At 73.5% G+C, this 57,671-nt stretch carries 34 protein-coding genes (2 of these 34 only partly in view); 19 read left to right on the plus strand and 15 right to left on the minus strand.

From position 1 onward, the window contains the following. The 4 genes in view from OHQ87_RS12320 to OHQ87_RS12335 are tightly spaced (each overlapping or abutting the next) and all read right to left on the minus strand, a layout consistent with a single transcriptional unit that may run on beyond the window. Positions 1–1,850, minus strand: partial view of a DUF5682 family protein gene (locus OHQ87_RS12320; RefSeq protein WP_328347965.1) — the 5' portion only. 1,744 nt of this gene lie to the left of the window's left edge; 1,850 of the gene's 3,594 nt are visible here — the first part of the coding sequence; its start codon is at positions 1,848–1,850; its stop codon lies beyond the left edge, outside the window. Then, positions 1,834–2,997: an AAA family ATPase gene (locus tag OHQ87_RS12325; protein WP_328347966.1), complete on the minus strand. Its 1,164-nt coding sequence runs from the start codon at positions 2,995–2,997 to the stop codon at positions 1,834–1,836. Before OHQ87_RS12325 ends, OHQ87_RS12320 begins: the two co-directional genes overlap by 17 nt. Further along, positions 2,994–7,748, minus strand: a complete 4,755-nt coding sequence (locus tag OHQ87_RS12330) for a hypothetical protein (RefSeq protein WP_328347968.1) — start codon at positions 7,746–7,748, stop codon at positions 2,994–2,996. The genes OHQ87_RS12325 and OHQ87_RS12330 overlap by 4 nt, the downstream gene beginning before the upstream one ends. Further along, on the minus strand, positions 7,745–8,620 hold the full coding sequence (locus tag OHQ87_RS12335; protein WP_328347970.1) for a DUF4132 domain-containing protein: 876 nt from the start codon (positions 8,618–8,620) through the stop codon (positions 7,745–7,747). Before OHQ87_RS12335 ends, OHQ87_RS12330 begins: the two co-directional genes overlap by 4 nt. A 556-nt stretch (positions 8,621–9,176) precedes the next feature. On the opposite strand from OHQ87_RS12335, the gene OHQ87_RS12340 reads away from it, so the two are divergent. The 3 genes from OHQ87_RS12340 (at position 9,177) to OHQ87_RS12350 (ending at position 13,567) form a co-directional block, all read left to right on the plus strand. Next, positions 9,177–10,544, plus strand: coding sequence for a nucleotide sugar dehydrogenase (locus OHQ87_RS12340; RefSeq protein WP_328347972.1), 1,368 nt, complete (start codon positions 9,177–9,179; stop codon positions 10,542–10,544). 1 nt (position 10,545) lies between these two features. After that, the gene (locus OHQ87_RS12345; protein ID WP_328347973.1) at positions 10,546–11,922 is read left to right on the plus strand and encodes a glycosyltransferase family 2 protein; all 1,377 of its coding nucleotides are present in this window, start codon (positions 10,546–10,548) and stop codon (positions 11,920–11,922) included. 112 nt (positions 11,923–12,034) lie between these two features. Continuing rightward, positions 12,035–13,567, plus strand: coding sequence for a polysaccharide deacetylase family protein (locus OHQ87_RS12350; protein WP_328347974.1), 1,533 nt, complete (start codon positions 12,035–12,037; stop codon positions 13,565–13,567). A 52-nt stretch (positions 13,568–13,619) separates the two neighbouring features. On the opposite strand, the gene OHQ87_RS12355 is transcribed toward OHQ87_RS12350, so the two are convergent. The 4 genes from OHQ87_RS12355 to OHQ87_RS12370 form a co-directional block, all read right to left on the minus strand. Then, on the minus strand, positions 13,620–15,200 hold the full coding sequence (locus tag OHQ87_RS12355) for a DUF4139 domain-containing protein (RefSeq protein ID WP_328347976.1): 1,581 nt from the start codon (positions 15,198–15,200) through the stop codon (positions 13,620–13,622). Between the two features lie 175 nt (positions 15,201–15,375). After that, positions 15,376–15,897, minus strand: a complete 522-nt coding sequence (locus OHQ87_RS12360) for a LutC/YkgG family protein (RefSeq protein WP_328347978.1) — start codon at positions 15,895–15,897, stop codon at positions 15,376–15,378. Continuing rightward, positions 15,887–17,338: a lactate utilization protein B gene (locus OHQ87_RS12365; RefSeq protein WP_328347980.1), complete on the minus strand. Its 1,452-nt coding sequence runs from the start codon at positions 17,336–17,338 to the stop codon at positions 15,887–15,889. The genes OHQ87_RS12360 and OHQ87_RS12365 overlap by 11 nt, the downstream gene beginning before the upstream one ends. After that, on the minus strand, positions 17,335–18,021 hold the full coding sequence (locus OHQ87_RS12370; protein ID WP_328347982.1) for a (Fe-S)-binding protein: 687 nt from the start codon (positions 18,019–18,021) through the stop codon (positions 17,335–17,337). Before OHQ87_RS12370 ends, OHQ87_RS12365 begins: the two co-directional genes overlap by 4 nt. Before the next feature lie 204 nt (positions 18,022–18,225). Between OHQ87_RS12370 and OHQ87_RS12375 the strand changes: the two genes are divergently transcribed. Further along, positions 18,226–18,963 (plus strand): SDR family NAD(P)-dependent oxidoreductase, encoded by a 738-nt coding sequence (locus OHQ87_RS12375; RefSeq protein WP_328347984.1) that lies wholly within the window; start codon positions 18,226–18,228, stop codon positions 18,961–18,963. Between the two features lie 59 nt (positions 18,964–19,022). On the opposite strand, the gene OHQ87_RS12380 is transcribed toward OHQ87_RS12375, so the two are convergent. After that, a complete protein-coding gene (locus tag OHQ87_RS12380; protein ID WP_328347986.1) occupies positions 19,023–19,862 on the minus strand; it encodes a fumarylacetoacetate hydrolase family protein in 840 nt (279 codons plus the stop codon). A 217-nt stretch (positions 19,863–20,079) separates the two neighbouring features. Between OHQ87_RS12380 and OHQ87_RS12385 the strand changes: the two genes are divergently transcribed. Beyond that, entirely contained in the window at positions 20,080–20,697 is a 618-nt protein-coding gene (locus OHQ87_RS12385; RefSeq protein ID WP_328347988.1) for a hypothetical protein, read from the plus strand. A gap of 403 nt (positions 20,698–21,100) precedes the next feature. On the opposite strand, the gene OHQ87_RS12390 is transcribed toward OHQ87_RS12385, so the two are convergent. Then, the gene (locus tag OHQ87_RS12390) at positions 21,101–22,030 is read right to left on the minus strand and encodes a sulfite exporter TauE/SafE family protein (RefSeq protein ID WP_328347990.1); all 930 of its coding nucleotides are present in this window, start codon (positions 22,028–22,030) and stop codon (positions 21,101–21,103) included. 832 nt (positions 22,031–22,862) lie between these two features. Between OHQ87_RS12390 and OHQ87_RS12395 the strand changes: the two genes are divergently transcribed. The 12 genes from OHQ87_RS12395 (at position 22,863) to OHQ87_RS12450 (ending at position 46,349) form a co-directional block, all read left to right on the plus strand. Further along, on the plus strand, positions 22,863–30,755 hold the full coding sequence (locus OHQ87_RS12395; RefSeq protein WP_328347992.1) for an SDR family NAD(P)-dependent oxidoreductase: 7,893 nt from the start codon (positions 22,863–22,865) through the stop codon (positions 30,753–30,755). 52 nt (positions 30,756–30,807) lie between these two features. Then, entirely contained in the window at positions 30,808–35,862 is a 5,055-nt protein-coding gene (locus tag OHQ87_RS12400) for a polyketide synthase (RefSeq protein ID WP_328347993.1), read from the plus strand. 59 nt (positions 35,863–35,921) lie between these two features. Beyond that, complete coding sequence (locus OHQ87_RS12405; protein WP_328347995.1) at positions 35,922–36,230, plus strand: acyl carrier protein; 309 nt, start codon at positions 35,922–35,924, stop codon at positions 36,228–36,230. A gap of 2 nt (positions 36,231–36,232) precedes the next feature. Then, the gene (locus OHQ87_RS12410; protein ID WP_328348827.1) at positions 36,233–37,057 is read left to right on the plus strand and encodes an alpha/beta fold hydrolase; all 825 of its coding nucleotides are present in this window, start codon (positions 36,233–36,235) and stop codon (positions 37,055–37,057) included. Between the two features lie 26 nt (positions 37,058–37,083). Further along, positions 37,084–38,046 carry a sulfotransferase gene (locus tag OHQ87_RS12415; protein WP_328347997.1) on the plus strand — a complete coding sequence of 321 codons (963 nt, stop codon included), beginning with the start codon at positions 37,084–37,086 and terminating at the stop codon, positions 38,044–38,046. 68 nt (positions 38,047–38,114) lie between these two features. Beyond that, positions 38,115–39,926 (plus strand): hypothetical protein, encoded by a 1,812-nt coding sequence (locus OHQ87_RS12420; RefSeq protein WP_328347999.1) that lies wholly within the window; start codon positions 38,115–38,117, stop codon positions 39,924–39,926. Between the two features lie 172 nt (positions 39,927–40,098). Next, a complete protein-coding gene (locus OHQ87_RS12425) occupies positions 40,099–41,166 on the plus strand; it encodes an extracellular catalytic domain type 1 short-chain-length polyhydroxyalkanoate depolymerase (RefSeq protein ID WP_328348001.1) in 1,068 nt (355 codons plus the stop codon). Positions 41,167–41,211: 45 nt separating this feature from the next. Then, positions 41,212–42,402, plus strand: a complete 1,191-nt coding sequence (locus OHQ87_RS12430) for an ABC transporter ATP-binding protein (RefSeq protein ID WP_328348003.1) — start codon at positions 41,212–41,214, stop codon at positions 42,400–42,402. After that, positions 42,399–43,226 carry an ABC transporter permease gene (locus tag OHQ87_RS12435; RefSeq protein WP_328348005.1) on the plus strand — a complete coding sequence of 276 codons (828 nt, stop codon included), beginning with the start codon at positions 42,399–42,401 and terminating at the stop codon, positions 43,224–43,226. The genes OHQ87_RS12430 and OHQ87_RS12435 overlap by 4 nt, the downstream gene beginning before the upstream one ends. A gap of 50 nt (positions 43,227–43,276) precedes the next feature. Then, positions 43,277–44,134 carry a 3'(2'),5'-bisphosphate nucleotidase CysQ gene (locus OHQ87_RS12440; protein WP_328348007.1) on the plus strand — a complete coding sequence of 286 codons (858 nt, stop codon included), beginning with the start codon at positions 43,277–43,279 and terminating at the stop codon, positions 44,132–44,134. Further along, positions 44,131–45,045 carry a sulfate adenylyltransferase subunit CysD gene (cysD, locus tag OHQ87_RS12445; protein WP_328348009.1) on the plus strand — a complete coding sequence of 305 codons (915 nt, stop codon included), beginning with the start codon at positions 44,131–44,133 and terminating at the stop codon, positions 45,043–45,045. The genes OHQ87_RS12440 and cysD overlap by 4 nt, the downstream gene beginning before the upstream one ends. Continuing rightward, positions 45,045–46,349, plus strand: coding sequence for a sulfate adenylyltransferase subunit 1 (locus tag OHQ87_RS12450; protein WP_328348011.1), 1,305 nt, complete (start codon positions 45,045–45,047; stop codon positions 46,347–46,349). Before cysD ends, OHQ87_RS12450 begins: the two co-directional genes overlap by 1 nt. Before the next feature lie 114 nt (positions 46,350–46,463). On the opposite strand, the gene OHQ87_RS12455 is transcribed toward OHQ87_RS12450, so the two are convergent. The 5 genes from OHQ87_RS12455 to OHQ87_RS12475 all read right to left on the minus strand — a co-directional run bounded on the left by OHQ87_RS12455 (position 46,464) and on the right by OHQ87_RS12475 (position 53,533). Beyond that, a complete protein-coding gene (locus tag OHQ87_RS12455) occupies positions 46,464–48,044 on the minus strand; it encodes an FAD-dependent monooxygenase (RefSeq protein ID WP_328348012.1) in 1,581 nt (526 codons plus the stop codon). A gap of 215 nt (positions 48,045–48,259) precedes the next feature. After that, positions 48,260–48,940 (minus strand): acyl-CoA-like ligand-binding transcription factor, encoded by a 681-nt coding sequence (locus tag OHQ87_RS12460; protein ID WP_328348014.1) that lies wholly within the window; start codon positions 48,938–48,940, stop codon positions 48,260–48,262. Between the two features lie 176 nt (positions 48,941–49,116). Then, positions 49,117–51,393 carry a catalase/peroxidase HPI gene (katG, locus tag OHQ87_RS12465; protein WP_328348016.1) on the minus strand — a complete coding sequence of 759 codons (2,277 nt, stop codon included), beginning with the start codon at positions 51,391–51,393 and terminating at the stop codon, positions 49,117–49,119. 23 nt (positions 51,394–51,416) lie between these two features. Beyond that, positions 51,417–51,845: a Fur family transcriptional regulator gene (locus tag OHQ87_RS12470; RefSeq protein ID WP_328348018.1), complete on the minus strand. Its 429-nt coding sequence runs from the start codon at positions 51,843–51,845 to the stop codon at positions 51,417–51,419. Positions 51,846–51,970: 125 nt separating this feature from the next. Further along, the gene (locus tag OHQ87_RS12475; RefSeq protein WP_328348020.1) at positions 51,971–53,533 is read right to left on the minus strand and encodes a glycoside hydrolase family 43 protein; all 1,563 of its coding nucleotides are present in this window, start codon (positions 53,531–53,533) and stop codon (positions 51,971–51,973) included. A gap of 591 nt (positions 53,534–54,124) precedes the next feature. Between OHQ87_RS12475 and OHQ87_RS12480 the strand changes: the two genes are divergently transcribed. Continuing rightward, a complete protein-coding gene (locus tag OHQ87_RS12480; protein WP_328348022.1) occupies positions 54,125–56,989 on the plus strand; it encodes a glycosyl hydrolase family 95 catalytic domain-containing protein in 2,865 nt (954 codons plus the stop codon). 117 nt (positions 56,990–57,106) lie between these two features. Continuing rightward, positions 57,107–57,671: the start of a cellulose binding domain-containing protein gene (locus tag OHQ87_RS12485; RefSeq protein ID WP_328348023.1), read on the plus strand. It continues 1,109 nt past the right edge of the window; 565 of the gene's 1,674 nt are visible here — the first part of the coding sequence; its start codon is at positions 57,107–57,109; its stop codon lies beyond the right edge, outside the window.

The raw sequence follows: 57,671 nt of genomic DNA on the forward strand, positions 1-57,671 counted from the left end.
CCGGCCAGACCGTCGACCTGCCGGACCGCCGCGTTCTCCAGCGCCTCGGCGACCCGGCCCAGTTCGCCCGCCGACAGCCCGGACCCGCCCGGCAGGTGGCCGAGGCGCAGCCGGTCGAGCAACGCCAACGCGGCGACCAGTTCACCGAGGGTGCCCTCCGCCGGCACCGTGACCGACAGTTCGGTGAGCCTGCGGGCGGCCAGCCCGGTCAGGTCGCACCGCGCGGCGTCCTCCAGCCCGACGATCACGGCGGCGACGGTCGGGCCGTCCTCGGCCCGCTCCCGCCGTCGCCGCTCCACCAGGGCGCCCTCGGCGGCCTGGCCGAGGGTCACCCCACGCAGCCCGGCCACCTCGATCGTCGCCTCGGTCCGGGGCGACCACTCCACCCGCCAGCGCGCGGTGACCGGGTCCACCCCGCCGACACCCGCGCCGCCGACCTGTTCGGCGTACGCGACGTCACAGACCACGAGCCGGTGCAGCGTGATCTCCCGCCGCCGGTCCAGGGCGGAACGGAGCGGGTCCAGCCGCAGCTCCCTGGCCGGGTCACCGGCCCCGGGCAGCCGCAACCGGACCAGCAACTCCCGTACCGCCGGGCCCAGTCCGGACCGGGGGGTGCCGGCAGCCAGCACCCCCCGCCGGTCCCCGACGAGCACCTGCTCCATCGCGCGGGCCACCGCCCGGCCCCGGCCGAGCACCTCACCGTGGGCCAGCACGCTCTGGATCGCCTCGACCAGTTCGCCCCGGCCCGGTGCGGGCAGGCCGCGCAGCCGGGCCAGGTCGAGCGCGAGCCGGACCGCCTCCCGGGCCTCGCCCGGACCGGCCGGGTGACCGGCCCGGCGGATCGCCGCGCAGACGGCCACCACGGCGGCCGTCGTCGCCGACTCGACGGCGGCGGGATCACCGTCGGCCGCCAGGACCGACTGCTGCCACTGCGGATCGCGGATGCCGGCCGGATAGCCCGACCGCGCGTCCAGCAACCCGAACGTGTACGGCACCAGCGAGGTCACCACCGACGACGGGCCGGCCGGACCGGCCGGCGGGCCGCCCGATCCGGTCAGCAGCGCCGGGGCGTGGAACGCGCCGACCAGGGCGGCGACCCGGCGCGGGCCCGCCTCCGCCAGGCACTGCCGCATCCGCGCCTCCCGCCGCAGGTCGAGGGCGGACACCCCGGCCCCCCGCTCGGCGTCGACGCGCAACGCCCAACCGACGGCGAGCGCCGCCCGGCGTACCGCCTCCGGGTCTGCGCCGGGCGCCCGGGCCTCGACCGAGCGGTCCCACAGGTCCTCGTCGGCCCGCCCGCTGCCCGCCGCGCGCAGCGCGTCCGCGAACGACCGGCCCGGCGTCGCGGCCCCGCCCGGCCCGCGCTCCCCCCAGGCCGCGTCGGCCAACGGCAGATCACACGGTACGACCGGAACCCCGTTACGGGCCGCCCACCGCACCGCGACCAGCTCCGGGGAGAAGTCGGCGAACGGATAGAACGCCGGTCCCCCGCCGTCGCCGACCACCCCGGCCAGCGCCACCGGGGCGGTGGTGGCCGGGTCCGCGAGCCACGGCAGCCACTCGCCCAGCTCCGGCGGGAGTTCGAGGAGCAGCACCTCGGGTCGGCACTCGGCCAGCAGCCGCGGCAGGGCCACCGCCAGCGCGGGCGAGTGGTGGCGTACCCCGATCAGGTACGGCCGCCGGTGCCCGGCCAACGCGGCGACCGCAACCGAGGGATCGACCAGCTCCGCGCCGGTCGGCGGTGCGGCCGGGGCCGACGGCCCCGGGGGCGTCGGCGGCCCGGCCGGGCCCCGGGGCGCGGGCGGAGGCGGCGGCCCGGCCGGGGGCGACGGGTCAGTCGGCGAGGACATCGCGCAGTTCCCAGAGTTGCCGCCACAGCCGGGCGCCGTCCTCGGCCCGACGCCGGACCGCGCCGTCCCAGTAGCCGAGCAGCTTGGCCCCGTCGGCGGGGTCGTCCTTGCGGACCACGCCGAGCAGATGCCCCGGCAGCAGCGACAACACGTCCCGGTCGCCGGGGAAGTAGGCCGCCGCCAAGGCCAGCGACGACGCGACCGCGACCGCCTCGGCGGTGCTCATCACCGTGGAGGGCCGCTCCACCTCCCAGCCCTCGACCGACCGCCCGGCCCGCAGGTCCCGGAACGCGGTGACAAGCGCCTCCAGCACGGCCTCGTCGACCGCGAACGGGGCGTGCACCCGCTCCAGCGTGGCGCGGGCCTGCCGCTGCACCAGGGCGATCTCCTGGGCCAGGTCGCCGATCGGGCCGACGGTCTCGAAGTTGAACCGGCGCTTGAGCGCGGCGGACATCTCCGACACCCCCCGGTCACGCAGGTTGGCGGTCGCGATAAGCGTGAATCCGGGCGCGGCGGGGACGGTGGCCCCGGCGGTGCCGGAGAGCTCGGGCACCGCGATCCGCCGATCGGACAGGATGGACACCAGGGCGTCCTGGACCTCGGGCAGGCACCTGGTGATCTCCTCCACCCGAGCCACCGCACCGGTACGCATCGCCGACAGGATCGGCGAGGGCACCAGCGCGGCGGCGCTCGGCCCGTGCGCCAGCAGCAGCGCGTAGTTCCAGCCGTACCGGAGCTGGTCCTCGGTGGTCCCCGCGGTGCCCTGCACGACCAGCTCACTGCTGCCGCAGATCGCGGCGGACAGCAGCTCCGACAGCATCGACTTCGCGGTGCCCGGTTCGCCGACGAGCAGCAGGCCCCGTTCCCCGGCCAGGGTGACGACGCACCGCTCGACCAGGGCCCGTTCCCCGACGAACTTGGCGGCCACGGCCAACGTGCGGGGCAGGTCGTCGCGGCGTGCCTGGCGGGGCAGCTCCAGCGCGGCACCGGCGCTGCCGACGATGAACGTGACGACCGCGCGGGGGGTCAACCGCCAGCCCGGCGGACGGGGCCCGTCGTCGTAGGCGGCGAGGAACGCCAGTTCGGCGGCGTGGGCGTGCTCGGCGGGTTGGACCTGGCGAGCCGCCGGGGTGGTCGCGGTGGTCATCGGCGCCCTTCCGTAACAAGATCGTCGAAGCGGGGTGCGTCGCCGTCGCCCAGTCGGGCCCAGGCGAGCGCGAACAGGCGGGGCGCGGGGGCGACCGGGGAGACGATGCCCAGGGCGGTCACCCCACCCTCGCCCCCGATCAGCAGCGGGAGTTTCCACCGCTCCAGCGGCAGCAGCGGCGCCTTCAGCGCCAACCAACCACCGGGCAGGAACAGCGACCGCCCGGCCCGGGGCCGCTTCGCCGCCACGACGTGCGCGGTCGCGGCCAACTCGGCGCGGGCCGCCTTGAGCCGGGCCGGCTTCCAGCCGGTCCACCGGGCGACGTTACGGTCGGTCGGGTCGGGCAGGGCGAGCAGTTGCAGGTAGAGCGCCGCGGCGTCGGCGCTCAGCCCGAGCGTCGAGGCGACCGTCGCGACCAACTCCGGGGCGGACCGGGTCGGGTCCTGCGCGAAGCCGTCGTCCATCGCCGGGACGACGTGCGACACCACCTCGGTGAGCTGGTCGCCGACCAGGGCCCGCAGCGCCGCGAGCACCCGCTCGTCGACGCGGTCGAGGCGGGCCCGCAGCACGGCCAGCGCCGGATCGTCCACGCCGGACAGTCGGGACGGAGACAACCGGACCTGGTGCCAGCGGGCCGACGGCGGAATCAGCACCGGGCCGACCTCGGTGCCCGCCGGGCCGGTAGTCGCCGGGAGGCCGAACGCGGCGGTGAACGCCGACAGCTTGTTGCCGTCGAGGTGGCCGACCGCGACGGTGCACCCGGGATCGGCCAACCGCTCCCGGACCAGTCGGGCGGCCACCGGCAACGCCGACCGGATCGGGTCGTCGACGGACAGGTGGTAGGCCAGCCACGGCAGCGTCCTGGTCAGCGCGATCAACGCGTCCTCGTCGTCGACGCCGGAGTCGGCACCGGCAAGCCAGTGGCAGGTGGCCGCGTTGGCGACCCAGTGGACCACCGTCGAGGCCGACAGCGGGCTGGCCACCTCGGCCCGGTGCGCCTGGACGATCAACTCGTCGGACACGGGTCGACGCCGCCCGTGCCGCCGGATCCACTCCTCGACGACCAGATCCTGCCGGGGTCCGTCGACCCACAGCGTCGCCGGGTCCTCCGGCACCAGCCGCCCCAGCAGCCCGGTGAGGCCCTGCCGGCCGCGACCGCCGGTGCCCCAGAACCGGGCCGCCGCGGCGGCGGCCGCCGTATCGGGCAACCCCAGGGTGGTACGCAGCTCGGCCGGGGCCTTCTCCCACACCAGCCGGGGCAGGCCCGCCAGCAGCAGCACCGCCTCGGCGTAGCTCATGCCCGCCGCCTCGGACAGTGCCTGGGCCCGTTCGGTGTGCCAGGGCACCGGCCCGTTCTCGCGGGCGAGCCGGACGAACTCGTCGAGCCGCTGCGGCGTGACGTCACCGGTCGGCAGGATCTCCTCCTCGGTGATCCGGAAACCGGCCACCGCCGAGAACTGCCCGGTCGGCGTCCAGTCGAGCACCTCGACCTCGCGGTCGTCGGTGTCCACGGCGAGCACCAGCAACCGCCGACCGCCCTCGGTCAGCACATGCCCCCTGACCTGGTCGACCGGATGGGTGCCGTCGGCGACAAGGGTGGCCCGCCGCAGCCGGCTGCCCGGGGCGAGCAGCCCGGAGCGGGCGCACACCTCCAGCAGCGTCAGCAGCGCCTCGCGCACCTCGGACAGGCAGACCGGGGCCACCGCCCGGTACATCGCGGCCGGCAGCACCCCCAGCACGTCGAACCAGTCGAGGTCACCGTCCAGCTCGACCCGGGCGTCCGACGTCGGCCCGGTGCCGGTGAGCACGGCACCCGCCCGGCTGATCAGCCGCAGGGAGCTGTCCCCCGCGGCGTAGCAGTACTGGATCAGCCCGGCCAGCCCCTCGGCGAGCAGCCGGTCGACCGCCGGTGCCCCGGCCGGGGTCTGCTCCGCCGCCGGCAGGGCGTTGTCCTGCTCGCCGTCCAGCACGGCGGCCAACGTCCGCAGTCGTGCCACCTGCGCGGCGGCCCGGGTGACGAGGCCGGCGACCCCGGCGACGAGGGCGGGCGCGGTGAGCTGCGGAAGGTGCCGGCCGACCAGGGCGGGCACCTGCGCGGCGTCCAGGCCGGCCGCCTCGGCCAGCAGCGCACCGGCCTGCGCGTCGGTGACGACCCGCAGTGCCGCCGAGCCGGCCTCGTCGCGGGGCCGCAGGAAGTGCCAGAACTCCAGGGGCGGCACCAGCCGGGTGCCGGCGGCGAAGGCCGACCGCTCACCGCCGAGCTGGTAGCGACCGAGCAGGAAGCCGTCCTCGGCGCAGACCAGCAGCTCGCCGTTGGAGCCCCGGCCGTGGTGCAGCACTGCGAAGGTGGTGTCCGCGCCGGGGAACCGCACCGCCGCCGCCAGCTTTCCGTCGGGGCCGACACCCGCCGGCAGGGCGAAGGACCGGCCGTTCACGGCCTCACCGGCCCAGCCGCCGTCCACCGCGCGTCGGACCCGCCAGCCGGCCAGCCCGTCGGCCCGTCCCAGTGGGCTGTCGGACGACTCGGTGGGGCGCAGCCAGGACACCTCGGCGTCCAGGGGTCGACCGTCGACAGTGCCGTCCTCGAAGAACCTCGGCCGGGAGAACCGGCCCGGCTCGCCCGTCGCGGGGTCGTACTCCCGCCAGCCCAGCGGGTGGTCGGCGGCACGCACCCAGTAGGTGTCGCCGTCGCTGATCACCCGGCCGCCGGTCCGCTCGCCCCGGTCACCGACCCGCAACGGACGCTGGCCCAGGGTACGTCCCCCGCCGGGCAGCGGCAGCGACAGCTGTGGATAGATGGTGAAGGCGTCGTCGGCGAGGGCGAAGACGTCGTCCGGTGCGCCGCTCCAGTAGGCGGCCCGGTCCCGGCCCCGGTCCCAGCAGACAAGCAGCTGCCCGTCGACGTAGCGCAGCACCAGCCGCCACCGGTACCGGTTCTCGCCGGCCGGGATCCGCATCAGGTGCTCGTGTTCCACCCCGTCCGGCCCGGTCACCGACACCAGGCCGCCGGTGACCAGCAGCAGGTACGGCCACTGCCCGGTGAACTGGACGTCCGCCTCGGCCTCGCCGAGCCGTGCGGTAGCGGTGTCCAGGGCCGGCCAGCCGTACTCGTCGAGCAGACCGGACCGCAGCGTACGGCCGAGCACCGCGCCGAGGTCGTGGTCGACGAGCCGGCGTACCGCGTCGGGGTTGACGGCGAACCCGGTCGGGCAGGCGACGGTGCCGACCCGGTCGAGGTGGTGGTCGAGCGTCGGCAGCCCCTGCCGCCCGACGGCGTCGGCGAGCGTGTCCAGCCAGCGCCGCAGGGCCGTCCGGAGCCCGGGTACCGCGACGATCTCCTGCACCCGTGCCGTCGGGTCGCGCAGGTCGCGTGCGCCGGTCCGCAGGCGCCGCTCCACGCCCTCGACCAGCAGCGGCAGGAAACGCCTGTCGGCGGCGACGGCCACCAGGTCACGTCGGCCGGCGGTGTCGTCGGCCAGCCAGAGCTCCAACCGGTGCCGGACGTCGTCGGCAGGCTCCGCGACGGGCACCCCCAGCGCCAGGCAGGTGTCGAGCAGGTCGAGGTCCACGGTGTCGTGGTCGCGGCAGAGCGCGACAGGCACGCCGTCGGCCTTGAGCCGTCCCGCCATCCGGTCCACCAGGGCCAACAGCCCGGGGTGCCGCTTGCGGACCCGCCACGAACGGCGTTCCCGGTGCTCGTCGAACCGGCGCAGCCAGCCGGCGGGCCCGTCCGGCGACTCGGCCTCGGCGGGGACGCCGCCCGCCGGCCCGGTCAGCGCCTGCGTGGCACCGGCCGACTCCAGCACCTCCAGCCAGACGTCGTCGCCGCAGTGCTGGGGGGTCAGCCCGAGCAGCCGGCCGCGTAGGGCGGGGTCGGCTGCGGCCAGCCGGGCCAACGGCGCCCGGTAGGCGTTCCAGAACGCCTCCGGTGCCCGGTTGAGCGCGGGCGCGGCAAGCAGTTCGCCGAGCACCCGCTCGTCCTCGGTGGCCGGGTCCAGCCCGGCGGTGCGGGCCAGCCGGCGCAGGTCGGTGTGCATCGCCGCGTACGGCGGGAGGCCGCCCAGAGTGCGCTCCACGCACAGCCGCAGGAACATCGCGTACGCGTCGGCCGGGGCGCAGCGGGTCGCGAGGTCCCGGGCATGGCCGGAGAGCGCCTTGGCGGTCAGCGCGCCGGCCAGCGCGAACTCCAGGAACACGGTGTGCTGGCGGTCCTCGTCGATGGCCAGCCCGTAGGCGCGTTCCGCGTCCCGGGCCTTGCCGAACATGCTCGCCGCGTGGGTCACGCTGTCGGCGGCGAGGAACGCCCGGCCGGCCTCCTCGTAGAAGGTCGGCAGGAAGTGCGGCACCGACCGGGCCAGTCGCTCACCGAGGGCGTTGAAGCCGTCCTTCGCCGGGCCGACCCGGGACCTGGCCGTCCGGGCCAGCCGCTCGATCTCCTTGACCAGGGCCAGCGCGTGGTGCCCGTTGGTCGGGTCGTGGATCAGCGCCCACGCCGGGAAGCCGAGCGCCTGCCTGCGGACCACCCCGACCGGGGTCACCCGCTCCGGTCGGTCGAAGCCGAGGAACTCCATGGACAGGTCCTCGGCCTCGCCGAGCGCGTCGATGACCAGCCGGACCACGGTCCGGCCGGCGAGTGCCGGGTGGGCGTAGCGGCGGGCGGTCAGGGTGTCGGCGGTGTCGTCCTTGGCCACCACCGTGCCGGCGGGCAGCACCGCCCCCGCCTCCAACAGGTCCATCGGGTCGACGCTCACTTGTCCTCCTCCTGCTCTGCTGCCACGACCCGGCCGGCGTACAACGCGGCGGCCATCCGGGTTCCTTCCGACCAGGCCACCGGGCCGACCGTGCCCAGCGGCAGGGCGGTGCCGTGCCGGTCGGTGAAGACGAGGTCACCGGTCTCGGTCTCGTAGTACGGGTCGTCGGCGCCGACCCACGACCGGGCCTCGACGGTGTGGCCGTCCTCGACGATCCGGCACACCGCGTTGCCACCACGTACCGGGTAGCCGAGCTTCGTCGCGCGGGCCGTCAGGTGGCGCAGCTGGTCGTACCGGCCGCCGGCGTAGTCGCCGAACCGGGTCGCCGTCGGGTCGACGCCCGACCCCCGGACCCAGGTCTGCCGGAAGAGCTGGTCGACGGACTGGCGGACCTGGAGTTCGGCGGCGAACTCCCGCAGGTCGTCGAGGTCGTCGAGGGTGACCGGATGGGGGATGACGATCCGTCGGGCGGCCCGGCGGACGGAGTCGCCGTCGAGGTTGACCAGACCGACCTGGCCGTCGCCCACCTCGCGGAGCAGACCCACGTCGTCCGGGTCCCGGTGGCCGTCGTCGTCGAGCACCGCGACGACGAGGTCGGTGAGCGCGGTGCGCCATGCCTCGTCCGGCCACACCTCGGTCAGGACCGACACCGGCACCGGCAGCGAGCGCACCATCCAGCGTTCGATGTCCGTACGGCACTGGGCCTCGTGCCGGGTCAGCCACTCGGTGAGCTGTCGGAGCCCGACCACTGTCGGATCGTCACGCAGGGACGCCGGGACGGAACGGAGCTCCCGCCCCTTGGCGTTCCGGGCGATGACATCACCGTCGCGGAGAGTGACCTGGTAGCCACCCGACGCCGCTGACCATCCCATGTGGACATCCTCATGATCGGCGAGTAGAGACACCGGAGGCTAGCCCACCCGGGCGACAGAAACGGTGGCCGTCCCGCCACCCGGCAGCGGGGCCGACGCCTAACCGATCCATGACTATTGGTGACGACCCTCGGGTCAAGAGGAGCCGCGCTCGACGAAACGGCCGTCGCCGGCACCGAGGAAACCGCTCCCCCGCCACCGATTTACTCCTGGTGAAGCGGGCCCCTCACGCCCGGAGGACCGCTCGCCATGCCACCCCGTGCCGGGAGGATGCGCACGGGCGGCCCGTTCACCGCCAGTGATGATTCTTACTCCGTCCGGGACGGCGGGAGCGGTGGGACGCCGGTGGTCGATGATGCCGGTGTGACGACCCCCGCCGTCCCCGTCGCGCCCCGACGACACCGGTGGGCGGTTACCGCGCTGAGAACTGACCGAACGGACAGTGACTACCCGTAGCCTTTCTGCTTCCGGCCGGCTGTTCGACGGACAGCCACCGGGGCCACCAGATCGGCACTCTTGGGTCATCCCCGTTCACCTTCCGTGAGGGCCCTCGACCATGTCGCAGCTCCTGCCCGCCGCCCGGTCCGACGTCCCGACGACCGCCCCGGCGCCTTCGACCGCTCCACCGGAGCCGGCCGCCGCCCACGTCGTCGTCACCAGCCCCGGGGCGCGTACCGCCGTGGTGGGCCTCGGTTACGTGGGCCTGCCGACCAGCCTGGCCCTGGTCGCCAGCGGATCCCGGGTGATCGGCGTCGACATCGCCCCGGCCCGGCTCGACGACATCCGGGCCGGCCGGGCCGACCTGCTCGACGACGACCAGGAGCGACTGCGCGAGACGCTGCAGGCCGCCGACCCCGCCCTGCGCCTCACCACCGCGATCAGCGAGATCGCCGACGCCGACACGGTGCTGATCTGCGTGCCCACGCCGGTGGACAGGCACCTCGCCCCGGACCTCACCGCGTTGCGGGCCGCCTGCGCGGCGGTGGTCGCGCACGCCCGCCCCGGCCAGACCATCGTGCTCACCTCCACCAGCTACGTGGGCACCACCCGCGACCTGCTGGTCGCGCCGCTGGCCGCCCGGGGTCTGCGGGTCGGGCAGGAGGTCTGGGTGGCCTTCGCCCCGGAGCGGGTCGACCCCGGCAACGACCGGCACCGCCAGGAGCTCACCCCCCGGGTCGTCGGCGGGACCACCCCGGACTGCACCGCGCGGGCCGCCGCCGCGCTGGCCCGGATCACCCCCCTGGTGCACCGGCTCGGTTCGCCCGAGGCCGCCGAGATGACCAAGCTGCTGGAGAACACCTTCCGGGCGGTCAACATCGCCCTGGCCAACGAGTTCGCCGACCTCTGCCGGGACCTGCACCTGGACGTCACCGAGGTGATCGACGGGGCGGACACCAAGCCGTACGGGTTCATGGCCTTCCAGCCCGGCCCCGGGGTGGGCGGGCACTGCATCCCCTGCGACCCGCACTACCTGCTCTGGCAGGTACGCGGGCAGCGCCGCGAGGCGCCGCTGATCGAGACCGCCATGCGGGGTATCGCCGCCCGCCCCCGCCGGGTCGTCGACCGGATCCGGGAACTGCTCGCCGGGGCCGGTCGTCCCCTGCTCGGCGCGCGGGTGCTGCTCGTCGGCGTGACGTACAAGCCCGGGGTCGCCGACGTCCGGGAGTCTCCGGCGTTGGAGATCATCGGCGAGCTGGTCCGGGCCGGCGCGGACGTCGGCTTCGTCGACGACCTCGTCGCCTCGGTCCGCACCCCCGACGGCGGCGTCCTGCACCGGGTGGCCGACCATGCCGACCGGGAGTGGGACCTGGTGGTCGTGCACACCGCCCAGCCCGGCCTGGACGAGTCGTGGCTGCGCGGGCAGCCCATGGTGCTCGACGCCACCTACCGGCTGGCCGGGCTGCCCCGGCGCGAGGTCGTCTGAGATGCCGGTGACCGCCCCGGTCCGGCGCGGCCTGCGCCGGCTGCTCACCGTGCTCGCGCTGCTCCCGCTGATAGCCCTGCTGGCCCGGCAGTTGCCCCTGCTGCCGTACGCGCCGCTGCTGGCGTTCTACGGGTTCGCCGTGCTCACCGCCACCGTGGCGGTGTTCTACCTGGCCTACGCCCGGTACGTGGACCCCAGCGAGGCCCCGGCGCAGCCCCGGCACACCGCCGAGTTCCCGCCGCTACCCCCGGCCCCCCTGGTCAGCCTGCTGGTGGCGGTCAAGGACGAGGCGGACGGGATCGAGGCGTGCGTACGCTCGATGACCGGCAGCGACTTCCGACCGTTGCAGGTGATCGTGGTCGACGACGGCTCCACCGACGGCACCGCCGAGGTGCTGGACCGGCTCGCCGCCGAACTCCCGGTCACCGTGCTGCACCTGCCCCGTAACGTCGGCAAGAAGCGGGCCCTGGTGCACGCCGCCCGACACGCCACCGGCGACGTGCTCGCCTTCACCGACTCCGACTGCGTGCTCGCCCCGGACGCGCTGGGACGCTGTGTCGAGGCCCTGCTGCGGCAACCGGACCTCGGCGCGGTCAGTGGGCACGCCCGCGCGCTCAACCCCGACGAGTCCCTGCTCACCCGGGTGCAGGACGTCTGGTACGAGGGTCAGTTCCGGGTCTCCAAGGCGGCCGAGGCGTCGTTCGGGGCGGTCACCTGCGTCTCCGGCCCGCTGGCGGTGTTCCGCCGGGAGGCGGTGCTCAACTACCTGCCCGCCTGGGCGGCCGACCGGTTCCTCGGCGGCGAGTTCCGCTTCGCCACCGACCGGCAGCTCACCGGCTACGTCCTCGGGCAACGCTGGATCGGCGACCGGCTCAAGCGGCGCTTCGCCGACTCGCCGTTCGTCCGCGACGAGGACCACCCGCCCCGCGCCTGGCGGGTCGGCTACGTCCGCTCCGCGAAGGTGTGGACGACGGTGCCGGCCCGGCTGCGGCCGTTCCTGCGCCAGCAGACCCGCTGGAAGAAGAGCTACGTGCGGAACCTCTTCTTCACCGGCACGTTCATGTGGCGGCGTGGCCCCGGGCCGGCCGCGCTCTACTACGGACACGCGCTCTGGGTGGCGCTGGCCCCGGCGATGGCCTTCTCCCACCTGGTCTGGGCGCCGTTGCGCGGCTGGTGGGCGGTGCCGTTGCTCTACCTCTGCGGGGTGCTGCTCAAGGGCACCGCCTGGGGGCTGGCGTACCGGCTGGACAACCCCGGTGACCCACGGTGGGCGTACCGGCCGTTGATGAGCGTGCTCTCCGCCACCATGCTGTCCTGGCTGCTGCCCTGGTCGGTGGGGACGATCCGCCGCGGCGTGTGGTCAAGGAGCACGGTGTGAACGCCGGCCGTGGGCTGCTGACCCGGCTGGCCCGGGTGGCGATCACCCTGGCCGGGGTGGCGGCGCTGGTGCTGCTCTACGCGGTGGTCTTCTCCCGGGGGGAGGTGCTCCGATGAGCCGGTTCTGGCCCCGCGCGCTGGGCGGGCTGCTGTCGGTGGTCACCCTGCTGGTGGTCGCGGCGCCCTTCGGGGTGTCCTGGTACCTCGACGACCTGCGACGCCATGTCAGCGGGCAACGGGACACCCCGGTCACCCGGGTCGACCCCGCCGACCTGCGCCGCTGGGCCGAGACGGCCGGACGGCTGCCGGAGCGGGCCGCGCCGGTAGTCGTGGCGTACCACGACATCCGGCCGCACGGCGACGACCCGGCGGCGACCGAACCCGGTGGCCGGGAGCACTACGTGGTCACCCCGGAGGCGTTCGACGCCCAGCTCACCGCGCTGCGCACGGCCGGCTACCGGACGATCTCCTCGGCCCAGTACGTCGACTACCTCGCCGGCGGCACCGTGCCGGACCGCTCGGTCTACCTGACCTTCGACGACGGCACCCGGGGGCTCTGGGCGTACGCCGACCCGATCCTGGAACGGCACCACATGGTGGCCGCCTCCTACCTGATCACCGGGCAGGTGGACACCCACCGGCCGTACTACCTGAGCTGGGCGGAGGTCACCCGGATGAGCCGCTCCGGCCGGTGGGACTTCCAGGCGCACACCCACGACCTGCACACCCGGGTGCAGACCGCGCCGGGGCGGCTCGGCTCCCCGTTGACCCACCGACGCTGGGAACCGGCCACCGGTGCGCAGGAGAGCCTGGCCGACTACCAACGGCGGCTGACCGCCGACTTCGACGCGATGTTCACCGCGTTCGACGTCCATGACCTGCCCCGCCCGCGGCTGTTCGCGTACCCCTTCTCCGAGGTCGGCGACGCGACGACCGACCCGGAGGCCGCCGCGTTCAGCCGCGACCTGATCGCCGCGCGGTTCGTCGGCGCGCTGACCAACAAGTCGCTCGCCCCGGCACCGAGCAGCCGCCGGTCGGCGGCCGAGGGGCAGGTCGAGCGGGCCGAGGTGTACGCCACGACCGGGGCCGCCGAACTGGTCAGCGCGGTCGTCGAGCGGACGGCCCTGCCCGCCGAGGTGCCCGACCCGTTCGCCCGCGCCTGGGACTGGCGCGACCAGCACGGCGAGCCGATGACCGAGCTGTCCCCGCTGACCGCCGGCCGGTTCACCGCCGACAGCCCGCGCCGCGCCTACGGCACGCTGCTCGCCTACGCCAGCGCGGACTGGACCGGTTACACGGCCGACGCCACCGTGCGCGGCCTACGGGCCGACGGCGGCACGGTCACCCTGCTGGTCGGGGTGGACGGCGACGCCACGGTCTCGGTGCGGGTGACACACGGCCGGGTGACGCTGCTGCGCGCCGGCCGGGTGGTCGCCGAGACAGCGCTGACCCCGGCCAGCACCCACCGCATCGCGGTCACCGTGCGCGACGGCGAGACCGTCGCCCTGGTCGACGGCGGCCCGGCCCTGCGGGTGGCCACCCCCACCGGACCGGGGGCCACCGGTGGGCTCGCCGTGGCGATCGACGACGCCGAGGGCCGCCCCCACCCGTCGGTCGCGACCCTCGCCGTGACCGCTGCGGGATAAGGGGTGCGCCGCCACGTGGGTCGGCGGGCGGGAATGGTCGCTGCGCGAGCGGTCACTCCCGCCAGCCGGCCAGCTCCACCCCCTTGGCGAGCTCGACCCGGAAGCCGAGGGTGATCTCGCCGCGTTCCCCCGGCCCGAGCCGCAGCCGCCAGGTCAGCTCGCCCAGCTCGGTGCGCTCGTCGGGCGGTGGGACGACGGTGGCCTCCCGGACCACCACCGCCTCGTCGCGGGAGACCGGCACCTGGTCGCGGACCTCCACCGTCGCGGGTCGGGGGGTGTGGTTGGCCACGCGGATCCGGTACTCCACGTCCCGCCGCCGGGTCGAGCCGAGGGTGGCCCTGGTGTCGGCCCGGCGGGTCAGCTCGCGTTCCACCCGGACCCGGTCGTCCACCCCGAGCGCCACCTCGGTCTCCTCGCCGGGAGCCCAGGTCGGCAGCCGGGTGGCGGCGACGAAGTCGGCGTCGTGGAACACCGCCGCCGGACCGGGGAGCAGGGTGTGCGCCGAGGTGTTGCGGACGGTCGCCCGCAGGTGCGCCTCGGCCGCCCGGACCGGCACGGTCACGTGGTCCAGGACGACAGGCAGGTCCAGCACCGCGATGACGGCCCGGTAGGCGCTGCCGTCGGCGGGCACCGCCACCGCACGGACCGGCCGGTAGGTCGCCGCGGTGACCCCCTGCTCGACCTCGGCCACACTCTCCCGCACGCTGGGGCGCGGGGCCCCCGCACGGGCCACCCCACCCCCGCCGGCCGGGGCCGCACCGGGTGCCGGGGGCGGCGGCGCGCCGAAGCTCGCCGCCGGCATCGCCGGCACCCGCCGGACCCGGTCGAGATACCAGGGCGACAACTCGGGTACGCCGGCAGCCGCCGCCGGGCGCGCGGTGGAGAGCTGGAGCGCGCACTCCGGCCAGTCCTCGCCGGTGTCCTGGGTGACCAGGCCGAACCAGGTCACCGCCATGGTGTCCCCGGCCAGCCGCAGGTCGTAGGAGGACTGCCAGCGTGCCCCGTCGACCAGGTAGCTCAGCTCCAGGTCCACTTCGGTGTCGTCGGCGTCCACCGCCACCGTCACCTCGGCGGCCAGCCGGTCCGGTTCCCGCTTGCCGCTCGCGCCGGCCAGGTCCCGCTCGACGGCCGACAACTCCTCGGTCAGCTCGGTGCGCCGCCGGGCCAGCCCGCGTCGGCGGCGGTGCGACCCGGCGAGCTGGGCGGCCACCGAGTCGGCGAAGGTGGCCACGTCGGCCGGGCCGGTGTCACCGGCGGCCAGTGTGCGGGCGTACGTGCCGCCGGCCCGGTCGGCCAGCCGGGCGAGGAACTGCCGCCGCTGCGTCTCGACCTCGGCGTCGTCGTCGACCTCGGCCAGTTCGTCGGCCAACTCCCGGGCCCGTTGCGTCAGTTCGCCGACCTGACCGTCGGTGCTGCGGGGCTGCCGCCAGGTGCTCACCTCCACGCCGAGGACGGTGACCGCGCCCCCGCCCCCGACCCGCAGGGAGTCCCGCCGCAGCCGCAACGGCAGGGGTGCGATCCGGACCCGGTGCTCGCCGGCGGGCAACCGGATGCTCCCCCGGCGGGTGACCCGGGCCCGGTCCGGATAGACGGTGACCGCTACCACGGGTGCTTCGATCTCCACGGAATCCACGGCGGCGAGGGTAACCGGACCGCGCTCGTGACCACGCGACGCCGGTCCGTGGCGCGATCCGCCTGATCGGGCTCGATCCTGGAAGCAGTCCCCTCGATCGCGGCAGGATGCCACTACAACGCGGATCGAGCGCGATCATGGCGGTATCCGGTCAGCCCGGCCGACCGGTGACCGGTTACGCCGGTGGGAGGCAGACGATGTCCAGCCGGCGGGGGCCGTGCACGCCCTCCACCCGGTTCAGCTCGATGTCGCTCGTCGCGGAGGGTCCGGAGATCATCGTCAGCGGGCGGGTGGGGTCGGACAGCGCGATCACCAGATCGGGCACGTCGGCCACGATCTGCTCGGCGCGTACCACGCAGACGTGGTGGTCGGGGACCAGGGTCAGCAGCCGCCGGCCCTGCGCCGCGCCCCCGTCGAGCACCAGGGTGCCGGTCTCGGCGACGGCGAGCGCGCAACCGGTCAGGACGGCCAGCCCGGGGGCGTCCAGCTCGGCGGCGGTGAGGGTGTCGCCGGAGAGCGTGGGCGGGCCCAGCCGGGTGGTCCAGTCCGGCGGCGTCCCGGCCGGCAGCACCACCCCGGACGCCCCGGCGAGCAGGGTGGCGAGCAGGTCGGGCAGCTCCGCCGGGGTGCACTGGCGCACGCCGGCACGGTAGTCCCCGGCCCGGACGGCGAAGAGCGCGGACAGGTCAGGAGCCACGGGTCCGGCTCCACCAGTCGCGGAAGGACTCGTCGGCCGGCAGCGGGGCGTCCCGGTGCGTCGTCCACGCCGACAGCGGCCACGGTGCCCGGCGCAGCCGCCCGCCGTGCCGCCGGGTCAGCACCCGCAGCGGCCGCCCGCCCGCCCGGGCCGTCCGCAACGCCGCCCGCCACCGGCGACGGTCGCGCATCGTCCAGGCAAGCCACGCCATCGCCGCCCGTTCGGCCGCCGGCTTCGGCCCCTGCTGGCGCAGGTGCACCAGGATCGCCGGAATGTCGATCTTGACCGGACAGACGTCGTAGCAGGCCCCACAGAGCGTCGAGGCGTACGGCAGTGTCGCGTTGTGGCCGGCGTCCTGACCGGTGAGCTGGGGCGACAGGATCGCACCGATCGGCCCGGGATAGACCGAGCCGTAGGCGTGGCCGCCGACCCGCTCGTAGACCGGGCACACGTTCAGGCAGGCCGAGCAGCGGATGCAGCGCAGCGCCGCCCGGCCCACCGGGTCCGCCGCGATCCGGCGGCGACCGTTGTCCAGCAGCACGACGTGCAGCCGGCGCGGCCCGTCCCCCGGGGTCACCCCGGTGAAGATCGAGGTGTACGGGTTCATCCGCTCACCTGTCGACGAACGCGGTAGCAGGCGCAGGAAGTCACCCAGGTCGGCGAAGCGGGGCAGCAGCTTCTCCACCCCGACCACGGCGATCAGGGTGTCCGGCAGGGTCAGGCACATCCGGCCGTTGCCCTCGGACTCCACCACCACCAGCGAGCCGGTCTCGGCCACCGCGAAGTTGGCCCCGCAGATCGCCACCCGGGCCGCCAGGAAGGTACGCCTCAGATAGTCCCGGGCAGCGCCGGCCAGCACCGCCGGGTCGTCCGAGTCGGCGGTGAAGCCGGGCATCCGGCGGGCGAAGATCTCCCGGATCTGCCCCCGGTCGTAGTGGATCGCCGGCACCAGGATGTGCGACGGGGTGTCGTCGGCGAGTTGCACGATCAGCTCGGCCAGGTCGGTCTCCACCGCCGTCACCCCGGCCGCCGCCAGCGCCTCGTTGAGGCCGATCTCCTGGGTCGCCATCGACTTGACCTTCACCACCCGGTCGACGCCCTGCGCCCGGACCAGCTCGGTGACCACCGCGTTGGCGGCGGCGGCGTCCACCGCATGGTGCACCGTCGCCCCGGCGGCGGTGGCCGCCCGCGCGAACTGGGCCACCAGCTGGGGCAGCCGGTCGATCACGTCGTCCTTGACCCGGGCCGCCCGGTCGCGCAACCGTTCCCAGTCCGGCACCTCGGCCACCACCGCGGCCCGCTTCTCCCGGATGGTGCGGGTGGCCCGGCCCAGGTTCGCCCGGAGCCGGGTGTCGCGCAGCGCGCTGGCCGCCGCCCGGGGGAAGGGGGTGACCGCCACGATGGGCAGCTGTCGGCCCCGCTGGGGGCGTGCTCGCGTCACCTCCCCTCCCCGACGCCGGTCGCGGCGAGGATCTCGGCATAGTGGACGGGTCGCGGGGCACCGGGTCGGCGGGCCAGTCCCCCACCGATGTGGGCCAGGCAGGAGCTGTCGGCGGCGGCCAGGTAGTCGGCGCCGGTGGTCACCGCGTGGTCGCACTTGTCGGCCAGCATGGCACCGGAGACGGCGGCGTTCTTCAGCGCGAAGGTGCCGCCGAAGCCGCAGCACTGCTCCGGCTCGGGCAGTTCCCGCAGCTCCAGGTCGCGCACCGCGCCGAGCAGCCGCAGCGGCCGGTCGCCCAGCCGCAGCATCCGCAGCCCGTGGCAGGTCGGATGGTAGGTGACCCGGTACGGGAAACGGGCCCCCACGTCGGTCACCGCGAGCACGTCCACCAGCAGCTCGGACAGCTCGTACACCGGCAGGCCGGTGTGCGCCCGCAGGTGGGCCACGCAGGAACCGGACGGGGAGACCACGACGTCGTGGCCGGCGAACGCCGCCTCGGTGGCCCGCTCCAGGGCACGGGCCGGAGCCGGGTGGCCGGTGTTGGCGTGCAACTGCCCGCAGCAGCTCTGCGCGGCGGGGAAGGTCACGGTGTGGCCGAGCCGTTCCAGCACCGTCACGGTGGCGATGCCGACACGCGGGAAGAACGCGTCGTTGAGGCAGGTGACGAACAACGCGATGCGCACCGAGCCCCCTCGTCCGCCTGCGGGCCGTGATCGACGAGATCGTATATGTTCTATGGAGTTCGGTGCGAGGTGCGACATCCCGCGGTTTCGTCGGCCGGGCGGGCCGCCGGACCGCCGATCGTAGCGGCGTACCGGTCCCGGTGGGCGCTCGATGCGGGTGCGGCGTCCTCCGGTCCACGCCGCCCGCGGGTACGAGGTGCCGAGATGACGGATTTCCACGGTCTGGTGGCCGCGGTCACCGGTGGTGGTTCGGGCATCGGCGCGGCAGTCGCCGACCTGCTGGCCGAACGCGGGGCGCGGGTCGCCGTCCTCGATCGCGACCCCGGTGTCGGCGGGGCGCACCTGCGGCTCACCGCCGACGTCGGCGGCCCGCTGGAGCAGGCCATGGACCGGGTCGCCGCGACCCTGGGTGGTCTCGACGTGCTGGTGAACTGCGCGGCGATCAGCGCGGTCGGGTCGGTGGAGACCGCCGACGACGCCGAGTGGCACCGCTGCCTGGACGTCAACGTCGTCGGGGTCGCCCGGGCCTGCCGGGCCGCCCTGCCGCACCTGCGCCGCTCGACCAGTGCGGCCATCGTCAGCATCACCTCGATCGCGGCGACGGCGGGGCTGGTGGACCGGGCGGTCTACTCCGCCACCAAGGGCGCGGTGCACGCGCTGAGCCTGGCCATGGCCGCCGACCTGGTCGGCGACGGCATCCGGGTGTGCACGGTGGCGCCGGGCACGGTGGACACCCCGTGGGTGGCGCGGCTGCTCGCCGGCGCAGCCGACCCGACCGCGGAGAAGCGCCGGCTGGCCGCCCGGCAGCCCACCGGCCGGCTGGTCACCGCCGACGAGGTCGCCCGAGCGGTGGCGTTCCTGGCCTCTCCGCTGTCCGGGGCGACCACCGGCACCGCGCTGGCCGTCGACGGCGGCATGTCCGGCCTGCGGCTGGTCCGCTGATCCGGCCGGACGGCGGCCGGGAAGACGGCGTTCCCGGGCGACGGTCCGCAGCCCGCCGGTCAGGCCGCCGCCATGGTGACCCGCTGCCGGCCCAGGCCGTCCACCTCGACCTCCACCACGTCACCGGGCCGCAGGTAGGGGAACCGGCCGGAGAGACCGACCCCCTCCGGCGTACCGGTGTTGATCACGTCGCCGGGGTCGAGCACCATGTACTGCGACAGATGCCAGATCAGGTACGCCACGTCGAAGACCATGTCCCCGGTGCGGGAGTCCTGCCGGGGCTCACCGTTGACCCAGGAACGTAGTCCGAGGTCCTGCACGTCGGCGATCTCGTCCGGGGTGACCAGCCACGGGCCGAGCGGTTGGAAGGTCTCGCAGGACTTCCCCTTGGACCACTGACCGCCGGAGTCGCGCAGTTGGAAGTCGCGTTCGGACACGTCGTTGGAGACGAGGTAACCCGCGACGTGGGCCAGGCTCTGCGCGGGCGACTCCAGGTAGCGGGCCCGCCGGCCGATGACCACGGCCAGCTCGACCTCCCAGTCGGTGGCGGTCGCGCCGCGCGGCACCAGCACCTCGTCGTACGGGCCGACGACGGTGTTGGGGGCCTTGTAGAAGACGATCGGGGTCTCCGGCGGGGCGACCCCGGACTCGGCGGCATGCGCGGCGTAGTTCTGCCCCACGCAGAGCACCACGCCGGGCCGGGCCACCGGCGGGCCGATCCGCAGGCCCGAGACGTCCACCTCCGGCAGGTCACGCGCCGCCCGCACCCTGGCCGGGCCGTCGGAGGCGAGGAAGGCGGCGTCGATGTCCGGGGTGAGCGCGGACAGGTCGTAGTGTCTGCCGTCGGCGTACAGCACCGGCCGCTCCGCGCCGGCCGGACCCACCCGCATCAGCCTCATCCGATGACCTCTCCCGATCGGGCACGTCGTCAGCGCCATCCAGGATCGTAGATCACCCAGGACCGCCCGGCCGGCGCCTGGGCCGGTGCCCGACAGCGCCCGTGCCCCGACACGGCAGCGGGATGCCCGGTGGGGGGACCCGAGCCGTGCCCGGCCCTCCACTGACGATCGCCTACGCTGTCGGGCCCGACATCACCGCAGCCGAGGGACGAGACACATGATGGATCCGACATTCACCACCGGGGTACCACACGCGGCGCGGGCGGGCGCGCTGATCCTCGCGAGCCTGCTGATGGTGACCGGCTGTTCGGGCACCATCGAGCCCGGCCGCTCGGGGTCGGACGGGACGCCGCCGCGCCCCAGCCCTGCCGCCATGCGCCTGGACAAGCCGACGAAGGTGCTGGGCACCTGGAACGAATCGCTCGACCGGCGACTGACACAGGTCGCCCAGAGCAACATGGGGGAGCTCAAGAGGCTGCTCGACGGTGAACCGCTCAGCGCGCTGGGCACCGCCTACATCCCGGTCAAGGAGGAGCACTCGGCCGAACTCGGGCTGTACCGACCCGGCGACGAGCGCGTCGTCCTGCTCAGCGGGGTCTCCGGCACGGTCGCCGACCCTGAGCGGACCCTGGACCTCGTGTTCACCCGACTCACGGCCATCACGGGCGTGACACCGGTCCCCCCGGGACCGATCGGCGGGTCCGCCCGTTGCGGGGAGGGCCAGAGCAGCGGTGCCCGGGTCGACGTCTGCGCCTGGGCCGACCGGCACACGCTCGGTATGGTCCACCTCTTCCGCTTTCCGCAGACCGCACACCCGGAAGAGACTCTCCGGTAGATCCGTGCTCAGACCGAGCACACTGTGCCATGAACGTGTGAGATTCGTTGGCGTTCCCCGAGCTGTCCAAGCTGCTCGACGAATGGTCGACCGCCTTCCGGGCCGCCGTCACCGCCGGACCGGCCGCCTCGACGAAGTCCACCTCGCCGGGCCCGGGAGATCGCGGTGCACACCTACGACGCCGAGGTCACCACGGGCACCCCGCGGCCGCTGCCGGACGAGTGACCCCCGACGATGTCGGGGAGTTCCTGTTCACCCGCTGCGCCACGACGGCGGCCTGGCCGCACGAGCCGGTCGCCGCCGACCACCACGCTACCGAGGGTCGTTCCTGGGCGGCGACCGGCGGCTCTTCGACCTGCTCGTGGCCTGGGACCCGGAGGTGTGGGAGCCGCCGGTAGCCCGGTCAGCTGGACGTGGTGGCGGGTTCCCCGGCGCCGCTCTCCGGTCCGACGGCGACCGGCGCGGCCTGCCGGTCGGCCAGGTGCTGGCGCAGCGACCAGGTCACCGCCGCCACCCAGAGCACCGCGACGACCAGGTAGCAGGCGTAACGGGCGGCAGCCGGCGCGGCGATCCAGTCGCTGCGCAGCAGGGTCCGGATGTTGGTCAGCACGATGACCCCGCCGACGGCGGAGCCGAGGACCCGGGGCGGGACCAGCCGCACCAGCCAGGCGGCGATCGGCGCGGCGATCATGCCACCGAGCAGCAGCGCGCCCACCCAGCCGAAGTTGATGTTCGCCGAGCCGATGCCGGCCAGGAATCCGAGGCTGGCGGCGACCGCCACCAGGAACTCGCTGGTGTCGATCGAGCCGATCACCCGGCGGGGCTCCAACCGGCCGCTGGCCAGGATCGCGGGGGTGCCGACCGGTCCCCAACCGCCGCCACCGGTGGCGTCGACGAAGCCCGCGACCAGCCCCAGTGGACCGAGGAAACGCTTGCGCAGGGGCAGCCCGACGCGTTCCCGGGGCAGTCCGGCGACGGTGAACCGGATCAGCACGTACAACCCGAGGGTGAGCAGGATCAGCGACATGATCGGGGCCGCGGTCTCGGTGGAGAGACGGGACAGGAAGGTCGCCCCGGCGAACGCGCCGACGGCACCCGGCACACCGACCCGGCGGACCACCGTCCAGTCGACGTTGCCGAACCGCCAGTGCGCGGCTCCGGAGACCAGGGTGGTGCCGATCTCGGCCAGGTGAACAGTTGCCGAGGCGCTCGCCGCCCCGGTGTTGAGGGCCAACAAAAGTGTTGTGGATGTCACACCGTACGCCATCCCGAGGCTGCCATCGACCAGTTGCGCACCGAGGCCGACGAAGGCAAGAAGAAGCAGGCTACGCACAATAACCGCCGATCCGGAAGATGAATGGGCAAGGCGGCCCCGCCGGGGGCGGACCACCGTGGAGGTGATGACCGTCTCGGCTGGTCGGGGCCGGTGCAGGAGTGGGCGCTGCCGGAGAAATCAGCATGCAGATCGCTCGGGCCGACTCGTTCGACAGCGCGACAGACAGTGCATGAAACGTTCGTTAAGTGAGCTCGCCGACCGTCGGCAAAGGCTGGCGTCCGACCAGCCCAGCACCCTTCTCGGCGAAGCACTCAGGGACGACTCCCCCGCCGAGGACCACCGTCGAGGTCAGCGACGACGGGCGAGGCGAGGGCGGAGCGAGCAATTGCCCCCCGCCCCACCAGGCAACTTGATGATCGAAGCCAATCCCACCTCGCCTCACGAATGCCATAGCTAATCGATAGGGAATGCCGGCATGAATGCCGATACGGATCTTTGAGGCTCACCACAATCGATGGCAAGACCCGTTCCACATGGTGGGACAAAAGAGGAGTCGATCTCCACGACCAGGGGTTACCTGGGCAACGGAAAACAGTTTGGAAATAAATCTGTAAATGGCCGGACAACCTACGGTGACACGATCCGGTGACAGCGTCGATGCATCGACGAACATTTCGCCTGGCTGACCCGGTGGCATATCCCGTAGCCTTTGTAGGAAATCTTCAGCCACACCGTCCAGATCGTTGGATTTAACCGGGACGTAACTGGGCGACGCTAGGTTGTGACTCAGCGCGACATTCACTGCCGCAAATCCACTGCACTCGCCGGTGTCTCGCCGGCAAATCCCCCCCGTCACCACGCGATCCTTCGCGACCGAAGTGGGAGCCCGATGAGTAGCGCACCGTACACGCGTGACCTGATCCTGGTCGTCAATCCCGTCGGCATCCTCGAACCCGGCCCACGGATCACGGCGGCCACCGCCACCGGCGGCGGACTGGGCGTCATCGACCTGGCCACCGGCGACGACTGGGTGTTGCGGGCGCTCACCCGGGCCGTCGACTGGTCACCCACCCCGATCGGCATCCGGGTGCCGGCGGGGTGCCGGGCCACCCCCGCTGAAGTGGAGCGTGCCTCGTCCGGCCGGGTGGACCTGGTCGTGGTCGAACCGGCCAGCCCCTGGCCACTGGCCGAGATCACCGCACACCACCGGGTGCTCGTGGAGGTGACCAGCCGGGCCGAGGCCCACGCCGCAGCGGCGGCCGGCGCACACGGGCTGATCGCCCGGGGCATGGAGGCCGGCGGGCGGGTCGGTGAGCTCAGCTCCTTCGTCCTGCTCCAGCAGCTCGTCGCCGACGACACCCTCGACCTGCCGGTCTGGGTGGCCGGCGGGATCGGCCCGCGTACCGCCGGCGCCTGCCTGGTCGGCGGCGCGGCCGGCGTCGTCCTGGACACCCAGCTCGCCCTGATGCCCGAGTCGGAACTGCCGGCGGACGTCCAGGCGGTGATCCGGCGGATGGACGGCTCGGAGACCGTCCTGCGCGGCGGGATGCGGGGCATCCGCCGGGGCGGCCCGCACCAGGCGGACGCGGAACTGCTGCCCGTCGGCCAGGACGGTTGGCTGGCGGCTGCCTTCGCCGACCGTTGGCCGGACACCGCCACCGCCGTCCGGGGCATGCGCGCCGCGATGCTCGACGCCGTCGACGACCCGGCCGCCGCCGACCTGCTCCAGCCCGGCGCTCCCCTCGCGGCGGCCCTCGGGGTGCGGGTGCCCGTCGCCCAGGGTCCGATGACCCGGGTCAGCGACGAGGCCTCCTTCGCCGCCGCCGTCGCCGACGGTGGCGCACTGCCGTTCGTCGCGCTCGCCCTCAACTCGGCTGACCAGTGCCGCCGGCTGCTCACCGAGACCGCCGCCCGGCTCGGTGACCGGCCCTGGGGCGTCGGGGTGCTCGGCTTCGCCCCCGAGGAGCTGCGCGCCGCACAACTGGAGGTCATCCGCGAGATCCGGCCCGCCTGCGCGATCATCGCCGGAGGCCGGCCGCCGCAGGCGCGTGCCCTGGAGGAGCAGGGGATCAGCACCTTCCTGCACGTGCCCTCGCCCGGCCTGCTGCGCCAGTTCCTGCGCTCCGGGGCCCGCAAGTTCATCTTCGAAGGGGCCGAGTGCGGCGGGCACGTGGGGCCCCGCGCGAGCTTCCCGCTGTGGGAGGCCCAACTGGCGGTGCTCGACGAGTACCTGGACACCGAGCCCACCGCCGGCGCGCAGCTACAGATCTTCTTCGCCGGTGGGGTGCACGACGCCCGGTCGGCGGCGATGGTCGCCACGATGGCCGCGCCACTGGCCCGCCGGGGTGCCCGGATCGGCGTGCTGATGGGCACCGCCTACCTGTTCACCGCCGAGGCGGTGACCCACGGCGCGGTGCAGCCGCTGTTCCAACGCGAGGCGCTCACCGCCGAGCACACCGCACTGCTGGAGACCGCCCCCGGGCACGCCACCCGCTGCCTGCACACCCCGTTCGTCGACGACTTCCACCAGCTGCGTACCCAGCTGGAGAGCGCCGGGGTGGAGAACCGCGAGGTGTGGGAGCAGCTGGAGCTGCTCAACGTCGGCCGGCTCCGGATCGCCAGCAAGGGCCTGCGCCGCGCCGGCGACGTCGTCGAGGCCGTCGACGAGAACGTCCAGGCCAGCGACGGGCTGTTCATGGCCGGTCAGGTCGCCGTGCTGCGGAACACCGCCACCACGGTCGCCGCGCTGCACGACGAGGTCACCACCGAGGTACGGGGCTTCCACGCCGACCGGCTCGACGCCCTGCGGGCCCGACTCGCGCCACCGGCCGTCGAGATCGGACACGCGCCCGCCCCGCTGGACATCGCCATCGTCGGAATGGCCTGCATGCTGCCCGGCTCCCCCGACCTGGACAGCTTCTGGCAGACCGTGCTCAGCGGCGCCGACACGGTCACCGAGGTCCCCGCCGACAGGTGGGACGCCGACCACTACTACGCCCCCGAGGTCGGGCCGGGGCAGACCGGCCGGATCAGCGTCTCCAAGTGGGGCGGGTTCATCGAGCCGGTACCCTTCGACGCCATCGGTTACGGCATCCCGCCGGCCGCGCTGAGCAGCATCGACCCCACCCAACTGCTCGCCCTGGAGGTCTCCCACCGGGCTCTCGTCGACGCCGGCTACGCCTACGACGCCCCCGGCGCCGACCACGCCCGCACCGGCGTGGTGTTCGGCGCGGAGGCGGGCAGCGACATGGGGCACGCCCAGACCCTGCGCACCATGCTCCCGGCCTACCTCGGCGAGGTGCCCGAGCAGATGCAGGAGCTGCTGCCCACGGTCACCGAGGACAGCTTCCCCGGTGTGCTGGCCAACGTGATCGCCGGCCGGGTCGCCAACCGGCTCGACCTGGGCGGGCCGAACTACACCATCGACGCCGCCTGCGCCTCGTCCCTGGCCGCGATGGACGCCGCCTGCAAGGAACTGGTCAGCGGCGACAGCGACCTGATGATCTGTGGTGGGGCCGACCTGCACAACGGGGTCAACGACTACCTGATGTTCACCTCCGCGCACGCGCTCTCCCCCACCGGCCGGTCCCGCCCGTTCGACAGCACCGGTGACGGGATCGCGCTCGGCGAGGGCGTCGCCTGCGTCGTACTCAAGCGGTTGGCAGACGCCGAACGCGACGGCGACCGGATCTACGGCGTGATCAAGGGGCTCGGCGGGGCCAGTGACGGGCGGGCCCTCGGCCTGACCGCGCCACGCCCCGAAGGGCAGCGACGGGCCCTGGACCGGGCCTACCACCGCAGCGGCGTCTCGCCGCGGGAGGTGGGCCTGGTGGAGGCGCACGGCACCGGCACCGTGGTCGGCGACCGCACCGAACTGGAGACGCTGACCCGGATGTTCGTCGACGCCGGCGCCGCGCCGGGTGGCTGCGCACTGGGCTCGGTGAAGTCCCAGATCGGGCACACCAAGTGCGCCGCCGGGCTGGCCGGGCTGATCAAGGCGACACTCGCCCTCTACCACGGCGTCCGACCCCCGACCATCCACCTGGAACGGCCCAACCCGGCCTGGCACCCGCAGCAGAGCCCGTTCGCGTTCTTCACCGAGGCCCGCCCGTGGCCGGCACCGGCTGCCGAACGGATCGCCGGGGTCAGCGCCTTCGGCTTCGGCGGCACCAACTTCCACGTCGTGCTCGGCGCGTACCCGAACGCGCCGGAGCCCCGGCACGCGCAACGGATCTGGCCGGCGGAGCTGTTCTGCTTCCGGGGCACCGACCGGGCCGCCGCCCACCAACCGATCCGACAGCTGCTGGAGAGCCTGACCGGCGACCAGGCCCGGGACCGGCCGGGCCGGCTCGCCGAACTGGCCGCGTCGGTCGCCGCCAGGGCCGCCAACCGGCCCGGAGCCACCCAGGTCGCCGTGGTCGCCCGGGACCTGACCGAACTGGAGACCCTGCTGCACCGGGCCCTGGCCGGCGAGCACGACCCGACCCGGGGCCTGGTCCAGCCGACCGGGACCGACCCGGTGGAGCCGGGTCAGCTGGCGTTCCTCTTCCCCGGGCAGGGCAGCCAGCGCCCCGGCGCTCTCGGCGAACTCTTCGTCGCCTTCCCCGAACTGCGGCACTACCTCGAACTCGACAGGGCGGCGGCGGGGCTGCTCTTCCCGCCGGCAGCCTTCGACCAGGACTCCCGACGCGCCCAGGAGGACCGGGTACGCGACACCCGGATCGCCCAACCCGTGCTCGGCATCGGCGGCCTCGCCATGGACCACCTGCTGCGCCGGCTCGGGGTCCGCCCCGACATGACCGCCGGCCACAGCTACGGCGAACTCGTCGGCCTCTGCGTGGCCGGGGCGTTCGACGCGGCCACCCTGCTCGACCTCAGCCGGGAACGGGCGGCGGCCATCCTCGACGCCTGTGGCGAGGACCCGGGCACCATGGCGGCGGTCAACGCCACCGCCGACCAGGTCGCCCAGGTGCTCGCCGCCGCAAGCCTCACCAGCGAGGTGGTGCTGGCCAACCGCAACGCCCCGCTACAGGTGGTGCTCTCCGGCCCGACCGCGAAGGTGCGGGCGGCGGTGGTCGCGCTCAAGGAGGCCGGCCTCTCCGCCCGGGCCATCCCGGTGGCCTGTGCCTTCCACAGCCCGGTGGTGGCCGGCGCGGTGGAGACCTTCGCCGAGGTGCTCGCCGCCCGGCCGATCGCCGAACCGCGCATCCCGGTCTGGTCGAACCTGACCGCCGCACCGTACTCCGGCGACGCCGACCAGGTCCGCCACCACCTCGCCGAGCAGATCGGCGCACCGGTCCGCTTCGTCGAGCAGATCGAGGCGATGTACGCCGCCGGTGCCCGAATGTTCGTCGAGGTCGGCCCCGGTCAGGTGTTGAGCCGCCTGGTGCAGGCGGTGCTCGGCGACCGACCGCACCAGACGGTCACCTGCGAACGCGGCCCGGTCGACGGGCTGCGCGGATTCCTGATCTCGGTCGCCGAACTCGCCTGCGCCGGTGTTCCGGTCCGCCCCGACTGGCTGTTCCACGGTCGGGTCGCGGACCACACCGGCACCACCGCACCGACCCGTCGTCCGCTCTGGACGGTCGACGGCCAACTCGTCCGGGACCAGCACGGCAACTGTCTTCCCGGTGGCATGACCCCACCCCGACGGATCAAGGAGTTGTCGATGACCCCCGCCAACGGCACCGCCACCACCCCCGGCACCGCCACCGGCACCGTCAGCACCCCCGCACCGGTGACCGCCCGGGACATCCACGCCGGCGGCGAACCCGCACCGGCGGCTGTCCGGGACATCCGCGGCGAGCTGCTCAGTGAGTATCTGCGCACCACCCGGGAGATGATCGCCACCCAGCGGGACGTGATGCTCGCCTTCCTCGGCGACCCGGGCGGCCCACCGAACCCGCCGGTCGGGCAGCCGACCGGGACCTACCGGGTCGAGGGGTACGCGGCACTGCCTCCCGGGCCGACGTCCACCCCCGCCCCGGTCGCGACGCCCACCCCCGCCGCCAGGCCCGCCGTGGCACCGGCCCCCCGGCCCGCCATCGCCCCGACGCCGGCACCGGCACCGGCACCGATGCCCACCAGGACGGCGACCAACGGCGGCACGGCGGTGGCCACGGCGCCGGCCCCGACGATCACCCGGCCGGCCCCGGTCGCTCCGGACGTCGTGCCCGTCTCCCCTGCGGTCGGCGGTGTCGTCGCGCCCCCCGCCCCGGCCGTCGTCGCGCCCGCCGCCCCGGCCGGTCCGGGCATCGCCGAGTTCCAGCAGGCGATCCTCGCCGTGCTCAGCGAGCGCACCGGCTACCCCGTCGACCTCATCGAACTCGACCTCGACCTCGAAGCCGACCTCTCCATCGACTCCATCAAACGCGCCGAAGTCGCCGGCGAAGTCGCCCAACGCCTCTCCCTCTCCGTCGAAGGCGACGAAAGCGAACTCGAAGACCTCGTCAAAGCCCGCACCGTCCGCGCCATGGTCACCTGGCTCGACCAGAAGATGAGCACCACGGTCACCGCCACCGCGACGCTCACCGCCGCGCTCCCCTCCGGCGACCAGGTCGGCGTCACCGCAGCCGACTTCCAGCAGGCGATCCTCGCGGTGCTCAGCGAGCGCACCGGCTACCCCGTCGACCTCATCGAGCCCGACCTCGACCTCGAAGCCGACCTCTCCATCGACTCCATCAAACGCGCCGAAGTCGCCGGCGAAGTCGCCCAACGCCTCTCCCTCTCCGTCGAAGGCGACGAAAGCGAACTCGAAGACCTCGTCAAAGCCCGCACCGTCCGCGCCATGGTCACCTGGCTCGACCAGAAGATGAGCGGCACCATCCACGTCTCGGCCACCACGACCGGCCCGCTGACGCCCACCCCCGCCCCGGCGCTCCCGGCCGCCCCCATCGGAATGCCCACCGGGATGCCCGCCGCCGCCCCCGCCGGGGCGACCGCGGCCACCGGCACCAGCCTGGCGGACTTCCAGCAGGCGATCCTCACCGTGCTCAGCGAGCGCACCGGCTACCCCGTCGACCTCATCGAACTCGACCTCGACCTCGAAGCCGACCTCTCCATCGACTCCATCAAACGCGCCGAAGTCGCCGGCGAAGTCGCCCAACGCCTCTCCCTCTCCGTCGAAGGCGACGAAAGCGAACTCGAAGACCTCGTCAAAGCCCGCACCGTCCGCGCCATGGTCACCTGGCTCGACCAGAAGATGAGCACCACGGTCACCGCCACCCTGACCACGACGGTGGCCGCCACCCCGGCCGTCGCCACGCCGGCCGCCGTCACCGCCGCGCCAGCCGCGCCCGTCACCGCCGCACCCGCCGGGGTCGGGGTGGGGATCGCGCCGAAGCGGCTGGTCGCCCGGGAGAGCGTCGACGCCGGGCAGAGCACCCCGGCGACAGTCCTCGCCGGACTGCGGTTCCTGATCACCGGGGGCGGCCCGGTCGGGGCGTACCTGGCCGAACTGCTCGGCGCGCACGGTGCCGGCGGCCAGCTCGGGGTGCTCGACAGCGAGCAGGCCGACCAGGGATTCGACGGTGTGCTGGTGCTCGACGGGCTGACCAACCTCGACGAGCCGTTGCTGCCCGACGTGTTCCCGCTGTTGCAACGGGCGCTGGCCGCCGGGCCGCGCTGGTTGCTCGCCGCCGGGGCGCAGGACGTCACCGGAGCGGCCGACGGCATGCCCGGCCTGTTCCGTACGATCGCCCGCGAGTACCCGGGCCTGACCGCCCGTTTCGTGGCGGTGGATCCGGCGGCGACGCCGGACGTCCTCGCCCGGCAGCTGCTCGACGAACTGCTCACCGCCTCCGACGCCCCGGTGGTCGCCCGGCGTGGTGCCGACCGGTACGTCGCCGACCTGATCCCGGTCGAGCTGGGCGCGCTGGCCGCCGGGGGTGCCGGTCCGGCAGGTGACGGGGTGTCCGAGGCCGCCGCGATCGGCCTGGAACGCGACTCGGTGGTGGTGCTGATCGGTGGGGCGCGGGGCATCACCCCGTGGTTCGCCCGGGCGCTCGCCTCGGCCACCGGCTGCCGCATCGAGCTGGTCGGCCGTACCCCGCTGCCGGCCGGCCCGGAGGACGCGGAGCTGGCTGCCGCCGGAGACCGGGCCGCGCTGGTCGGGGTGCTGGCCCGGCGCGGGGCGTCCTCGCCGGCCGAGATCTCCCGGACCGCGCAGGCCATCCTGGCGGCCCGGGAGGTGAGCGCGACCATCGCCGAGCTGACCGAGCTGGGCGGCGAGGTCCGCTACCACACCCTGGACGTCCGGGACGAAGCGGCGACCCGGCGGTTGCTGGCCGACATCCACGCCGAGCACGGCCGCCTGGACGGGGTGGTCTACGCGGCGGGCATCATCGAGGACAAGCTGATCGCCGAGAAGGACCCGGCGTCGTTCACCCGGGTCTTCGACACCAAGGTCGACGGCGCGCGTGGGCTGCTGGCCGGCCTCGACGCGCTGCCCACCGCGCCGCGCTTCGTGGTCTTCTTCGGCAGCATCGCCGCCGCCTACGGCAACCGGGGACAGGCCGACTACGCGGCGGCCAACGACGCCCTGGACGCCATCGGCACCCGCTACGCGGCCCGGACCGGGGTGCGCTGCCTGACCGTGCACTGGGGACCGTGGGCCCCGGGCGTCGGCCACGGCGGCATGGTCACCGCCGAGCTGAGCCGGGAGTACGCCCGGCGCGGCATCGGCCTGATCGACCCTGAGGAGGGCGCGCTGGCCCTGCTGCGCGAGCTGGCCTGGGCCGACGCTTCGGTCACCTCGGTCGTCTACACCGCCTCCGGGTGGTGAGGGCGTCGATGTGCCGTCCCGCCCCCACCCGCCCCACCCGTCGGAGGAACCGATGAACAACGGCGCCCCTGCGCCCGGCCAGATCGCGATCGTCGGGATGGCCGCCCTGATGCCCTCCGCCGGTGACCTGGAAAGTTACTGGCGCAACCTGATCAGCGGGGTCGACGCGATCACCGACGTCCCCGCGCACCGCTGGGACGAGGAGTTCTACGACCCGGAGCAGTCCCACCGGGCCGACCGGATGTACTGCCGGCGCGGCGGATTCGTCGATGAGTACGCCACCTTCGAGCCGCTGCGCTTCGGGGTGATGCCCGCCTCCGTCGGCGACATCGAACCGGACCAGCTCATCACGTTGGAGGTGGCCGCCGCGGCGATCGACGACGCGGGCGGCGGCGACCGGCTGCCGGCCCGGGACCGGATCGGCGTCATCCTCGGCCGGGGCGGCATCCTCAGCCCCGCCCAGGCCCGCTACGCCCAGCGGGTGCGGATGTCCAGCCAGGTCGTCAGCATCCTGCGGGAGCTGATCCCCGACGTCGACCCGGCCCGGCTGGAGCTGCTGCGCAAGAAGTTCGACGAGCGGCTCGGGCCGTACCAGCCGGAGGGGACGATCGGCCTGGTGCCGAACCTGGCCGCCTCCCGGGTGGCCAACCGGCTCGACCTGCGCGGCCCGGCGTACACCATCGACGCCGCCTGCGCCTCCTCACTGATCGCCGTCGACCAGGGCATCACCGAGCTGGTCAGCGGGCGGCTGGACGCGGTGCTCGCCGGTGGCGTGCACCACGTGCACGACATCAGCTTCTGGTCGGTGTTCAACCAGCTGCGGGCGTTGTCCCGGCAGGGCGAGATCCGGCCGTTCGACGCCGCCGCCGACGGGCTGCTGATCGGCGAGGGCACCGGCGTGGTGGTGCTCAAGCGGTACGCCGACGCGGTCCGCGACGGCGACCGGGTCTACGCGGTGATCCGGGGCAGCGGGGTGTCCAGCGACGGCAAGTCCGCCAGCATGTTCAACCCGGCGGTCTCCGGTCAGGTGCTCGCGATCAGGCGGGCCTGGGAGTCCGCCGGACTCGACCCGACCGCACCGGACGCGCTGGGGCTGCTGGAGGCGCACGGCACCGGCACCCCGACCGGGGACGCCGCCGAGCTGACCACGGTGGCCGAGGTGTTCGGCCCGTACACCGGTGGCCCCCGGCCGGTGATCGGGTCGGTGAAGTCGATGATCGGGCACACCATGCCGGCCGCCGGGGTCGCCGGTCTGATCAAGGCCGCGCTCGCGGTGCACCGGGGGGTGCTCCCGCCCACCCTGCACTGCGAGACACCCCGCAAGGAGATGGCGGCGACCCGGTTCGCGCCGATCGACACCGCCCGGCCGTGGGAGAGCGACGGACCCCGCCGGGCCGGGGTCAACGCGTTCGGCTTCGGCGGGATCAACGCCCACCTGATCATCGAGCAGGCCCCCGTGTCGGTGGGCGAGCCGGTGGTGGCGCCGACCGCCCCGGCCGCCGGTCGCGCCGTGGTCGACGAGCCGGACCAGGTGCTCTGGCTGGCCGCGCCGGACCCGGCCGGGCTCGCCGACCTGCTGGCCCGCGACGACCACGAGGTACGCCGGCTCGGCGTCGAGCTGGCCGCCCGCTCCGGCGGTGACACCCCGGGGTCGGCCCGGCTGGGCATCGTCAACCCGACGGACAAGCTGCTCGCGGTGGCCCGCAAGACGGTGGCCCGGGGGCAGGCGTGGCGGGGTGGGCGCGACATCTGGTTCAGCCCCCGCCCGCTGCTCGGTGCGGGCGCGGGCAAGCTCGCCTTCGTCTTCCCCGGCCTGGAGGCGGAGTTCGCCCCGCGCACCGCCGACCTGGCCGCCCACTTCGGCCTGCCGGACCGCGAGTGGTCCGCCGCCGACCTGGGCCGGCACGGTGCCGGCCTGATCGAGGTGGGCAAGCTGCTCGACGAGGCGCTGGCCCGGATCCGGGTACGACCCGACGCGGTCGCCGGGCACAGCATCGGCGAGTGGACCGCCGCCGCGGTCAGCGGTCAGATCAGCACCGCTGCGATGGACGAGTTCCTGGCCCTGTTCAACGCCGACTCGGTGGAGGTCTCCGGGTACGTCTTCGCGGCCGTCGGGGCCGGCGCCGATCTGGTCACCCCGCTGCTCGGCGACTACCCAGGGGTGGTCCTCTCGCACGACAACGCCCCGGCGCAGTCGGTGGTCAACGGCCCGGAGCCGCAGGTCGACCGGTTGGTCGAGGCGCTGCGTACCCGCAACGTGCTGTGCCAGAAGCTGCCGTTCCGGTCGGCGTTCCACACCCCCGCCTTCGCCGACGGGCTCACCTCGATCGGCGCCGCCCTGGGCCGGTGGGAGGTGCACCCGACCCGGATGCCGGTGTGGTCGGCGACCCTGCACGCCCCGTTCCCCGCCGACGAGGAGGAGGTCAACCGGATCTTCGTGCGGCACATGATGGAGCCGGTCTGGTTCCGGCAGACCGTCGAGGCGATGTACGCCGCCGGGTTCCGGGTGTTCCTCCAGGTCGGTGCCGGGCAGCTCGCCTCGCTGATCGGCGACAACCTGCGCGGGCGTGACCACCTCGCGATGCCGGTGAACACCGCGCACCGCAGCGGGCTCAACCAGCTGCGTCGGGTCGCCACCGCACTGTGGGTGGAGGGCGGTACCCCGGACCTGTCGGCGCTGGGCACTGTGGGCCGTACCCCGTCGGTGGCCGCGACCGGCGGCCCGGCTCCGGCGACGGCCACCGCCGCCGGGCCGGCGAAGTCCGCCACCGTCGCCGGGCCGGCGAAGTCCGCCGGTGGCACCGGTCGGCGTGGCCCCCGGATGAAGCTCGACCTCGGCGGGCCGCTGGTCCGCCTCGGTGCGGACGCCGCCGGCCTGCTCGGCGTGACCGCGCAGGCGAACGGGTCGACGAACGGGTCGACGCCGGTCGCCGGGAACGGCAGCGGCCGACCGCTCGTCCCCGGGCCGGACCACGGCACCACCGGTCGGAACGGCACCACCGGTCGGAACGGCGCATCGACCCGACCGGCCGCACCGACGCCGGTCGCCGTACCACCCTCGGTCGCCCGACCGGTGGCCACGCCGCCACCCGCCGCGTCGCCACCCGCCGCGCAGGCGGTCCCGGTCGCGCAGGCGGTCCCGGTCGCGCAGCCGGTCCCGGTCGCGCAGCCGGCCGGACGGCCCGGTGGGCGGAGCGACGAGGCACCGCCCGCCGCAGCGCCGGCCACCGCGCTGGACGCGCTGCACCGGCTCGCGGGCGAGTCCAGCGCAGCGGCCGAGTTCGCCGCCCTGCTCCGGGAGAACGCCCGGGGCCCGGTCGGTCTGCTGGCGACGACCGGCGGCAACGGCACCACCACGCCGCCCCGGCCCGTACCGGCTACCGCCCCCGCCGCCGGGCCATCCGTCGCGGCCGCCGGGAAACCGTCCGCCGCACCGGCCGGCGCGGCACCCGCTGCGCCGGTGGGGACGCTGCCGGCGACACCGGCTGCCCCGACCCGCCCGGGGGTCGTCGCCGGGGTCGGTGCGGAGATCGGGCGGATCACCAGGCGGATCTCCCTGGAGACCATGCCGTACCTGCTGGACCACTGCTTCTTCGTGCAGCCCGACGACTGGCCGGACCCGGAGGACCGGTGGCCGGTGGTGCCGGCGACCGCCCTGGTCGCGCACATGATGGAGGCGGTCGAGCAGTTGGTGCCCGGCGTTCCGGTGGTGGCCGTGCACGACGCCAAGTTCAACAGGTGGCTGATCGCCGAGCCGGCCACCGACGTGGAGATCGTGGTCCGGACCGCCGGCCCGAACCGGTACGCGGTCGCCTTCGCCGGGTACGCGCGGGCGACCATCGAGGTCGGCACGGCGTACCCGGCGCCGCCGCCGGTCTGGACCCACGACCCGGCCACCGAACGACCGCCCACCCTCGGCGCCGCCGAGATGTACGCGGAGCGGTTGATGTTCCACGGTCCGCAGTTCCAGGGCGTGACCGACGTGCACGCGCTGGGCGACATGCACGTCCGGGGCGTGGTCACCGCCCCGGTGCCGCCCGGGGCGCTGCTGGACAACGCGCTCCAGCTCATCGGCAACTGGCTGATCACCACCCAGCCGTTCCGGACCGTCGCGTTGCCGGTGGGGCTCGGCCAGGTGCGGTTCTACGGGCCGCCCCCACCGGCCGGCCGGGCGTTCGAGTGCGTGGCCCGGGTCCGCGCCATCGACGACGGCAAGCTCGTCGCCGACACCCAGCTCAGCTACCAGGGTCGGGTGTGGTCGGAGATCGAGGGGGCGGTGGACCGCCGGTTCGACAGTCACCCGCAGGCCCGGGTGGCGGAACGGTTCCCCGAGCGGCACCCGATGTCGCTGTTGCAGCCCGAGGGCTGGACGATGGCGTTCGACTGCTGGACCGACCTGGTCACCCGGGGGATGGCGGCCCGGGGCATCCTCGGCGGCGCCGGCTACGCCGAGTACGAGCGGCACCCGGCGAAGAACCGCAAGCAGTGGATGCTGGGCCGGATCGCGGCCAAGGACGCGGTACGCGCCCGGCTGTGGGAGGACGGCCACACCGACATCTACCCGATCGAGCTGACCGTCGGCAACGACCCGGACGGCCGGCCGTGGGTGCGCGGGCGACCCGGCCGTGGCCTCGGCGACTGCGACGTCTCGCTGGCGCACTGCGCGGAGATCGGGGTGGCGGTCGCCCGGCGACGGGCACCCGACGCGGTGCCCGGGGGGCCCGGTGTCGGCATCGACGTCGCGGAGGTCACCGACCACCCGGAGAGCACCTTCACCTTCGCCCTCACCCCGGCCGAGCTGACCCTGTTGGCCTCCCTGGCCGGCGCGGACGCCGAGGCCCGACGGTTGTGGTTCACCCGGTTCTGGGCGGCCAAGGAGGCGGTCGCCAAGGCCGAGGGCACCGGGCTCGACGGTTCGCCGCGCCGGTTCCGGGTCTACTCGGCCACCGACGCCGGGCTGACCGTCCAGATCGGTGGGCGGGCGTACCGGGTCGGCATCCGGGACGTGGCCAACCCCGAGGACCTGCCGCCACGCCGGTACGTCGTCGCCTGGACCTGGGGGCCGGAACCGGCGCCCGCCACCCCGCCCGGGGTGTCCCGACCGTGAAGCGGCACCCGGTGCACACCGCAGTCCATCCCGTTCGACAAGCAGAAGGAGCAACGACCATGCCCGCGGCCCAGGACACCATCCTCGCCGAACTCACCGAGATGATCGACACCGTGCTGGGCGACTTCGCGGACGACCAGACGGTCACGATGGACACCACCTTCTCCGACGACCTGGGGATGGAGAGCATCGACGTCGTCGCGCTCGCCGGCCGGCTCCAGGCCCGCTACGGCGACACGGTCAACTTCGCCCACTTCGTCGCCAAGCTGGACCTGGACACCGTCCGGGAGTTGAAGGTGGGGCAGCTCGTCGCGCACATCGCCGAGTCGTTGGGGCAGGCCGACGAGGTCGGGGCGGGCAGCCGGTGAGCATGGTCCGGGCGAACGGGATCACCCTGCACACGCAGCGGCTCGATCCCCCCGGTCCGGCCGCCGACGGCCGGACCGGGCCGACGCCGACCGCCGTGCTGATCCACGGGATGGCCTCGGACACCATGGCGAGCTGGTACTTCACCCTGGCCGATCCGCTGTCCCGGGCCGGTTTCCCGACCGTCCTGTACGACCTGCGCGGCCACGGGCGTAGTGAGCGTCCCGCCACCGGGTACGCCCTGGACGACTTCGTCGACGACCTGGCGGCGCTGCTGACCGCCCTGGACGTCACCGGTCCCCTGCTGCTGCTCGGCAACTCGTTCGGCGGGACCATCGCGTTCGGTTACGCCGCCCGGCACCCCGACCGGGTGGCCGGCATCGTGACCGTGGAGTCCGCGCCGCCGACGCCGGAGTGGATGCGCCGGGTCCGCGAGCGGCTCGCCCGGGTCGCCGCCCGGCTGCCCCGGGCCGGGGCGGTCACCGAGATCGGGGCCCGGCGCGGCCGGGTCGCCGCCCAACGGGCCGCCGAGACGCAGCGGATGCTCACCGACACCAGCCTGGCGCAGGAGTTGCCGGCGAGCCCGCTGCCGACGGCCGGGGCGCTGGCCGCGATCGGCTGCCCGGTGCTCTGCCTCTACGGCGGCGACTCGGCGGTGGTGGAACTGGCCCCGGCGGTACGCGGACTGCTGCCGCAGACCCGGGTCGCGGTGCTGCCCGACCAGAAGCACACGGTGCTGATCGACCGACCGGAGGAGATCCGCCGGCTGGTCTTCGCCTGGCTCGCCGAGGACTGCTCGCTCGACGTGGCCCAACCCACCACCGCATGACGACGCGACACGCAGGAGGTCTTCCGATGGACACCCCGATCACCGGCCGGTCGATCATCATCAGCAACGGTCGGTGCGGCTCCACGCTGCTGTCCGACCTGATCCACGAGGAGCCGGACACCCTGTCGGCCCAGGAGTTCTTCATGTCGGTGGCGCCGTGGGCACGCAGCGCCGAGGTGCTCACCGGCGACGAGTACTGGGCGGTGCTGGCCAGCCCCAAGGCGGAGCTGTCCACGCTGTTCCGGATCGGGTTGCCGCCGAAGGAGGTGCGCTACCCGGCGACCGGCAGGTGGGCCGACCGGCTGACCGAGCTGCCCCGGATCCTGGCGATCACCCTGTCCAAGCTCACCGCCGACCCGGACGCGTTGTTCGACCAGCTCGCCGCACGGGTGCCGCAGTTCCGCACCCAGACGGTGGCCCAGCACCACCACGACTTCCTGGACCTGCTCGCCGTGCTCACCGGCAAGACCCGGTGGGTGGAACGCTCCGGCGGCTCCAGCCACGTCGCGCCCTACCTGCTGCGGGGCTTCCCGGACTGCAAGGTCGTCTACCTGACCCGCAACTGGGAGGACACCGCCCGGTCGATGAGCCGGCACTCGTCGTTCCAGCTCATCCAGTTGCGGGTGGAGTTCCTCGGCCGGTGCGGCCTGGACCCGTTCCGGGTCGGTGCCGACCAGTCGGTGCCGGAGGACCTCCAGCCGTACCTGCCGGACCGGCTGACCGCCGACGCGTTGCGCGAGCGCGGCCAGGACCTGCGCCGCTACCTCGGACTGTGCGCGTTCATGAGCAGCCAGGCCGACCAGGCGCTGCGGGACGTGCCCCCGGAGCACCTGCTGCGGATGTCGTACGAGGACCTGGTCGCCGACCCGGTCGCCGAGCTGACCGGCCTCGGCCGGTTCCTGGACTTCCCCGACCCGTCCGGATGGGCCGAGCGGATGGCGTCACGGGTGGTCGCCCCGGCGCCCCGGAAGCTGCCCGCCGCCGTCTGAGCGGTCCCTGTGTGTCCCTCCCGCCCGAAACCGGGGCGGGTGTCCCCCTTCCCTAGAAAGAGAGACAGTTGAATCCACTCCGGATCTCCGCGCGACGGTTGATGACCGTCGTCGCCGTACTCGGACTCGGGCCCGTGCTGGTGGCTCCTTCGGCGGCGCTCAGCGCGCCGTTGGACGCCGCCGACGCGGCCGGCACGCACCAGAGCAGCCCGCAGCTGCTCGCCAAGGCCCAGCCGGACGAGTGCTTCGCCGGGATCGGGTTGCCGTACCCGGCCGGCCCGCCGTGCGCCGAGGGCAAGACCAAGGTGAACCAGGCGTACCTGTGGGGGATGACCCGGGTCGGCAAGACGCTGTGGTTCGGCACCGGAGCCAACGTCAACTGTCTGACCAGCGGACGGGCCCTGCGCAACACCACGCCGACCGTGAACGACGACTGGGTCTGCGAGTACGGCGAGAGCCAGGTCGCCAAGCGCAACCCGCAGTTGCCGGCCATCCTCGGTGACCACCGTCAGCCGCGCCTCTACACCTACGACACCCGGGCCAACAAGCTGACCGAGAAGACCGACCTGGTGAAGGCGGCCTCCACCGACGACGCCAACCGGTTGCAGACCACGGCCGGCATCCGGGCGGCGGGCAACTTCAACGGGGTGGCGCTGCTGGGCGGCCCGGCGCTGGGCACCAGCGTCAACCTGTTCGCGTTCGACACCGACACCGGCGCGTTCCTCGGCTCACGCAACTTCCCCATGTACGGCAACATCAGGCACTTCACGGTGGCCGGTGACGCGCTGTACGCCGGGGTGGGCGTCGGCGCCAACGGCGGTGAGCGCGGCAACGTGCTGCGCTGGACGGGCAGCAAGTCCGACCCGTTCGCGTTCACGGTGGTGGCGAACCTGCCGGCGCAGGCCGCCGATCTCACCGTCCACCAGGGGCGGCTCTTCGTCACCACCTGGCCGGGTTCGGACGCCGAGCTGGCCGGTCCGACCGCCGGTTCCGCGCCCCCGCCGCCGAGCATCGCCGCGGTCTGGATGAGCCCGCTGCTCGCGTCGGGTGCTCCGGGGCTCAACCCCGAGGACGCCGACGGCTGGCAGCAGGTGTGGAACGTGTCGGCGTACGAGCCGGACCCGGTGGTGGCCCGGGCGTACGCCCTGGGCGGCCTGGCCTCCTACGGCGGCTTCCTCTACTGGGGCACGATGCACGTGCCGATGAAGGCGACCACTGTGCACATGGCGACGTACCCTCCTGCGGACGAGGCGGCGGCGCAGGCCACCATCCAGAACACCCAGCGGTCGATCAGCATCTACCGGGGCCGCAACTTCGGCTCCCAGTTCCAGAAGGTCGACCTGCTCTACGGCTCGACGGAACTGCCCGCGTACGACCCGGCGGCCAACGGTGGGGCCGGGGCCTGGGCGTTGCAGTCGACGCACCAGACGCCGAAGTTCGGGCCGGCCGGTTTCGGCAACCCGTACAACAACTACACCTGGAAGATGGTGGTCGCCGGCGGGAAGCTGTACGTCGGCACGATGGACTGGAGTTACCTGGCCAAGGAGCTGGGCAAGGAGACCGCCGCCGAGCTGGGCCTGTCGCCGGAGCTGGCGGACGATCTGGCCGAGGCCCCGATGGCGGCGGCCGGGCTGCGGGCCAGTGCCCTGCCCGAGGCGGTCTACGGCGGTGACCTGTACGCCTTCCCGTCACCGACGAAGGCGGCGACGACTGTCGACAAGACCGGGCTGGGCAACTACCTGAACTACGGAATCCGCAACATGGTCGCCGACGGTCCCACCCTCTACCTGGGGATGGCGAACCCGATGAACCTGCGGGCCGACCCGACCGACGACGTCCCCGAGGGTGGTTGGGAACTGATCCGGCTCCGGGGCTACTGAGATCGGGGGCACCGGCCCGGTGACAGCGTCGTCGCCGGGCCGGCACCCCACTCCCGTCGGGCGGGCTGTCCCCCGCCGGAGGGCCGGGGACCGGACGGTCCGTGCCCGTTTGCCGAATCCTGGTGTGTCCCTGACGTTGCTCGAACATTCCCCGGCGAAAGTACTAGTTATGATGCCTTTTACCGTTTTCCACTCTGAAGTCGGGCGGAACCGCTGCCGGTCGGCCGCCCGGCTCGCCGGGACGCTCACGCTGCTCGTCGCCCTGACCACCGCCGCCGGGTGCAGTCCCGACCGCCGGGAATCCGCGCCCGACGGGGACGGGTCCGGTCCGGCGGCCAGCACCCCCGCCAGCGGCGGGGCGCGGCCGGCACCCGACATCCCCGTCGGCAGCTCCACGCACACCGTCACGGTGGACGGTCGGGAACGCAGCTACCGGCTCTACCGGCCCGCCTCGGCCGACCTCAGCGGGCCCGTCCCGCTGGTGGTGATGCTGCATGGCGCGGCCGGCACCGGCGAGCAGGCCGAGCAGGCGTACGGCTGGACGGGCCAGGCCGACCGGGACGGCTTCCTGGTGCTGTTCCCGGACGGGCTGAACCGGGCCTGGGCGGTCGGCCCGCAGTGCTGCGGGGCACCTGCCCGGGACGGCGTCGACGACGTCGCCTTCGTCACCGAACTGGTCGCCACCGTCGGCCGGGAGCTGCCGGTCGACCCGGCCCGCCGGTACGTCACCGGGATCTCCAACGGCGGGCTGCTGGCGTACAAGCTGGTCTGCGACACGACGACCTTCGCCGCGATCGGTGCGGTGGCGAGCACCCTGACCGGGCAGTGCCCCGACCCGAAACCGGTCTCGGTGCTGCACATCCACGGTCGACAGGACCAGACCATGCCGTACGGCGGCGGCCCCGGCCGCCGGGACAACGGCGGCACCGGGCGCAATCCGGTGAAGATCGACGGCCCGCCCACCCCCGAGCTCGCCGCCCGGTGGCGGACCGTCGACTCCTGCGGCGCACCGAAGGTGACCACCGACGGGCCGGTCACCCGGGCGACGGCGAGCTGCGCCCAGGGCCGCGCCGTCGAGCTGATCACCGTCGCCGACGCCGGACACCAGTGGCCCGGCGGCCGGCCCAACCCGCCCCGGGCGGAGAAGCTGCTCGACCTCGATCCGCCCTCCACCGCGCTGAACGCCACCGACACCATCTGGCGGTTCTTCGCCGCCCACCCCAAGCCCAGCGGCGGCTGACCGTCGCCGGCCGCCGGCACCCGCACCCCCAGGACAGGAGTTGAGATGCCCAGCAGAGACGGGCCGGCAGTGGTCGAGGTCCACGACCTCGTCAAGCGCTACCCCCGCACCGACACCAACGCGGTCGACGGGCTGTCGTTCACCGTCGCGCCGGGCGAGATCTTCGGACTGTTCGGGCCGAACGGGGCCGGCAAGTCCACCACCGTCGGCATCCTGACCACCCGGCTGCGGGCCACCGGCGGCCGAGCCCTGGTCGGCGGGGTCGACGTGGGCCGGGACCCGGCCGCCGCCCGCGCCCAACTGGCCGTGGTGCCCCAGCACAACAACCTCGACCGGGCGCTGACCCCCCGGCAGAACCTGGTCTACCACGCCACCTACCACGGGGTACGACGACGGGAGGCACAGGCCCGCGCCGCGGAGCTGCTGGAACGGTTCGGCCTCACCGACCGGGCGGACCGGCGGATCGAGGCGTACTCGGGCGGGATGGCGCAACGGTTGATGATCGCCCGCGCGCTGGCCCACGAGCCCGCGGTGCTCTTCCTCGACGAGCCGACCAACGCCCTCGACCCGCAGACCCGCCTGCTGATCTGGGGGCAGCTCCGTGAGCTGCGCCAAAGGGGGGTGGCGATCGTGCTGACCACCCACGCGATGAACGAGGCGGCCCGGGTGGTCGACCGGGTCGGCATCGTCGACCACGGTCGGCTGCTCACCCTCGACACCCCTACCAACCTGGTCCGGGGCCTGGCCGGGGACGCGCTGCTCGACCTCACGGTCACCCCGGCCGGCGGGGACGACCCCGACGCGCTCTGCGCCGCCCTCGGCGAGCTGACCGGCGTACGCAAGGCGGAGCGGTTGGCGGCGCCGACCGTGCCGGCCGGGTGGCGACCCGGTGGCGGCGGGGCCGGGCTGGCCGGTGTCGGGGCGGGCGGCGGCGGGGCGGGCGGCGCCGGGATGCTGGCCGCGCTCGCCGCCGGGGCCGGCGGTGGACGCGCCGGTGCCGGCCGGCTGGCCGCGCTGGCCGGCGCGGGACTGCTCGGGCGTGGCGGCGGCGCGGCGGGCAACGGCGGTCGCGGCCGGCTGCGCATCCGGCTGCACCTGGCAGGCGATCCCGCCATCATGCTCGGCCCGGCGGTGACAGTGCTCGCCGCCCGGTCGGCGGCGATCAACGCGGTCGACATCGGCGAACCCAGCCTGGAGGACGTCTTCATCGAACTCACCGGAAGGCAACCGCGGTGACCGCTCTCGACACCCCGACCCCGCAGCGTACGACGACCGCGCCGCGCCCCCGCCCCGGGACCGGGCGGGTGTTCGCCGCGGTGCTGCGCCGCGACCTGATGGTCACCGGCCGGGAACTCTGGATCATCCTGGTGCAGGTCGGGCTGACCCCGCTGTTCATGCTCTTCGTCTTCGACACCGTCCTCGGCAGCCAGGGCCTCGTCGGGCGGGGCTTCGCCGACGTCTTCCTGCCCGGCATCATCGCGCTGGCCGCCCTCACCACCGCGTTGCAGAGCGTGGCCCTGCCGCTGGTGAAGGAGTTCGGTTTCACCATGGAGATCGAGGACCGGCTGATGGCGCCGCTGCCGACCGGGTACGTCGCGATCGGCAAGCTGGTGATCGCCACCATCCGGGGGTTGCTCGCGGCCGTGCTGATCTACCCGCTCGGGGCGCTGATGGTCGGCTCCGCGCCGTGGCGGCCGGCGGGGTTGCCGCTGGCCATGGTGGTGGCGCTGCTCGGGGCGTGGATCGGCGGGGCGATCGGGATGAGCCTGGCCACCACCCTGCCGGTGCAGCGGATCAACGTCACCTTCTCGGTGATCCTCACCCCGATCATCTGGACCGGCTGCATCCACTACCCGTGGCCCCGGCTGTCGTCGGTGCCGTGGTACCAGGCGGTCACCGCGCTCAACCCGATGACGTACGTCTCGGAGGGGGTGCGCGGGGCGTTGCTGCCCGGCGTACCGCACCTGCCGGCGTGGGTGTGCCTGACCGTGCTGACCGGGGTGGCCGTCGTGCTCACCTGGGTCAGCGTCCGCTGTTTCGGCCGTCGGGCGATCCAGTGACCGCCCGCGCCCCTGCACCGACCCCGCCCCCGACCGGTCGAGGAGTAGCCATGGCAGACCCCACCACCGCCGAATCCGACCCGGCGCTCGCCCGCCGGCTCGCCCGCCTCGCCGGAGAGCTGCTGCTGCGGGTACGCGCCAGCCACGGCCACGCCGATCCCGCCGCGCTGAAGGCGGCCGGGGACCGGGCGTCGCACGACCTCCTGCGGGCCGAGCTGGCCCGGTGGCGGCCGGCCGACGCGGTGCTGTCCGAGGAGGACGAGGGCTCCCGGCTGGTCGACACCGGAGACGGGGTGTCCCGGCGGACCGCCGACCGGGTGTGGATCATCGACCCGTTGGACGGCACCCGGGAGTTCTCCGAGGAGGGGCGCACCGACTGGGCCGTGCACGTGGCGCTCTGGGCGCGCGACGCGGCGACCCCGCACGGGCTGGTGGCCGGGGCGGTCGGGTTGCCGGCGCAGCACCGGGTGCTGGCCACCGACGTCCCCGCCCCGCCGCCGGCCGCGCCCGGCGGGGTGATCCGACTGGCGGCCAGCCGCAGCCGTCCCCCTGCCTTCCTGGCCGAACTGGCGCAGGAGGTGGGCGCCGAGCTGGTGCCGATGGGCTCGGCGGGGGCGAAGATCGCGGCGGTGGTGACCGGTGACGTGGACGCGTACATCCACGCCGGCGGCCAGTACGAGTGGGACTCCGCCGCGCCGGTCGCGGTGGCCACGGCCGCCGGGCTGCACGCGTCCCGCATCGACGGCTCCCCGCTGACCTACAACGAGGCGGATCCACGCCTGCCGGACCTGCTGGTCTGCCGCGACGAACTGGCCGCACCGCTGCTCGCCGCGCTGCGGCGGCAACTGGCCGGCACGGCGGTCCCGTCCGGCTCCCCCGTCCCCCACCCCGGAAAGGACCCGCGATGAGCAGCGAACCGGCTGCGTACCAGGTCTCCCAGCTCGACGAGTTGGAGGCGGAGAGCATCTTCGTGATGCGTGAGGTGGTCGCCGAGATGGAGCGGCCGGTCCTGCTCTTCTCCGGTGGCAAGGACTCGATCGTGATGTTGCGGTTGGCGCAGAAGGCGTTCGCGCCGGCCAACGTGCCGTTCCCGGTGATGCACGTGGACACCGGGCACAACTTCCCCGAGGTGCTCGCCTACCGCGACCAACGGGTCACCGAGCTGGATCTGCACCTGATCGTGGCGAGCGTGCCGGAGGCGCTGACCCGGGGCCTGGTCCGGGAGTCCGGTGACGGGATGCGCAACCGGATCCAGACGCCTGTGTTGTTGGACGCGGTGGAGAAGCACCGGTTCGACGCGTTGTTCGGTGGGGCGCGGCGGGACGAGGAGAAGGCGCGGGCGAAGGAGCGGGTGTTCTCGTTCCGGGACGAGTTCGGGCAGTGGGATCCGAAGAACCAGCGGCCGGAGTTGTGGTCGTTGTACAACGGGCGGCGTCATCCGGGTGAGTCGATCCGGGTGTTCCCGTTGTCGAACTGGACCGAGTTGGACATCTGGCACTACATCGCGCGGGAGCGGGTGCCGTTGCCGTCGATCTACTACGCGCACGACCGCGAGGTGGTGGAGCGTGACGGCATGTTCTACGCGGTGAACGAGTTCTTCTCGCCCCGCGCGGGTGAGGAGCCGTTCACCGCCCGGGTGCGGTACCGCACGGTGGGAGACGCCTCCTGTACGGCGGCGGTGCGGTCGGACGCGGACACGGTGGAGCGGGTGATCGAGGAGGTGGCCGCGACGCGGATCACCGAGCGGGGCGCGACCCGGGGTGACGACCGGGTCAGCGAGGCCGCCATGGAGGACCGTAAGCGGGAGGGGTACTTCTGATGAGCACCGACATGCTGGCACCGGCCGGATCCCCGACCGAGGCCCGACCGATGGACCTGCTCCGGTTCGCGACCGCGGGCAGTGTGGACGACGGCAAGTCGACGTTGATCGGTCGACTGCTCTACGACACCAAATCCCTGTTCACCGACCAGTTGGCCGCGGTGGAGGCGGTCAGCGCGGCGCGGGGTGACGAGTACACCAACCTGGCGTTGCTCACCGACGGTCTGCGGGCCGAGCGGGAGCAGGGCATCACCATCGACGTGGCGTACCGGTACTTCGCCACCCCCCGGCGGAAGTTCATCATCGCCGACACCCCCGGGCACACCCAGTACACCCGCAACATGGTCACCGGGGCGTCCACCGCCGACCTCACCCTGGTGCTTGTGGACGCGCGTAAGGGGCTGGTGGAGCAGTCGCGGCGGCACGCGTTCCTGTGTTCGCTGCTGCGGGTGCCGCACCTGGTGCTGTGCGTCAACAAGATGGACCTGGTGGACTTCTCCCAGGAGGTGTTCGAGCGGATCGCCGACGAGTTCACCGCCTTCGCGGCGAAACTCGACGTCCCCGACCTCGCCGTGGTGCCGGTGTCGGCGTTGCAGGGCGACAACATCGCCTCCCGGTCGGAGAACATGCCCTGGTACGAGGGGCCGTCGCTGCTGCACCACCTGGAGCACGTGCACATCGCCTCGGACCGGAACCTGGTCGACGTGCGGTTCCCGGTGCAGTACGTGATCCGGCCGCAGTCGACCACGGTGACCGACTACCGGGGCTACGCCGGTCAGGTCGCCTCCGGGGTGCTCAAGCCCGGCGACGAGGTGATGGTGCTGCCGTCCGGCTTCACCAGCCGGATCAGCGCGGTCGAGACCGCCGACGGGCCGGTCGACGAGGCGTTCCCCCCGATGTCGGTCACCGTCCGCCTCGCCGACGAGATCGACATCTCCCGCGGCGACATGATCTGCCGACCCAACAACGCCCCCACCGTCTCCCAGGACATCGAGGCGATGGTCTGCTGGATGGACGAGACCAACCCGCTGCGTGTCGGCGGCAGGTACGCCATCAAGCACACCACCCGCTCCGCCCGCGCCATCGTCCGCGAGCTGCACTACCGCCTCGACATCAACACCCTGCACCGCGACGAGGCCAGCACCGAACTCGGGCTCAACGAGATCGGCCGGATCCGGCTGCGCACCACCGTGCCGTTGCTGGTGGACGACTACCACCGCAACCGCACCACCGGCGGCTTCATCATCATCGACGAGGCCACCAACCGCACCGTCGGCGCCGGCATGGTCATCCAGCGGGACTGACGCCGCGCCTCAGGCGGGCCGGCCCGGCGTCTCCCGCCGGGCCGGCCGTCGTCGGCCGTCAGGGCCGGTCTGGGCGTGGCCGACCGTCAGGGCCGGTCGGAGCATGGCCGACCGTCAGGGCCGGTCGGGCCGTGGTCGACCGAACCAGCGGGTGAGCGCTTCCCGCAACCGGTCGCCGTCCGATCCGTCCGATCCGTCCGGTGTCGACTGCCAGGCCACGTAGCAGTCGGGACGCAGCAGCAGGGCGGTCGGCGTGCCCCCGTCGACCTGCCCGGTACCGGGGTCGGTCCGCCCTCCACCCGGGTCGAGCTGCCCTGTGTACACGTCGACCCGGTCCCGCCACGGCTCGGCCAGCCGGGCGAGGGTGCCGGTGGGGTCGAGCAGCAGCGCACGGGCGGAGCAGGTCAGCTCGGCCAGTCGTACCGGGCCGGCGTCGGTGTGCAGCACCAGGTCGGGTGCCCAGCGGCCGACCAGCGGCCCGCCCGGTCCCCCCATCTCGTAGTGGGCGTCCGCGCCGGCCAGCAGGTTGGCCACGTGGGCGGCGTTCGCCGGCTTGTCGAGCAGTTCACCGAGGAGCACGCGCAACGCGGTGACCTCGCTGCCCGGGGCGATCAGCGCCGACTGGGCCTGGGTCGACATGGTCACCCGCCGGGCCACCGGGCGGCGTTCCGTCTCGTACGAGTCCAGCAAACCGTCCGGAGCCCAGCCTTGCAGCTGTGCCGCCAACTTCCAGCCGAGGTTCACCGCGTCCTGCAACCCGAGGTTGAGCCCGGGGCCGCCGATCGAGGAGTGCACGTGGGCGGCGTCGCCGAGCAGCAGCACCCGACCGACGCGGTACCGCTCGGCGAGGCGGGTGTTGCCTCCCACCAGGCGGCGCAGCAGGTGCGGCCCCGCGCCGGCCGGTGGCGCGATCGGTACGTCGACGCCGAGCACCCGGGCCACACTGGCCCGCATCTCGGCGAGGGTCAGCGGGCCGTCGAACTCCGTCGACTCGGGCCATTCGATAGTGGTCAGGCCCGGTGGGCGGCCGGTGAACGGCGCCCAGACGATCAGGCCGTGCTCGGTGCGGGTGTGCCGGAACGGCGCGACGGTGCCGTACCCGGGGATCGCGAGGCCGCCTGTCGACACGTCGATCAGCTCCGCCGGCAGGCCGACGTGGGCGGTGCGGGAGACCGCGCGATCCGTGGACACCCCGGGGAAGCCGATCTCGACCAGCCGGCGAACGACGCTGTGCCCCCCGTCCGCGCCGACGAGGTACCGGCAGCTCAGCGTCGTACCGTCGGAGAGCTCGACCCGAACCTCGTCGGCCCCCTGGGTCAGCCCGGTCACCTCGTGCCCACGACGCACCTGCACGCCCAGCTCGGCGGCCCGCTCGGCGAGCACCCGCTCAAGGTGGGCCTGCGGGGCCTGGAGCAGATGGAGCGGATTGTCCGGCACTGCCCGAAGGTCCAGCGGCAGCGCCCCGAAGACGAACCCGGGCGAGGGTTGCGGCGGGGCCGGATCGTCGACGAGGCGGTGGTACAGCCCGCGCCGGTCGAGCATCCGGACTACCTGACCGACCAGCCCGTTGGCGCGCTGCTCGGTGGTGGGTGCCGACAGCCGCTCGCACACGACCGGTCGGATGCCGGCCAGGGCCAGCTCGACGGCGAGCATGAGGCCGTTCGGGCCGGCGCCGACGATTAATACATCAATCATGGCAAGATCCTTTCGAGGGCACGGTCGACCCGTCCGCCGAGGTGGCAGCGGACCGTGGAAGGGCAGGACCCCCGACGAGGTGCCGGCGGACGCGGCGAGTCGCGCGCGAGGACGGCGCGCAGCGGCCGGTCGGCGCGGGTGCCGAGGATGTTCCAGGGTGCGCGGTCAGGAGGGAGGCGACCCAGGGCGGACCGGGACAGTCCAGAGTGAGCGGGTCAGCGCGGTGTGGGGGCCGGCGGTGTGGGGGCCGGCGGTGTGGGGGCCGGCGGTGTGGGGGCCGGCGGTGTGGAGGCCGGCAGACCGGCCGCGAGTTGGGTCAGCGCGTCGGGGAGCAACCGCTCCATCGCCACGGGCGGATCGGCGCGGAGGAAGTGCCGGATCGCCGCGTTCACGGCCGCGATCACGCTGGCCGCCACTAGCTGGGGATACAGATCGCGCTCAGGGTCGGTGCCGGTGCGTTCGGCGACGGCTGCGGCCAGGTCGGCCTCGGCGATCGCGCTCGCGCGAAGCATCTCACCCTGCAACGCCGGCTCGGCCAGCATCACCGCGAGCCCGTCGACCCACTCTGCGTGCGGGCTCGGCGGCGCCTGCGCGACCTCGGGGCCGGGGGCGAACCGGGTCAGCGTCGCCTCGGTCAGCGCCGCCCAGAGTGGTTCGTCGGCCGGCCGTCGGCGCAGGGCCTCGGCCACCCGCCGACTGCGGTCGAGGTGCCGGAAGGCGATCGCCTCGGCCTTGCTGGAGAAGTAGTTGTTGAACGTGCGCGGGGACACGCCCGCGGCCTGGGCGATCTCCTCTACCAGGACGTTGTCGAAACCCCGGGTCACCGTCAACCGGATGGCCGCCCAACTCAACGCCGCCCGGGTCTCCGCCTTCTTGCGCTCGCGTAGCCCGCTCATGAGAGGAGCGTAGCAGAATGTGCGCGGCACGCAATATTACGTGGTACGCATTTTTTTCGCCCGGACCTCGTCGACGGTGGCATGCCGGTGCGGTCCGCCGGCCGCTCGCCGCCCGCGGAGACGGCCGAACCCCGGCCGAGCGGTGCTCGACCGGGGTCCGTCGTGGGCAGGTCGGATCAGGACAGGTCGAAGCGGTCCAGCTCCATGACCTTGGTCCAGGCCGACACGAAATCGGTCACGAACTTGGCGCCCGCGTCCTGGCTGGCGTAGACCTCGGCGAGGGCACGCAGCTGGGAGTTGGAACCGAAGATCAGGTCGACCGCGGTGGCGGTCCACTTCACCTCGTCGGTGGCCAGGTCCCGGATCTCGTAGACGTGCTCGTCGGACTCCGACGCCCGCCACCGGGTGCCCGGGGAGAGCAGGTTGGCGAAGAAGTCGTTGGTGAGCACGCCGGGCCGGTCGGTGAGGACACCGTGCGACGCGCCACCCACGTTGTTGCCGAGGGCACGCAGTCCGCCTACCAGGACGGTCATCTCCGGCGCGGTCAGGTTGAGCATGTACGCCCGGTCGACGAGCAGCACCTCCGGCTGGGTCTTCTCACCCGGACGCAGGTAGTTGCGGAACCCGTCGGCGCGCGGCTCCATCACCGCGAAGGACTCGACGTCCGTCTCCTCCTGCGAGGCGTCGGTACGCCCCGGGTGGAACGGCACGGTCACCTCGACGCCCGCTTCGCGGGCCGCCTTCTCGACCGCCGCCGAACCGGCCAGCACGATCAGGTCCGCGAGGGAGATCTGTGCGCCACCGGCAGCGTTGAACTCCCGCTGGATCTCCTCCAGGGTCGTCAGCACCGTCGCGAGCTGCTCGGGCTGGTTGACCTCCCAGTTGCGCTGGGGTTCGAGGCGGATCCGGGCGCCGTTGGCGCCGCCGCGCTTGTCGGTGTGCCGGAAGCTCGCGGCCGAGGCCCACGCGGTGGAGACCAGCTGCGCGGTGGTCAGGCCGGCGTCGAGGACCTTCGCCTTGAGGGCGGCGACGTCGGCGTCGGACACCAGCTCGTGGTCGACGGCCGGCACCGGGTCCTGCCACAACTGGGGCTCGGCGACCCACGGCCCGAGGAACCGGCTGACCGGGCCCATGTCCCGGTGCAGCAGCTTGTACCAGGCCTTGGCAAACGCCAGCGCGAACTCGTCCGGGTGCTCCAGGAAGCGGCGCGAGATCTTCTCGTACGCCGGGTCGACGCGCAGCGACAGGTCGGTGGTGAGCATGGTCGGCTTGTGCTTCTTCGCCGGGTCGTGGGCGTCCGGGATGATCGCCTCGGCGTCCTTGGCGACCCACTGCTTCGCCCCGCCGGGGCTGGTGGTCAGCTCCCACTCGTAGCCGAAGAGGATCTCGAAGAAGCGGTTGCTCCACTGCGTCGGCCGGTCGGTCCAGGTCACCTCCAGACCGCTGGTGATCGTGTCACCGCCCTTGCCGCTGCCGTGGGTGCTCAGCCAGCCCAGGCCCTGGGCCTCCAGCGGGGCGCCCTCGGGCTCGGGGCCGACGTGGTCGTCGGCGATGCCGGCGCCGTGGGTCTTGCCGAAGGTGTGGCCACCGGCGATGAGGGCGACGGTCTCCTCGTCGTTCATCGCCATCCGGCGGAAGGTCTCCCGGATGAAGTGCGCCGCCGCCAGCGGGTCCGCGTTGCCGCGGGGGCCCTCCGGGTTGACGTAGATGAGGCCCATCTCGGTCGCACCGACGCCGGCCGACATCTCGCTCTCGGAGGCGTAACGCTCGTCACCGAGCCAGGTGTCCTCCGGGCCCCAGAAGATCTCCTCCGGCTCCCAGACGTCCTGCCGGCCGAAGCCGAAGCCGAAGGTCTTGAAGCCCATCGACTCCAGGGCGACGTTGCCGGCGAGCACGAGCAGGTCGGCCCAGGAGATCTGCTGGCCGTACTTCTGCTTGACCGGCCAGAGCAGCCGGCGGGCCTTGTCCAGGTTGGCGTTGTCGGGCCAGCTGTTGAGCGGCGCGAACCGCTGCCCGCCGTCGCCGGCGCCACCGCGGCCGTCCTCGATCCGGTAGGTGCCGGCGGCGTGCCAGCTCATCCGGATCATCAGGCCGCCGTAGTGGCCGAAGTCGGCCGGCCACCAGTCCTGCGAGGTGGTGAGGACCGTGGTGATGTCCCGCTTGAGAGCCTCGACGTCGAGCTTGGCGAACTCCTTCGCGTAGCTGAAGTCCTCCCCCAGCGGGTTGCCCTTGGCCGAGTGGGCGTGCAGGACCGAGAGGTCGAGCTGGTTGGGCCACCAGTCCCGGTTGGTGCGCGGACGCCCTCCGGTCTTCGGCTTCGGCGAGTCGATCGCCGGGTTCTCGCTCTCGCTGCCCTGCGCGGTCACCGAGTCGTGCGCGACCGGGCAGCCGGCCGCCGCCTTCTGGTCCACGCCCTGTGCACTGGCGGCGGCGTTGTCCTGGGTGTCGCTCATGTACTTCCTTCCGAACTGGTGGATCACTGGGAGGTGCGGTCGGTCGCACAGTCGGGGCAGGTGCCCCAGTAGACGACCTCCGCCTCGTCGACCACGAAACCGTGGTCGTCCGAGGCGGTGAGACAGGGAACATGGCCGACGGCGCAGTCGACGTCGGCTATCGCACCGCAGGAGCGGCACACGACGTGGTGGTGGTTGTCCCCGACCCGCGTCTCGTAGCGGGCGGGCGACCGGCCCGGCTGGATGCGCCGCACCAGGCCGGCCTCGGTGAGCGCCCGCAGCACGTCGTAGACCGCCTGGTGGGAGACCGCGGGAAGGCCCGCCCGGACCAGCGCGATCACCGTGTCGGTGTCGACGTGCGGGTGGTCACGCAGCGCGGCGAGCACGGCCAGTCGGGGCCGCGTGACGCGCAGCGAGACCGCCCGCAGTTGCGCCTCGAGGTCGGCCGTCATGGCACGACCATAGTCCGCTGTTCTGGAACAAATCAAGTTTATCCCCGGCGTGGCGCGGCGCATCGCCGAACCGGCGGGACCGTGGGTTGGTGGGGGCCGGGGTGGTGGGGCCGGCGGGAGCGTGTTCAGTCCGGTGGAGCGGTCACCGGTCGATAGCCGAACCAGTCGAACGCGGCACTGCCCTCGGTGACGTACATGCCGATGACCCGGCCGGTGAAGCCTGCGGCGACCTCGGTGGAGAGGTAGCGCCCGTCGAGTTCGGCCAGCACTACGGGGCCGGCCGGGCCGGCCACCTCGAACGTGATCATGTCGCAGCCGGCGGCGCGTACCCCCCGGGGTGCGGTCCCGGCTGCCAACTCGGCGGCGGAGGTCACGGTCGGCGGAAAGATGTCGTGGGTGCGGGTGGCGATCGTCAGGACCAGCGGGCCGTCCGGCACGGCGCGGGAGGCGAAGACCTGCCGGAACGGCCCGACCCGGCCGACGACCCGGACCGTGCCGGCCACCACCTCCAGGTCGTAGTGGTGCGCCTCGTCGATCCGGACGGTGAGCCCGGCGGTGCCGCCGCCCGGGTCCACCCGGATGCTGGTCCGGCAGTCGTGGTGCCGCTGCCGCAGCGCCACGATCGTCGCGCCGGCGAGGTCGAGGGTCGTGCCCGTGGCGTGCAGGGTGAGCCAGCCCGGCCGGGCGGTCAGCGACCAGGAATCGTCGGGTCGACCGCGCGGCGAGATCCACTCGGGTGCCAGGACCGTCGTGTCGAAGTCGTCGTGGTAGGCACCGGGGTCGGCCGGGGCGGCACCGGCCGGGGCGCTGCCGGCGGGCGCGGCGGTGAGCTCCCGGACCGGGTCGACGACCGGCCAACCGTCGACCCAGCGCACCGGGGCGAGGAAGGTCTCGCGGCCGAGGACGTGGTAGGGCGGCCACTGCCCCCTGGCCCGGATGCCGAGCAGCACCAGCCACCAACTGCCGTCGACCGCTTGGACCAGGTCGGCGTGCCCGGTGGCCTGCACGGGCAGGTCGCTGCCCCGATGGGTGAGGATCGGGTTGGCCGGGGCGGGCGTGAACGGGCCGCGCGGGCTGCGCGACCGGGCCACGGAGACGGCGTGGCCGGTGTGCGTGCCACCCTCGGAGAGCAGCAGGTACCACCAGTCGTCGATCCGGTAGAGGTGCGGTGCCTCGGGGTACTGACCGCCGGTACCCGACCACAGCCGGATCGGGCCCTCCAGCACCTCCCCCTTGTCCGGGTCGATCCGGTAGGCGTCCACCCCGGAGGTGGTCAGCCAGCAGTCGCCGTCGTCGTCCCAGGCCAGCGAGGGGTCGACGTGGGGCAGGTCGAGATAGACCGGCGCCGACCACGGGCCGGTGGGTGCCGGTGCGGTGACGATGAGGTGCCGGCCCCGGCTGACGTCGGTGGTGATCAGCCAGAACCGGCCGTCGTGGTGGCGCAGGGTAGGCGCGAAGACGCCCCCGGACGCCACGGTGTCCGAGGGCAGATCCAGTTGGTCGGGTCGGTCGAGGACGTTGCCGATCTGCCGCCAGTTGACCAGGTCACGGCTGTGCAACAGGGGTACGCCGGGAAAGTACTCGAAGCTGGAGCAGACGAGGTAGTAGTCCGCACCCACCCGGCAGACACTCGGGTCGGGATGGAAACCGGGGACGACCGGATTGCGGTAGGACGGTCCGGCGGGCACCGGGTGTCACCTCCCTGGCGGTCGTCGACCACATTGGACGGTGCCCGCATCCTGCAGGACAACGCACCAACCGAGAATGTTTGCGATAACACTCCGCGACCCTGGATGCTACGGAAGGTTCCCCCGGGGTTCAAGGTCCTCCACCCGGACCCGCCGGAGCGCGAGCAGGAGACGCCGGCAGGGGCGCGCGGATCCGGCGAGGAACATCCGCGCAACATGGCCGTCATATCTTGACGGGGCCTCCGGAATCCACGAGAGTCCATATAAGGCGAGACGGCGCGCCGCCGGGAGCTCGACGCGCCGTCGTGGCATCCACGGATGCCGACGTCAGGGTGCGCGGGGCCATACCTGTTAACGCTAACAGCGGCGTCTCCGTTATTGGCTGATCGAAACACCGGTTCGGGCCGGGGCGATCGGTGGGGTCCCCGATCGCGGATCTACGGCGACGGTCGCCCCACCCTGCCCTGATGTCGTCCGACCCGCCGGGCCGTCCCACCGACAGGAGGCACGGAACGGCACTCCGGCCGCCGGCGCGTCCACGACGTTCGGCTTCACCTGCACCCGTCCCGATCCGCACCGCTGGGAGAGACCATGTCTGAAGTGACCCGAAGGAACGTCCTCAAGGCCGGGGCGGCGGGGGCCGGTGCCGCGCTGGTGCCGGTCGCCTGGAGCGCGACCGCCCACGCCGACGCGGCGGCGCCACCGCAGGTGCTGGCCGCGAACGACCTGGCCCTGTGGTACGACGAGGGGGCCGGCACCGACTGGCTCCGCGCCCTGCCGATCGGCAACGGCCGGCTCGGCGCGATGGTGTTCGGCAACGTCGACACCGAACGGCTCCAGCTCAACGAGGACACCGTCTGGGCCGGCGGCCCGTACGACTCGGCAAACACCCGGGGCGCGGCCAACCTGGCCGAGATCCGGCGGCGGGTCTTCGCCGACCAGTGGACCTCGGCGCAGGACCTGATCAACCAGACCATGATGGGCACCCCGGGAGGTCAGCTCGCCTACCAGACGGTGGGCAATCTCCGGCTCGCCTTCGGCTCGGCCAGCGGGGTGTCGCAGTACACCCGGACCCTGGACCTCACCACCGCCACGGTCACCACGAGCTACGTACTGAACGGCGTACGGCACCAGCGGGAGGTCTTCGCCAGCGCGCCCGACCAGGTGATCGTGGTCCGGTTGACCGCCGACCGGGCCAACTCGATCACGTTCTCCGCCACCTTCGACAGCCCGCAGCGCACCACCGTGTCGAGCCCGGACGCCGCCACCATCGGGCTGGACGGCATCTCCGGTAGCCAGGAGGGGGTCAACGGCTCGGTGCGGTTCCTGGCCCTGGCCAACGCCGCCGCGACCGGGGGCACGGTCAGCAGTTCCGGCGGCACGCTGCGGGTGTCCGGGGCCACCAGTGTGACCATCCTGATCTCCATCGGCTCCAGCTACGTCAACTACCGCACCGTCAACGGCGACTACCAGGGCATCGCCCGGACCCGGCTCAACGCCGCCAAGAGCGTTGCCATCGAGCAGTTGCGCAGCCGGCATCTCGCCGACTACCAGGCGCTGTTCAACCGGGTGAGCATCAACCTGGGGCGTACGGCCGCGGCCGACCAGACGACCGACGTACGGATCGCGCAGCACGCGAGCACCAACGACCCGCAGTTCGCCGCGCTGCTGTTCCAGTTCGGGCGGTACCTGCTGATCTCCTCCTCGCGGCCGGGCACCCAGCCGGCCAACCTCCAGGGCATCTGGAACGACTCGTTGTCGCCCTCCTGGGACTCGAAGTACACCATCAACGCCAACCTGCCGATGAACTACTGGCCGGCCGACACGACGAACCTGTCGGAGTGCTTCTCGCCGGTCTTCGACATGGTCAAGGACCTGACGGTGACCGGGGCGCGGGTCGCCCAGGCGCAGTACGGCGCCGGTGGCTGGGTCACCCACCACAACACCGACGCCTGGCGGGGCGCGTCGGTGGTCGACGGGGCGCTGTGGGGCATGTGGCAGACCGGTGGGGCCTGGCTGGGCACCCTGATCTGGGACCACTACCTGTTCACCGGCGACCTGGGCTTCCTCCAGGCCAACTACCCGGCCCTCAAGGGCGCCGCCCAGTTCTTCCTCGACACGTTGGTCGCCCACCCGTCGCTGGGCTACCTGGTGACGAACCCGTCGAACTCGCCGGAGCTGCCGCACCACGCGAACGCCAGCGTCTGCGCCGGCCCGACGATGGACAACCAGATCCTGCGGGACCTGTTCGACGCCGCGGCCCGGGCCAGCGAGACGCTCGGGGTGGACACCACCTTCCGGTCGCAGGTACGCACCGCCAAGGACCGGCTGCCCCCGAGCCGCGTCGGTTCGCGCGGCAACGTCCAGGAGTGGCTTGCCGACTGGGTCGAGACCGAGCGGAACCACAGGCACGTCTCCCACCTGTACGGCCTGCACCCCAGCAACCAGATCACCAAGCGGGGCACCCCGGCGCTGTACGAGGCCGCCCGCAAGACCCTGGAGCTGCGGGGCGACGACGGCACCGGCTGGTCCCTCGCCTGGAAGATCAACTTCTGGGCCCGGCTGGAGGACGGCGCCCGCGCCCACAAGCTCCTGCGCGACCTGGTACGCACCGACCGGCTCGCGCCGAACATGTTCGACCTGCACCCGCCGTTCCAGATCGACGGCAACTTCGGCGCCACCTCCGGCATCGCCGAGATGCTGCTGCACAGCCACACCGGCGAGTTGAACGTGCTGCCCGCGCTGCCGAGCGCCTGGCCCACCGGCCAGGTCGCCGGCCTGCGGGGGCGCGGCGGCTACACCATCGGCGTGGCCTGGAGCAACGGTCAGGCCGACGAGATCGGGATCCGTGCCGACCGCGACGGCACGCTGCGGCTGCGGTCCCGGCTGTTCACCGGCAGCTTCACCCTGGCCGACGTCACCGACGGCAGCGCACCGACCACCACCCGACCGGAGACCGACGTCGTCCAGTTCGCCGTCCGCGCCGGTCACACCTACCGGGCGGCCCGCCCCGGCGTCACGCCGACCCCGACCCTGACCGCCACTCCCACCCCCACTCCCACGTCCACCCCCACCGCCACGCCCACCCCCGTCCCCACGACGCCGACCCCGACGCCGACGACCCCGGCCCCGACCACCAGCTCCCCCGCGCCCTCGGGCGCCCGGGCGACGTACGCGGTGACGGGTTCGTGGTCGGGTGGTTTCCAGGCCGAGGTCACCGTGACCGCCGGCGCGACCGCGATCCGCGGCTGGACGGTGTCCTGGACGTTCACCAACGGTCAGACCATCAGCCAGATCTGGGGTGGCTCGCACACCCAGAGCGGCGCGAACGTGACGGTGAAGAACGTCGACTACAACGGGGCGCTGGCAGCCGGCGCCTCCACCACCTTCGGCTTCATCGGCACCGTGGGCGGCACCAACAACGCGCCGACGAACCTCACCTGCACGACGAGCTGACCTGTGCGGGACGTGTGTCGCCGCCTCGCTCCGCCCTCGGCCGATCGAGGTGGCGACGTGCGTCCCGTCCCCTGCCGGTACGCACGAACCCACCCCTGTGGAAACGGACGGAAGAACATGAGAAGACCAACTACCCGCGGGCGTCGCCTGCTGACCGCCCTGGCGACCGGGCTCCTGGTGGTGGCGGGCCCGGCGGTGGTGCTGCGGACCACCCCGGCGCTGGCCCTCGACAACGGGGTGGCCCGCACCCCGCCGATGGGTTGGAACAGCTGGAACACCTTCGGCTGCAACATCAACGAGACGCTCATCCGGCAGATGACCGACGCGATGGTCAGCTCCGGCATGAAGGACGCCGGCTACCAGTACGTCGTCGTCGACGACTGCTGGATGAACCCGAACCGTGACTCGGCCGGAAACCTGCAGGGCGACCCGAGCCGCTTCCCGTCGGGCATGAAGGCGCTGGGTGACTACATCCACGCCCGGGGGCTGAAGTTCGGCCTCTACCAGGCACCGCTGGACAAGACCTGCGCGCAGTACTTCAACAGCTATCCCGGCGCCACCGGTTCCCAGGGACACGAGGCGCAGGACGCCCGCCAGTTCGCCGCCTGGGGCGTCGACTACCTCAAGTACGACTGGTGCTCCCCCAGCGGCACCATCGACCAGCAGGTCACCACGTTCGCCA

It is taken from the genome of Micromonospora sp. NBC_00421 (assembly GCF_036017915.1).
In the GTDB taxonomy this organism is placed as follows: Bacteria; Actinomycetota; Actinomycetes; order Mycobacteriales; family Micromonosporaceae; genus Micromonospora.

Bases quoted from the DNA above. Each gene is read 5' to 3' on its own strand.
- OHQ87_RS12400 (WP_328347993.1), top strand. From the start codon at position 30,808: ATGAACAACGGCGCCCCTGCGCCCGGCCAGATCGCGATCGTCGGGATG.
- OHQ87_RS12460 (WP_328348014.1), bottom strand. From the start codon at position 48,940: ATGAGCGGGCTACGCGAGCGCAAGAAGGCGGAGACCCGGGCGGCGTTG.
- OHQ87_RS12375 (WP_328347984.1), top strand. From the start codon at position 18,226: ATGACGGATTTCCACGGTCTGGTGGCCGCGGTCACCGGTGGTGGTTCG.
- OHQ87_RS12425 (WP_328348001.1), top strand. From the start codon at position 40,099: ATGCCTTTTACCGTTTTCCACTCTGAAGTCGGGCGGAACCGCTGCCGG.
- OHQ87_RS12430 (WP_328348003.1), top strand. From the start codon at position 41,212: ATGCCCAGCAGAGACGGGCCGGCAGTGGTCGAGGTCCACGACCTCGTC.
- katG (WP_328348016.1), bottom strand. From the start codon at position 51,393: ATGAGCGACACCCAGGACAACGCCGCCGCCAGTGCACAGGGCGTGGAC.
- OHQ87_RS12410 (WP_328348827.1), top strand. From the start codon at position 36,233: ATGGTCCGGGCGAACGGGATCACCCTGCACACGCAGCGGCTCGATCCC.
- OHQ87_RS12440 (WP_328348007.1), top strand. From the start codon at position 43,277: ATGGCAGACCCCACCACCGCCGAATCCGACCCGGCGCTCGCCCGCCGG.
- OHQ87_RS12450 (WP_328348011.1), top strand. From the start codon at position 45,045: ATGAGCACCGACATGCTGGCACCGGCCGGATCCCCGACCGAGGCCCGA.
- OHQ87_RS12395 (WP_328347992.1), top strand. From the start codon at position 22,863: ATGAGTAGCGCACCGTACACGCGTGACCTGATCCTGGTCGTCAATCCC.
- OHQ87_RS12480 (WP_328348022.1), top strand. From the start codon at position 54,125: ATGTCTGAAGTGACCCGAAGGAACGTCCTCAAGGCCGGGGCGGCGGGG.
- cysD (WP_328348009.1), top strand. From the start codon at position 44,131: ATGAGCAGCGAACCGGCTGCGTACCAGGTCTCCCAGCTCGACGAGTTG.
- OHQ87_RS12345 (WP_328347973.1), top strand. From the start codon at position 10,546: ATGCCGGTGACCGCCCCGGTCCGGCGCGGCCTGCGCCGGCTGCTCACC.
- OHQ87_RS12405 (WP_328347995.1), top strand. From the start codon at position 35,922: ATGCCCGCGGCCCAGGACACCATCCTCGCCGAACTCACCGAGATGATC.
- OHQ87_RS12470 (WP_328348018.1), bottom strand. From the start codon at position 51,845: ATGACGGCCGACCTCGAGGCGCAACTGCGGGCGGTCTCGCTGCGCGTC.
- OHQ87_RS12415 (WP_328347997.1), top strand. From the start codon at position 37,084: ATGGACACCCCGATCACCGGCCGGTCGATCATCATCAGCAACGGTCGG.
- OHQ87_RS12455 (WP_328348012.1), bottom strand. From the start codon at position 48,044: ATGATTGATGTATTAATCGTCGGCGCCGGCCCGAACGGCCTCATGCTC.
- OHQ87_RS12380 (WP_328347986.1), bottom strand. From the start codon at position 19,862: ATGAGGCTGATGCGGGTGGGTCCGGCCGGCGCGGAGCGGCCGGTGCTG.
- OHQ87_RS12335 (WP_328347970.1), bottom strand. From the start codon at position 8,620: ATGGGATGGTCAGCGGCGTCGGGTGGCTACCAGGTCACTCTCCGCGAC.
- OHQ87_RS12325 (WP_328347966.1), bottom strand. From the start codon at position 2,997: ATGACCACCGCGACCACCCCGGCGGCTCGCCAGGTCCAACCCGCCGAG.
- OHQ87_RS12340 (WP_328347972.1), top strand. From the start codon at position 9,177: ATGTCGCAGCTCCTGCCCGCCGCCCGGTCCGACGTCCCGACGACCGCC.
- OHQ87_RS12350 (WP_328347974.1), top strand. From the start codon at position 12,035: ATGAGCCGGTTCTGGCCCCGCGCGCTGGGCGGGCTGCTGTCGGTGGTC.
- OHQ87_RS12385 (WP_328347988.1), top strand. From the start codon at position 20,080: ATGATGGATCCGACATTCACCACCGGGGTACCACACGCGGCGCGGGCG.